The sequence below is a fragment of the Pseudomonas sp. JQ170C genome, from assembly GCF_035581345.1.
Lineage (GTDB): Bacteria > Pseudomonadota > Gammaproteobacteria > Pseudomonadales > Pseudomonadaceae > Aquipseudomonas.
Window position 1 is genome coordinate 3,207,822 of the sequence record NZ_CP141608.1, and the last position, 57,671, is coordinate 3,265,492.

General features: G+C 64.2%; 44 protein-coding genes (2 of these 44 cut by a window edge). 11 read left to right on the plus strand and 33 right to left on the minus strand.

What is annotated here, in order from left to right; translation table 11 throughout:
* On the plus strand, positions 1-498 hold the 3' portion of the coding sequence (locus U9R80_RS14605; protein WP_301837561.1) for an acetyl-CoA C-acyltransferase. Its footprint begins 687 nt before the window's first position; 498 of the gene's 1,185 nt are visible here — the last part of the coding sequence; its start codon lies off the left edge, out of view; its stop codon occupies positions 496-498.
* Positions 499-547: 49 nt separating this feature from the next.
* Here the strand turns inward: U9R80_RS14605 and U9R80_RS14610 are convergent, their stop codons facing one another.
* The 7 genes from U9R80_RS14610 to U9R80_RS14640 all read right to left on the minus strand — a co-directional run bounded on the left by U9R80_RS14610 (position 548) and on the right by U9R80_RS14640 (position 7,662).
* The gene (locus U9R80_RS14610) at positions 548-2,095 is read right to left on the minus strand and encodes an HAL/PAL/TAL family ammonia-lyase (RefSeq protein WP_301837560.1); all 1,548 of its coding nucleotides are present in this window, start codon (positions 2,093-2,095) and stop codon (positions 548-550) included.
* Positions 2,096-2,190: 95 nt separating this feature from the next.
* Positions 2,191-2,961, minus strand: coding sequence for an ABC transporter ATP-binding protein (locus tag U9R80_RS14615; RefSeq protein ID WP_301837559.1), 771 nt, complete (start codon positions 2,959-2,961; stop codon positions 2,191-2,193).
* Positions 2,962-2,966: 5 nt separating this feature from the next.
* Positions 2,967-3,704 (minus strand): ABC transporter permease, encoded by a 738-nt coding sequence (locus U9R80_RS14620; protein WP_301837558.1) that lies wholly within the window; start codon positions 3,702-3,704, stop codon positions 2,967-2,969.
* 12 nt (positions 3,705-3,716) lie between these two features.
* On the minus strand, positions 3,717-4,418 hold the full coding sequence (locus tag U9R80_RS14625; RefSeq protein ID WP_301837557.1) for an ABC transporter permease: 702 nt from the start codon (positions 4,416-4,418) through the stop codon (positions 3,717-3,719).
* Positions 4,419-4,518: 100 nt separating this feature from the next.
* Positions 4,519-5,370 (minus strand): transporter substrate-binding domain-containing protein, encoded by an 852-nt coding sequence (locus U9R80_RS14630; protein WP_301837556.1) that lies wholly within the window; start codon positions 5,368-5,370, stop codon positions 4,519-4,521.
* 128 nt (positions 5,371-5,498) lie between these two features.
* Positions 5,499-6,605 (minus strand): FAD-binding oxidoreductase, encoded by a 1,107-nt coding sequence (locus U9R80_RS14635; protein ID WP_301837555.1) that lies wholly within the window; start codon positions 6,603-6,605, stop codon positions 5,499-5,501.
* Positions 6,598-7,662 (minus strand): aromatic ring-hydroxylating dioxygenase subunit alpha, encoded by a 1,065-nt coding sequence (locus U9R80_RS14640; protein ID WP_301837554.1) that lies wholly within the window; start codon positions 7,660-7,662, stop codon positions 6,598-6,600. The genes U9R80_RS14635 and U9R80_RS14640 overlap by 8 nt, the downstream gene beginning before the upstream one ends.
* Positions 7,663-7,815: 153 nt before the next feature.
* On the opposite strand from U9R80_RS14640, the gene U9R80_RS14645 reads away from it, so the two are divergent.
* Positions 7,816-8,748 (plus strand): LysR substrate-binding domain-containing protein, encoded by a 933-nt coding sequence (locus U9R80_RS14645; RefSeq protein WP_301837553.1) that lies wholly within the window; start codon positions 7,816-7,818, stop codon positions 8,746-8,748.
* Positions 8,749-8,793: 45 nt separating this feature from the next.
* On the opposite strand, the gene U9R80_RS14650 is transcribed toward U9R80_RS14645, so the two are convergent.
* Positions 8,794-9,816 carry a YeiH family protein gene (locus tag U9R80_RS14650; protein ID WP_301837552.1) on the minus strand — a complete coding sequence of 341 codons (1,023 nt, stop codon included), beginning with the start codon at positions 9,814-9,816 and terminating at the stop codon, positions 8,794-8,796.
* A 92-nt stretch (positions 9,817-9,908) separates the two neighbouring features.
* Here U9R80_RS14650 and U9R80_RS14655 point away from each other — a divergent pair, with 92 nt between their 5' ends.
* Entirely contained in the window at positions 9,909-10,796 is an 888-nt protein-coding gene (locus tag U9R80_RS14655) for a LysR family transcriptional regulator (protein WP_324803045.1), read from the plus strand.
* A 753-nt stretch (positions 10,797-11,549) separates the two neighbouring features.
* Here U9R80_RS14655 and U9R80_RS14660 read toward each other — a convergent pair.
* The 11 genes from U9R80_RS14660 to U9R80_RS14710 form a co-directional block, all read right to left on the minus strand.
* Positions 11,550-12,902: a DUF1329 domain-containing protein gene (locus U9R80_RS14660; protein ID WP_301837550.1), complete on the minus strand. Its 1,353-nt coding sequence runs from the start codon at positions 12,900-12,902 to the stop codon at positions 11,550-11,552.
* On the minus strand, positions 12,902-14,722 hold the full coding sequence (locus U9R80_RS14665; protein ID WP_301837549.1) for a DUF1302 domain-containing protein: 1,821 nt from the start codon (positions 14,720-14,722) through the stop codon (positions 12,902-12,904). The genes U9R80_RS14660 and U9R80_RS14665 overlap by 1 nt, the downstream gene beginning before the upstream one ends.
* A 97-nt stretch (positions 14,723-14,819) precedes the next feature.
* Positions 14,820-16,154, minus strand: coding sequence for an MFS transporter (locus tag U9R80_RS14670; RefSeq protein ID WP_301837548.1), 1,335 nt, complete (start codon positions 16,152-16,154; stop codon positions 14,820-14,822).
* Positions 16,155-16,217: 63 nt separating this feature from the next.
* On the minus strand, positions 16,218-16,952 hold the full coding sequence (locus U9R80_RS14675; RefSeq protein WP_301837547.1) for a carboxymuconolactone decarboxylase family protein: 735 nt from the start codon (positions 16,950-16,952) through the stop codon (positions 16,218-16,220).
* A 25-nt stretch (positions 16,953-16,977) separates the two neighbouring features.
* Entirely contained in the window at positions 16,978-17,814 is an 837-nt protein-coding gene (locus U9R80_RS14680) for an SDR family NAD(P)-dependent oxidoreductase (RefSeq protein ID WP_301837546.1), read from the minus strand.
* Positions 17,815-17,877: 63 nt separating this feature from the next.
* Positions 17,878-18,933, minus strand: coding sequence for a 3-keto-5-aminohexanoate cleavage protein (locus U9R80_RS14685; RefSeq protein WP_301837545.1), 1,056 nt, complete (start codon positions 18,931-18,933; stop codon positions 17,878-17,880).
* Between the two features lie 159 nt (positions 18,934-19,092).
* A complete protein-coding gene (locus U9R80_RS14690) occupies positions 19,093-20,139 on the minus strand; it encodes an AraC family transcriptional regulator (RefSeq protein ID WP_301837544.1) in 1,047 nt (348 codons plus the stop codon).
* Between the two features lie 23 nt (positions 20,140-20,162).
* Positions 20,163-21,941 (minus strand): acyl-CoA dehydrogenase C-terminal domain-containing protein, encoded by a 1,779-nt coding sequence (locus U9R80_RS14695; protein ID WP_301837543.1) that lies wholly within the window; start codon positions 21,939-21,941, stop codon positions 20,163-20,165.
* A gap of 13 nt (positions 21,942-21,954) precedes the next feature.
* Positions 21,955-23,154 (minus strand): 3-oxoadipyl-CoA thiolase, encoded by a 1,200-nt coding sequence (locus U9R80_RS14700; RefSeq protein ID WP_301837542.1) that lies wholly within the window; start codon positions 23,152-23,154, stop codon positions 21,955-21,957.
* Between the two features lie 24 nt (positions 23,155-23,178).
* On the minus strand, positions 23,179-24,696 hold the full coding sequence (locus tag U9R80_RS14705; protein WP_301837541.1) for a 3-hydroxyacyl-CoA dehydrogenase: 1,518 nt from the start codon (positions 24,694-24,696) through the stop codon (positions 23,179-23,181).
* Between the two features lie 3 nt (positions 24,697-24,699).
* The gene (locus U9R80_RS14710; protein ID WP_301837540.1) at positions 24,700-25,464 is read right to left on the minus strand and encodes an enoyl-CoA hydratase; all 765 of its coding nucleotides are present in this window, start codon (positions 25,462-25,464) and stop codon (positions 24,700-24,702) included.
* Positions 25,465-25,750: 286 nt separating this feature from the next.
* Here U9R80_RS14710 and U9R80_RS14715 point away from each other — a divergent pair, with 286 nt between their 5' ends.
* The 4 genes from U9R80_RS14715 (at position 25,751) to U9R80_RS14730 (ending at position 31,108) form a co-directional block, all read left to right on the plus strand.
* Positions 25,751-26,563 (plus strand): IclR family transcriptional regulator, encoded by an 813-nt coding sequence (locus U9R80_RS14715; RefSeq protein ID WP_301837539.1) that lies wholly within the window; start codon positions 25,751-25,753, stop codon positions 26,561-26,563.
* Between the two features lie 16 nt (positions 26,564-26,579).
* Positions 26,580-27,737, plus strand: a complete 1,158-nt coding sequence (locus U9R80_RS14720) for an acyl-CoA dehydrogenase family protein (protein ID WP_301837538.1) — start codon at positions 26,580-26,582, stop codon at positions 27,735-27,737.
* The gene (locus U9R80_RS14725) at positions 27,737-29,281 is read left to right on the plus strand and encodes a class I adenylate-forming enzyme family protein (RefSeq protein WP_301837537.1); all 1,545 of its coding nucleotides are present in this window, start codon (positions 27,737-27,739) and stop codon (positions 29,279-29,281) included. The genes U9R80_RS14720 and U9R80_RS14725 overlap by 1 nt, the downstream gene beginning before the upstream one ends.
* A 249-nt stretch (positions 29,282-29,530) precedes the next feature.
* Positions 29,531-31,108: a class I adenylate-forming enzyme family protein gene (locus U9R80_RS14730; protein ID WP_301837536.1), complete on the plus strand. Its 1,578-nt coding sequence runs from the start codon at positions 29,531-29,533 to the stop codon at positions 31,106-31,108.
* A 1,034-nt stretch (positions 31,109-32,142) separates the two neighbouring features.
* Here the strand turns inward: U9R80_RS14730 and U9R80_RS14735 are convergent.
* The 8 genes from U9R80_RS14735 to U9R80_RS14770 form a co-directional block, all read right to left on the minus strand.
* On the minus strand, positions 32,143-33,495 hold the full coding sequence (locus tag U9R80_RS14735) for a DUF1329 domain-containing protein (protein WP_301837535.1): 1,353 nt from the start codon (positions 33,493-33,495) through the stop codon (positions 32,143-32,145).
* A 239-nt stretch (positions 33,496-33,734) separates the two neighbouring features.
* Positions 33,735-34,190, minus strand: a complete 456-nt coding sequence (locus U9R80_RS14740) for a MaoC family dehydratase (protein WP_301837534.1) — start codon at positions 34,188-34,190, stop codon at positions 33,735-33,737.
* Positions 34,191-34,226: 36 nt separating this feature from the next.
* On the minus strand, positions 34,227-35,366 hold the full coding sequence (locus tag U9R80_RS14745; protein ID WP_301837533.1) for an acyl-CoA dehydrogenase family protein: 1,140 nt from the start codon (positions 35,364-35,366) through the stop codon (positions 34,227-34,229).
* Between the two features lie 15 nt (positions 35,367-35,381).
* A complete protein-coding gene (locus U9R80_RS14750) occupies positions 35,382-36,578 on the minus strand; it encodes an acyl-CoA dehydrogenase family protein (protein ID WP_301837532.1) in 1,197 nt (398 codons plus the stop codon).
* Between the two features lie 13 nt (positions 36,579-36,591).
* Positions 36,592-37,779, minus strand: coding sequence for a lipid-transfer protein (locus U9R80_RS14755; RefSeq protein ID WP_301837531.1), 1,188 nt, complete (start codon positions 37,777-37,779; stop codon positions 36,592-36,594).
* A 127-nt stretch (positions 37,780-37,906) separates the two neighbouring features.
* Positions 37,907-38,707 (minus strand): enoyl-CoA hydratase/isomerase family protein, encoded by an 801-nt coding sequence (locus U9R80_RS14760; protein WP_324803057.1) that lies wholly within the window; start codon positions 38,705-38,707, stop codon positions 37,907-37,909.
* 87 nt (positions 38,708-38,794) lie between these two features.
* A complete protein-coding gene (locus U9R80_RS14765) occupies positions 38,795-39,940 on the minus strand; it encodes an acyl-CoA dehydrogenase family protein (protein WP_301837529.1) in 1,146 nt (381 codons plus the stop codon).
* Between the two features lie 112 nt (positions 39,941-40,052).
* On the minus strand, positions 40,053-42,764 hold the full coding sequence (locus U9R80_RS14770; RefSeq protein WP_301837528.1) for a LuxR C-terminal-related transcriptional regulator: 2,712 nt from the start codon (positions 42,762-42,764) through the stop codon (positions 40,053-40,055).
* A gap of 152 nt (positions 42,765-42,916) precedes the next feature.
* On the opposite strand from U9R80_RS14770, the gene U9R80_RS14775 reads away from it, so the two are divergent.
* The 4 genes from U9R80_RS14775 to U9R80_RS14790 all read left to right on the plus strand — a co-directional run bounded on the left by U9R80_RS14775 (position 42,917) and on the right by U9R80_RS14790 (position 47,639).
* Positions 42,917-43,690 (plus strand): enoyl-CoA hydratase/isomerase family protein, encoded by a 774-nt coding sequence (locus tag U9R80_RS14775; protein ID WP_301837527.1) that lies wholly within the window; start codon positions 42,917-42,919, stop codon positions 43,688-43,690.
* Between the two features lie 42 nt (positions 43,691-43,732).
* Positions 43,733-44,977: a thiolase family protein gene (locus tag U9R80_RS14780; RefSeq protein WP_301837526.1), complete on the plus strand. Its 1,245-nt coding sequence runs from the start codon at positions 43,733-43,735 to the stop codon at positions 44,975-44,977.
* Between the two features lie 86 nt (positions 44,978-45,063).
* Positions 45,064-45,984, plus strand: coding sequence for an SDR family NAD(P)-dependent oxidoreductase (locus U9R80_RS14785; protein ID WP_301837525.1), 921 nt, complete (start codon positions 45,064-45,066; stop codon positions 45,982-45,984).
* A gap of 83 nt (positions 45,985-46,067) precedes the next feature.
* Positions 46,068-47,639, plus strand: a complete 1,572-nt coding sequence (locus U9R80_RS14790; RefSeq protein ID WP_301837524.1) for an AMP-binding protein — start codon at positions 46,068-46,070, stop codon at positions 47,637-47,639.
* 1,137 nt (positions 47,640-48,776) lie between these two features.
* On the opposite strand, the gene U9R80_RS14795 is transcribed toward U9R80_RS14790, so the two are convergent.
* From U9R80_RS14795 to U9R80_RS14820, 6 genes are all read right to left on the minus strand, one after another.
* Positions 48,777-49,814: a DUF1254 domain-containing protein gene (locus tag U9R80_RS14795; RefSeq protein ID WP_301837523.1), complete on the minus strand. Its 1,038-nt coding sequence runs from the start codon at positions 49,812-49,814 to the stop codon at positions 48,777-48,779.
* 32 nt (positions 49,815-49,846) lie between these two features.
* Positions 49,847-51,097 (minus strand): DUF1214 domain-containing protein, encoded by a 1,251-nt coding sequence (locus U9R80_RS14800; RefSeq protein WP_324803063.1) that lies wholly within the window; start codon positions 51,095-51,097, stop codon positions 49,847-49,849.
* 1,344 nt (positions 51,098-52,441) lie between these two features.
* Positions 52,442-53,149, minus strand: a complete 708-nt coding sequence (locus U9R80_RS14805) for a TetR/AcrR family transcriptional regulator (protein ID WP_301837521.1) — start codon at positions 53,147-53,149, stop codon at positions 52,442-52,444.
* 14 nt (positions 53,150-53,163) lie between these two features.
* Complete coding sequence (locus tag U9R80_RS14810; protein ID WP_301837520.1) at positions 53,164-54,348, minus strand: acyl-CoA dehydrogenase family protein; 1,185 nt, start codon at positions 54,346-54,348, stop codon at positions 53,164-53,166.
* Positions 54,349-54,468: 120 nt separating this feature from the next.
* Complete coding sequence (locus U9R80_RS14815) at positions 54,469-55,617, minus strand: acyl-CoA dehydrogenase family protein (protein WP_301837519.1); 1,149 nt, start codon at positions 55,615-55,617, stop codon at positions 54,469-54,471.
* A 25-nt stretch (positions 55,618-55,642) separates the two neighbouring features.
* On the minus strand, positions 55,643-57,671 hold the 3' portion of the coding sequence (locus U9R80_RS14820) for an efflux RND transporter permease subunit (RefSeq protein WP_301837518.1). 464 nt of this gene lie beyond the right edge of the window; only the last 2,029 of its 2,493 coding nucleotides appear in the window; the start codon falls outside the window, past its right edge — the gene reads right to left on this strand; it ends in the stop codon at positions 55,643-55,645.

Here is a 57,671-nt window from a genome sequence, read left to right on the forward strand (position 1 = left end):
GACCTGAGCAAACTCAAACCGGTGATCGAAGGTGGCTGCATCACCGCAGGCAATGCCAGCCAGCTATCGGATGGCGCCAGCGCCTGCGTATTGATGGACGCGCGCCTGGCCGAACAGCGCAATCTGCAACCGCTGGGCCTGTACCGGGGCATCGCGGTGGCGGGCCTGGCGCCGGAAGAAATGGGCATTGGCCCAGTACTGGCCGTACCAAAGCTGCTGAAGCAGCATGGCTTGAAGGTCGACGATATCGGCCTCTGGGAGCTCAACGAAGCCTTTGCCTGCCAGGTGCTTTACTGCCGGGACACACTGGGCATCGACAACGACCGGCTCAATGTCAACGGCGGCGCGATTTCAATCGGTCACCCGTACGGCATGAGCGGTGCGCGCATGGTCGGGCATGCCTTGCTGGAAGGTAAACGCCGTGGCGTGAAGTACGTGGTGGTGACCATGTGCGTCGGCGGTGGCATGGGTGCGGCCGGTTTGTTCGAGGTGTTTTGAGGGTCGCTCCGAGCAGCCGGCCCGGTGCGTCCACCGGGCCGGTGCGCAATCACTGGTTGGCCAGCACGCGGTCTACCACGGCGAGCACTTCGCCCCCGCGCAGTTGCTCGGTTACCGCGACGATATCGGGGTAGAACGCGCGGTCTTCATCGGCCACCGGCACGCGGCTGCGCACCAGGTCATACAGCGCACGGGTGGCGCTGGAGGCCTTGCCCACCTCATGGAAATCCAGGGCCTGGCAGCCGACCAGGATTTCGATGGCCAGCACCGACTCCAGCTTGCGCGACACCTGGTACGCCTTGATCGCCGCGTTGAAGGCAAAACTCACCGGGTCTTCCTGGTTGCCGCAGGTGGAGACACTGTCGATGGTGGACGGGTGCGACAGCACCTTCATCTCCCCCAGCAGCCCGGCGGCGGTGTACTGGATGATCATGTAGCCATTGTTGAGCCCGGGATTGCGTACCAGGAAGGCGGGCATTTCGCTGAAATGCGAATTGACCATGCGGTCGGTACGCCGCTCGGAGATCTTCGCCAGGTTGGTCATCGCGTTGCAGAGCGTGTCGGCCGCCATGCCGATGTAGGAACCATCGAAGTTCGCCCCGGAGATGGCAATACCGTCATCGTCGCTGAGCGGGTAGATCACCGGGTTGTCGCCCGAGGAGCCGATCTCGTTGTCGATGCAGGCCTGGGCGTAGGCGATGAACTGCTTGGAGGCACCGTGCACTTGGGGGATGGCGCGCAGGCTGTAGGTGTCTTGCAGGCGGTAGTCGATGTGCTCCTCGATCATCTGGCTGTCGCCCAGCAACTGCTTGATGTAGCGAGCGGTCTGCGCCTGTGCGGCGTGAGCCTTGACGGAGTGGTAGCGCGGGTCGAAGGCGCGAATGGTGCCCTTGAGTGCCTGCAGGGAAATGGCCGCCGCCACGTCCGCCACCTGGGCGGCCTGGTTGGCGTTGTACTGCGCCAGGGTGGCGATGGCGGTGACCGAGGTGGTGCCGTTGAGCATCGCCAGGCCTTCCTTGCACTGCAGCGCGATCGGTTGCATGCCCACCTGACGCAATGCACTCGCACCGTCCACCCACTCGCCACCGGCGACGCTGGCCTTGCCTTCGCCGATCAGCACCAGCGCCAGGTGCCCTTCGGGGCCGAGGTAACCCACCGAACCTTCGCTGGGGGCAAACGGCACCACGTCGTTGTTGAGCAGCCCGGCGATCTGTTCAAGCAGCGCCATGCGTACGCCAGAGAAGCCCTTGCCCAGGCTGACCAGAATCATCAACTGCACGGCGCGCACCTGCTCGCGGTTCAGTGGCTCGCCCACCGACACGGCGTGGGAACGCACGATGTTCACTTGCAGGGTTTGCGCGTCCTCAGGCGAGATCACATGCCGGACGTTGTCGCCAAAGCCTGTGGTCACGCCATACACCAGGCGGTTTTCGTCGAGGAAGCGTTCGATCAGCCGACGCGAACGTGCAACGCGGGCACGGTATGCATCGGAGAAACTCACCTTTGCGCCATAACGGGCGACGGCAATGAATGCCTCGATGGAGGGCTTGGCATCGTCCAGTACAACGTTGGCGATATCTTGGGGTTGAATGCGCATTGCTGTGCTCTCTCTGCTCAGTGGCTTTTTTCAGGGCGTAGAACGCCTGTCCCGTCATGAAACAGGCGAAAAAATACGTGTGGTTTTTCGGGGTATCAGGCGTGGCTGAGAATGAACCGGCTGAAGCGCTCGCAGTGTTGTTCGTTGAACATCTCCTGCGGGGTGCCCTGGGCTTCGATCAGCCCCTGATTCATGAACACCACGCGGTTGGAAACGTTGCGGGCAAAGCCCATTTCATGGGTGACCACCAGCATGGTCCGGCCCTCCTCGGCGAGCGAACGCATCACCTTGAGCACCTCGCCAACCAGCTCCGGGTCGAGTGCCGAGGTCGGTTCATCGAACAGGATGACCCGCGGGCGCATCGCCAGGGTGCGGGCAATGGCCACCCGCTGTTGCTGGCCCCCGGAGAGGAACGCCGGGTAGTGGTCGCGCTTGTCGGCCATGCCCACTTTCTCCAGCAGTGCCTCGGCTTCGTCGATGCACTCGGCGCGCGGACGCTTCTGTACATGCACCGGGCCTTCGATGACATTCTGCAGCACCGTCATGTGCGACCACAGGCCGAAGCTCTGGAACACCATGCCCAACTCCGGGCGCATGCGATCGACCTGGCGCCGGTTGGCGGGCACCATCAGCTGATGGCGGCCACGCTTGAACGCCACCTGCTCGCCGGCGACATGGATCTCGCCGGCATCGGGAACTTCGAGCAGGTTGATGCAGCGCAGGAAGGTGCTCTTGCCCGAGCCGCTGGCACCGAGTATCGACACCACGTCGCCCTCGTGGGCATCCAGCGAGATGCCCTTGAGCACCTCCAGGTTGCCGAAGGATTTGCGGATGTGTTTTACCTGCAACACTGGATCTGTAGTCATGCCACTTACCCCCTACGTACGCTGAGTGCGTACTTTTTTGTTGTTGGACTCGCGGTGACGGGCTGCCGGGGTGACAACCGCTGTTCGACCCACGCCAGCGTGCGGACAATCAGGAAATTCAGCACCAGGTAGATCAACGCGGCACACAGGAACACCTCAAGCGTGCGGTAGGTTTCAGCGATGATCCGCTGCGCCACGCCGGACACTTCGTAGACCGTGACCAGGCTCGCCAGCGAGGTCGCCTTCATCATCAGGATGATCTCCGTCGAATAGGCCGGCAGGCAGCTGCGCAGGGCGATGGGAATGATGATCCGACGCGCCAGCAACCCGCCCGACATGCCCGCGGCCCGCGCCGCTTCGATTTGCTGGGGCGGCACGGCCAGCAAGCCGCCACGGAAGATCTCCGCCATGTAGCCCGCCGTACACAGCGCCAGGGCAATCACCGCACAACTGAGCGGATCACGCAGCACCGGCCAGAACGGGCTCTGGCGTACCTCTGGAAACTGGCTCAGCCCGTAATAGAGCAAGAACATCTGGATCAGCAGCGGCGAGCCGCGAAACAGGAAGATGTAGCTGCGCGCCAGGTGACGCAGCACCGCGACCTCGCACACCCGCATCCACACCAGCAGCAATGCCAGCAGCGTACCGATGGCGACCGAGGCGGCGAACAGCAGCAGCGTGGTCGGCAGCGCCCGCAGCAGTTGCAGCAGGGTGTCACCGACAAAAGCGATATCTACAGACATGGTTGGCTCCCTTCAGCTGCGAAAGGTTCTGCCCACGCGCAGTTCAGCGCGGGAGAACACCAGGTTGGAAATCCCCGTCAACACCAGGTAGAGCGCGCAGCCGGTCATGAAGAACAACACGAATTGCCCGGTGGAGGCCGCCGCCACGCGGCTGGCGCGCATCAGCTCCACCAGCCCGGTGACCGAGATCAGCGCCGAATCCTTCAGGGTGATCTGCCAGACGCCACCGATGCCCGGCAAGGCAAAACGCAGGATCTGGGGCGCAACGACCCGGCGAAAGCGCAGCATCAGCGGCATGCCGATGGCCTTGGCCGCCTCCAGTTCGCTGCGCGAAACCGCCTGGAACGCCCCGCGATACACCTCGGCCTGATAGGCCCCGGACACCACCCCGACCGCCAGTGCGCCCACCAGGAACGCCGGCATGCTGATAAAACCCTCGGCACCGAACAGCCCGCCCACGCTGCTCACCAAGGCCGAGCCGCCATAGAAAAACAGGTAGATCACCAACAGCTCCGGAATGCCCCGGAATACCGTGGTGTAGCCATCGCCCAGCGCCCGCAGCAGCCCGCTGGGGTGCAGCTTGGCGGCCGCGACGAGTGCGCCGAGCACCGCCCCCACCAGCAACGCCGCCAACGTCACCAGTACCGTCATGAGCGCGGCCATGAGCAGCACGCTGCCCCAGCCTTTTGCGCCGAATCCAATCAAGTCGATCACCGTAGTCCACCTATAACCGTGTCAAAGAGGCGCCGGCCCGCGCGGCTGCGCGAGCGGCCTGTCGGTGCCCGGCGCCGCTGGGACGCCGGGCGACCCGGGGTTATTGGCTGGGGGGTGTGAAGTCGTGCTTGAACCATTTGCGGCTGAGCTGGCTGATCGTCCCGTCTGCAATCAGCGAGTCGATCGCCGCGTCCAGCTTGGCCTTGAGCGCCGCTTCCCCCGGACGAATGCCAAAGGCCTCCCCTTCGCCCCAGATCGGCCCATTGATGGCCGGGCCGACCAGCACCAGCCCGCTGTCGCTGCCGCGTTGCAGTTCCCCGGAGAGAAAGCCGAGGTCCTCGAACACCACGTCGACACGGCCGTTCTTCAGGTCCATCAGCGGCTCGGGCGGGGTCTTGTATTCACGGATGGTCGCCACCTGGCCGAACTGGTCGCGGATGAACTTGCTGTACACGGTGCCGGTGACGATGCCGATCAGCTTGCCCTTGAGGCGCTCGCGCAGCGCCTCCACCGCCGGTGTATCGCGCTCGGGGTTACCCTGCAGTTGCAACGTACCGCTGCCCAGGTCGATGGCGCTGGACTGCAGCGCAATGAACGTGGCCGGGGCCTTGGTGTAGGGGCGGGAGAAGTCGATCACCTTGCGCCGCTCCGGGCTGATCGCCAGGGCATCCATCACCACATCGAACTTGCCGGCCTTGAGCCCCGGGATCAGGCCGTCCCAATCCTGGGCAACGATGGTGCAGCGGGCGTTCATGCGCTCGCACAAGACCTTGGCCATCTCCGGCTCGAAGCCATCGAAAGAGCCATCGGGCAAGGTGCGGTTCCAGGGTTCGTAGACGCCCTCGGTGGCGATCTGGATGCTGTCCCACTCCTTGGCGTGGGTGATCAGCGAGACACTGGTCATCAACAACATCAGCGAGCAGGCGGCGAATCGAGTTTTATTGTTGTTCATCTTTTAATTCTCCGATGCGAAGCACGGTAAGGGGCACGCGAAGCAAGGCGAGTCAGGGTTCGGGCATCAGTCGATAGGCGTCAGGTCTCTGGCGGGTTCATTTTCTGGCCGCGCGGTGCGGGCCACTCTCAATTGTTCAGCGCCAACACCACCGGGGAGGTCGGCCGCGCACAACACAACAACACCTGGCCAGGTTCGGGGGTGATCAGCGGCGCCTCGCTGTACTCGACGCTGCCGCTGAGCAGTGGCGTCAGGCAGCTGTTGCACAGCCCGGCGCGACAACTGAAGGGCGGCGCGAGCCCGGCCTGCTCGGCACAGTCGAGCAGCGAGGGATAGGCGCTATCCCAGGCCACGGACAACCCCGAGGGCTCGAAGCGCACGCTAAGGTCACCGCCGACCGCAGGCACCGGGGCCGCCACAGGGGGCGCAGCCGGGGCTTCGTCTTCATCGAGGATCGTCGCCGGGCCGAAGAACTCGTAGCGAATGCGTGCGCTGTCGATCCCCAGGCCGCGCAGCAGCCGCCAGTTCGCCTGCATGAACGGACGGGGCCCGCACAGGTAGGCGTCGTAGTCGTCGAGGGGCAGCATCGCCTGCAGCGTTTCCCGACTGACCAGCCCGCTGCTGTGGTGGTCAGCACGGCGCACGTCGTCATCGGTCGGCGTCCGGTAGCAGAAGTGCACCACGATCCCGGCGCGCCGGGCGGCCAACGCCAGCACCTCTTCACGCAGGGCATGCACGGCGCCGTTCTCGCAGGCATGGATGAAGTACACCGGCCGCGTGGTACAGGCCAGCCGATGCAGCATGCTCACCATGGGGGTCAGGCCCACCCCGCCGCTGAACAGCAGCACCGGCCGTTCGCTGCTTTCGTCCAGCACGAAGGTGCCCGACGGGCCGGCGATTTCCAGCTGCTCGCCCACCTCCACCGATTGATGCAAGAAGCTCGAGCCCACACCGGCCGGCAGGTCGGGCAAATGCGCCGGCGGCAACTCGTGCTTCACCGAGATACGCAGTTGCGAGGGGTCGCCCGGGTCGCTCGACAGGCTATAGGCACGCAGCACCTGCGGGCCCTCGGCCTGGGGTATGCGAACCACGATGAACTGGCCCGGGCGAAACGCCACACGGCCATCGTCTGCGGCAGGTTCGAGCACGAACGAGGTGATCGACGCGCTTTCTCGCACCTTCCTGGTCACCTGGAAGCGCGCGAAGCCCTTCACGGCGGGAATGGTGTCAAGCATGAGCCTGGACCTCGCGGGTTGCGATCAGGTTGCCGGCGCCTGCCTGTTCTTCGCGTATCAGGCGCTCCATGGCCCGGCGAAAACGCAGCGGGCCGGAGTCGATGGCCAGGTCGATGTTGGCGCTCTGGCGGTTTTTCATGCCGGCGTGCACGGCGGCGAGGATCACCCGGTCCTCCTCGAAGGCCTTGCGCACATCGACGGCGAACTGGCGCGAGACGCTCTCGCTGTCGGCATCGAAGTTGCGCAACTGGAACCAGTAGTAACGGGTGCGGTTTTCGTCGACCGGTGTCATGAAGTTGTAGGAGTCCATCAGGAACGCTTGTTCGTGCACCGGGGCATCGTCGCCACCATGGCCGGCCGGGGTATGGACCCCCTTGATGATGGCGTGCGCCGGGAACCGTACCTCGTAGTACTGCAGGCGATCGCAACGCCCCTCGAACTTCAGGTGCTGCTGATAGAAAGGCGCAACCTCGATGTCGTACAGCCACCGTGACACCACCACGCCATCGCCCTGCTCCACGGTCTGCAACGGCTGGGATTCGCAGGCCGAGGTACCGAAGGAGCTCTGGTGCACCCAGGCGACGTGGGAGGGGTCGAGCAGGTTGTCGGTCATGTACAGGTAGTTACAGTCGATGGTCATCGAGTCGCCACGGTTCACGCCCCAGTTCGGGTCATCCCACTCGGCAATCTCAAGCAGCTTGGCAGGGTCGGCCAGCGCCGCATCGCCCATCCACAGCCAGACCAGGCCGTAGCGCTCCTCTACCGGGTAGCTGCGGACCTTCGCCGCCAGGGGAATGCGCGACACGCACGCGGCCTTCACGCAGGCGCCGGCGCCGTCGAACGTCAGCCCGTGGTAGCCGCACTCGACCACGTCACCCAGCAGGCGCCCCATCGACAGCGGCAATTTGCGGTGCGGGCACGCATCCTCCAGGGCAACCACGGCGCCATCGGTCTTGCGATACAGCACGATGGACTCGCCAAGGAGGGTGGTCGCATGCAGGGCCTGCTTCACTTCGGTATCCCAGGCGGCGGCGTACCAGGCGTTTCTCAAGAACATGGCGTGTAGCTCCTCTTGTTGTTATGCGAAGCGTCGGCTTCTTGAGAAAAAGCCTAAGCGCGAGGCGAACAAAAGAATAGATGTGCTTTTCTGTTGATTAGTTAAGGATTTCTAAACTACAAAGGCACACCTTCCCTCCCTTCGAGAGCACTCATGAGCCACCTGCCCCCGTTACGCGCACTGGAAGTTTTTGAAGCCGTGGGTTTGTGCGGCGGTATCACCCAGGCAGCAAAGCGCCTGGGCATTTCCGCCGGCGCAGTCAGCCAGCAAATGAAGCTTCTGGAAGAGGCCGTGGGCCTTAGCCTGACCGCCAAGGAAGGCCAGCGCCTGCGCCTGAACGCGGCCGGCCAGCGCTTTCATGAAGGGTGCAGCCAGGCCTTCGAGCGCCTGCGCGCGGCCTATGCGGAGCTGGAACGCTCCAAGAATGCGAACAACCTCTACATCAGCGCCCTGCCCTCACTGCTGTCCAAGTGGCTGGCGCCCCGGGTGGCCGACTGGCAGCTGGAGCATCCACAACTGAGCGTCTACCTCGACGGCACCCACACCGAACCTTCGGAGGCGCAGGCCAACGGCGTGGATTTTCGTCTCAGTTACGGAGAAGGCATGCACGATGACCAGCACACCATCGAGCTGTTTCGCGATTGCGTGGTGCCCGCCTGCAGCCCGGCGCTACTGGCGGGCACGGTGGAGCCCCGCGAGTTGCTGGCCCACCCGCTGATCACCATCGACTGGCGACCGAAGTTCGACTCACCGCCGTCCTGGGAGCAGTGGTTTGCCGATGCAGGTGTCGGCGAGGTGACCATCCGCAACTACCGGATCTATTCCCTCTCCTCCATGGCCATACAGGCGGCGATCGAGGAGCAAGGCATCGTCCTGGCGCAGTATTCGATGATCCGCAGGGACCTGGATAGCGGCCGCCTGGTCATTCCGTGCCTGCGTGCGCTGCCCATGCCGGCGGCGTATTACCTGACCTGGAATCAGAACAGTTTTCACCGTAGCCAGTGCCGGACTTTTCAACGCTGGCTGATCAATCAGGGGCGGGATCAGCAAGACGTGACCGACCAACTCCTGAAGCGAAATCAGTGAGCGCGTGGCGCATGCAGAATCATTGCAGGCGCCCCGCTCCGTGTCCTAAAGAACCGTCAGCACACCGCCCACCACCATCAACTGCAGCGTCAAGGCGGCGGCCAGCACCAGCGGTTTGAGCCCTGCCTTGCGCAGGTCGACCAGGCGCGTACTGAAGCCCAGTGCCGCCATGGCCGTGGCCAGCAGCAGATCGTCGAAGCTGATCAACGCTTGATGCAGGCGCTGATCCAGTTCCAGGCACGAGTTGATCAGCATGCAGGCGATAAACCCCAGTACAAACAGCGGCACCTTTACCGCGGCAGCACCGTGCCCGCTGCCGGCCTTGCGGCTCAGCCAGAGGCCCAGGCCCAGCAGAAACGGCGCCAGCAGCAGCACCCGGATCAACTTGGTCACCACGGCGGCCTCGGCGGCTTGCGGGTCCATGGCCTGGGCTGCGGCAACCACCTGAGCCACCTCATGCAGGGTTGCGCCGGTAAAAATGCCGAAGCCATGGCTATCGCCGAACAGGGTCGGCATCACGCTGAACAGCCAGGGGTAGAGCAACATGCCCAGGGTGCCGAACAGCACCACGCAGGCAATCGCAATGGCCACCTGGTCGTTGCGCGCCTTGACCACGCCGGCGCTCGCCAGAATCGCCGCAGCGCCGCAAATGGCGTGGCCGGCGCCGATCAGTACGGCAGTGCCACGCTCCATGCCCAGCACGCGAGTGCCCAGCCAGATGGCCAGGCTGATGGTCGAGAGAATCAGCAACGCATCGGTGATGAACGCCTGGACGCCCAGGGCCTGCACCTGTTGCACGGTCAGGCGAAAGCCATACAGCGCCACGCCCACGCGCAGTACCGGTTGCTTGCACAGCTGAACACCGGCGGCGGCCAGGCGGTGAACGTTGCCAGGCACCAGGTTGCCGACGGTCAGTCCCAGCAGCATTGCCAGGGTCAGGATGCCGATACCGCTGCCGTGCAATACTGGCGAGACGGACAGCCACATGGCCAGTGCTGCCAGGGCCAGGCTGCCGGTGATGCCGGTAAGCAGGCCGAAGGGAAGCTGAGTACGACTGAGAACAAGCATAACGACACCTCGTTTGTGGTGAGGCCAGCTTGCAATCTCTTATAACCTATATGAAGCTATATATTCTTATTGGTCATATCAGGAAAGCTGATATGCAGTGCCGAATTACCCTCAAACAACTGGCTACCTTTGTTGCCGTCGCCGATCTTGGCAGCGTCACGCGAGCCAGCAAGGACCTGAGCCTGAGCCAGGCAGCCGCGAGCATGTCGCTTCAGGACCTCGAGCATCAGCTCGGCACCCGGCTGTTCGATCGCCATGGCAAGCGCCTGGTCCTCAACGAACACGGTCGACGTTTCTACCCCCACGCCAAGTCGACGCTCGAAGGTGCCCAGGAGGCCGAAACGCTGTTCCAGCAACAGCTGACCTGCCACCTGCGCATCGGCGCCAGCACGACCATTGGCGCCTACCTGCTGCCGGAACTGCTGGCCAGCTTCCTGGCTGCCGAGCCGCAGAGTCGCCTGGAACTCAAGGTCGAGAACACCGAGCGCATCGTCGAGTCGCTGTGCAACTTCACCATTGATGTCGGCTTCGTCGAAGGCCCGGTACAACACCCGGATATTGACGTGCGTCCCTGGCGCGAAGACGATCTGGTGCTGATTGCCGCGCCCGGCCATCCACTGACCCGCCTGCCCCGCCCCGATGCCCAGGCGTTGGCCAGCGCGCGCTGGATCACCCGCGAGCAAGGGTCAGGGACACGCAACATGCTCGAGCACCTGATCGGCCCGTGGCTGGGCAGCCCGCAGCAGTTGCTGGAGGTGTCCAATGGTGAAGCCATCAAGCGCTGCGTGATCGCCGGAGCCGGCATTGCCTGTGTTTCACGGGTAATGGTGGGCGGCGAACTTGCCCTGGGCCAGTTGTGCACCCTGCCCTGCCCCAGCGGCCCGCTCAAGCGCACCCTGTACCGGGTGATCCACAAGGACAAGCAGCCGACCCGCGGCCTGGCGCGTTTTCTAGAATTCTGCCAAAGCCCGGTGGCATAACCCGTAGGAGCGGGCTTGCCCCGCGATGCGATGTGACTGACAGATCGCGATCGCGGGGCAAGCCCGCTCCTACCGAATCACACAGCAGTCGCCTCCAAGGTAGTACGACCGCTGCGCGGCCGATCGCAGGCTGTCGCCAGCGGCTACAAGCGCCGACCGGCAACCGTAGCCGCTGCCGAGGAACGAGGCTGCGATCGACTGCACAGCAGTCGCCTCCAAGGTAGTACGACCGCTGCGCGGCCGATCGCAGGCTGTCGCCAGCGGCTACAAGCGCCGGCCGGCAACCGTAGCCGCTGCCGAGGAACAAGGCTGCGATCGACTGCACAGCAGTCGCCTCCAAGGTAGTACGACCGCTTCGCGGCCGATCGCAGGCCGTCGCCAGCGGCTACAAGCGCCGACCGGCAACCGTAGCCGCTGCCGAGGAACGAGGCTGCGATCGACTGCACAGCAGTCGCCTCCAAGGTAGTACGACCGCTGCGCGGCCGATCGCAGGCTGTCGCCAGCGGCTACAAGCGCCGACCGACAACCGTAGCCGCTGCCGAGGAACGAGGCTGCGATCGACTGCACAGCAGTCGCCTCCAAGGTAGTACGACCGCTTCGCGGCCGATCGCAGGCTGTCGCCAGCGACTACGGGGCCAGCCAACCTGGATAGGCTTCAATGTGGCACCCACCACACAAAAAAAAACCGCTGCATCAGCAGCGGTTGGGCAACTCGGACCCTCAAGGTGCGTCGACACGCATTCGATCTATCGCTTATTTGCCGTAGCGCCGCAGTGCCGCCGGGCTGTAGTCCTCTTTTTTCGCCAGGGCGTTGAAGAGCATTTTCTGCGGGTATTCATTGGTCATGAAGTTGGTGGTGTAGCGCCCGGAAATCAGGTCATAGGTGGCATCCATGGCCGGGAACGGCACCTCGATATCGGCCAGTTGCATCGGGTAGTTTTCGTACATGCGCCACAGCTCGCCACGGCTGTCGTACATTTCGGCACTTGCGATCTGCCAGGTGTCTTCGTCGATGTAGAAGCGGCGCTTGCCGTAGACGTGGCGGTTGCCTGGCTTGAGTGTCGCCTCCACCACCCAGACGCGGTGTTTCTCATAGCGCACCAGCTGTGGATCGATGCTGTTGGGCTTGAGGATGTCAGTGTACTTGAGCGACTTGCTGGCCAGTTTGTAGCTGTTGTAGGGGATCAAGCGCTCCTGCTTGCCGAGCAACTTCCACTCATAGCGATCCGGGGCACCGTTGAAGCCGCCGACGCCGTCGCTGGTCAGTTGCCCATAGCTGTAGCGCGCACTGGTGTCGTAGGCCACGGTCGGCGCCCGACGCACACGGCGCTGGCCAGGGATGTACTGCCAGGCGCTGCGGGGCTCCAGAACCTGGTTGAGCGGTTCATGGACCATGGTGATTTCCCCGGCTACCCGCGACGGGCTCAGGGCGCGGATCACGCTGTAGTACAGGGCGTTTTCCTGCTCCGGCAGGTCGCTGACCGCCGAGCGCCAGTGCACCGACTGCTGATACGTGACCAGGGTCGCGCTGCCGTTGGCTTCCACCGTTGCCGAGGCCATCTCGCGTTGCACCGAGTGGCCGACGTATCGCGCCAGGTGGTTCCACATCACCTCCAGCGGTTCGCTCGGCAGCGGGAACGGGATGCCGTCCTGATAACCGACCAGGCCATACCCCGACTCGGCCAGGCTGACCTTGGCGACGTTGTCACGGGTCGCGGCCGTCACCGCGGTCGGCATATGGGCGCTGCGTTCGCTCGGGTAGACGTTGAGCTGGTAGCCGGGAAAGCGCTTGAGCATCGCCTGCTGACCCGGGGTCAACAGGTCCTGGTACTGCCCGGCATTGCTTGCGCTGATCACCATCAGCGGCTTTTGCGCGGCAAACGGGTCGGCATAGTCACCGTTGCTGGCGGCCGCCAGGCTGCCGGGTTTGAGGCCCCCGGACCAGGCGGGAATGCTACCGTCGGCGTTGGCCGCACGCTCACCGCCCATGGGGTTGAGGCGGCTGTCGAGCTGGCCGGCATCGGTGCCTTTGGCATAGGCCGGTGTTTGCAGGCAGGCCGCGAGCAAGGCAAGCGCCAGGGGCAGTTTTTTCAGGGTCATAGTCATCAGAAGCTCACCTTTAAGTTGACTGAGGCGAAGTCGCGATCGTCGAGGGTGGTGAAATCGTTCGAGCCGAAGAAGTCGTTGTAGGCGAACTCCAGCGAGTAGTCGTTGCGGTACTCGAACATCAGCGAAAGGCCGACGGCCTTTTGTCCTTCCTGGAAGTTGGGGCCATAGCCGTCCACGTCATGGCGAAAGTTGACGCTCGGGGTGATCACGGTGGACGGCAGCACGCCCTCATAACTCAGCGCACCGCGCAGGCGATAACCCCAGGACCAGTCGGTGAAGAAGCCGCGATTGGCATTGCAGTTGTCGCTGTTGAGGTTGGCGATCTGCCCGGCATCCAGGTTGGCGGTGCCCGGCGAAACGCAGAAGCTGGCCGGGTTGGCCGGGTTGTAGGCGCCGGTGCTCAGCTCGCTGCGACCGTAGGCGCCACCGCGACCAAAGCGCTCATCGCCCAGGTCGCCGATATGGTTGACCGCCGCCTCCGCCGCCAGGGCCAGGCGGTTGGCGCCGAGCACGTTGGCGACGGTGTCGGTGGCCCCGAGGGAGAACTGGCTGACCGGCTTGCGCTCATACCCCTCGATCGGTGCCCCCAGCGCGGGTGCCACGCCCGGTGCCGTGAACGGCGTATTGGGGCTGCGCAGCAGGTACTGCACGGTATCGTTGCCGTTGAAACCCAACGGCTGGTTGGGGCGAAAACTCAACTCACCGAATACCGCCGTGCCACCGACCACGCCGCTCAGGCTGATGCCGAACAGGCGGATATCCTCGGGGTACACCGAGTTGTAGCTGGCGGTCTTGAAATTGCTCAGGCCGGGCGCCGCGACGGCCGTGCCGTTGAACGAGGCAAAACGGCTGTGGTAGTTGGCGTAGTACAGCCCAAGCTCGGCATCGTCCAGGCTCTCCAGCACCTTGCGCACAGCCAGGCCGTACTGGCCGCCGTCATGGGGATAGTCACTCGGCCCCCGCGCAATGAAGGTACCGCTCGCCAGGGCATTGGCCGTGGTGCGATCGCCACTGACGGCGGCAATGATCGGCCCGCAGCCTTCAGGGGCAAAATCGGCGGCCTGGAAAAACGTGCCACAGCCGTCGAGCACGGAGGGACGAAAGTTGTACTGGTAGAAGCCCTCCAGGCTCAGGGTATCGCTCAGGCCAAGGTTGAACGACAGCATCTCGACCGGCAGCTGGCCCTCCTTGAGCTCGACCCCGGGGCGGTTGAACGCCGACACGTCCAGCGGGTTGATGGCATTGATACCGTTCTGGAAGAACAGTGCCTCACCCCAGCTCAGCACCTGCTTGCCGAACTTGACGTTCAGTGCCTTGCCGGCGACATCGAAGTCTTTCCAGACATAGGCATCCAGGGTCTGAAAACCCTGGAACTTGGCCAGGTCCGGGTAGCTGGAGTCGTCGAACTTCTTGAAGTCGCCATCGCCGGTTTCCAGGGCATGGTCATACCAGTACTTGAAGCGGATGAAGGCGCCCTGGCTACCGTCATTGAGGTCGAAATCGGTCAGCCCCTTGAACACCTGCGAGATCGGGTCGTGCTTCTTGAAGTTCAGCCGGCCATCGTCGCCGTTGGTATCGATGCCCTCCCCGTGCTTGCCGATGCTGGCCGCATCCGGCGCGTACAACAGGCCGGGGGCGGCGTTGCGCAGGGCCCAGCTCGAACCCAGAGTCAGCGTGGTGTTGGTGGTCAGTGACCAATCGTCATTGACCTCAAAGGTCGTGCCCCAGGCCTCGGAGCACGCCGACAGTGCCAACGCCACACTCCCTGCCAGCAGGCAGCGCGGATAAGGGGCAAGGCGCAACAACGTGTTTTTCATGCAGATATCACCTTTTCTTGTTGTTTTAAGGTCAAGCGCTCCCCGTGCCGGTGCAAAAAGGCACCGGCATTGTCAGGAGAGTGGAGCTAGGGAGAGATCAGCTACGGTGTACGCGCAGCAACCTGGCCGGGATACCCAGCAGCAGGATCAGTGAACCCAGTACCAGCAGCCCGGCGATCACATCGAAGGCGATGTACAGGCTGCCGGTACTGGCCTTGATGCTGCCCACCAGCACCGGGCTGACCATCGCCGCGATACCGCCCAGGCTGCTGATCAGCGCGATCCCGGCAGCGGCGCCGGCACTGGACAGGTAGGACGGCGGAATGGTCCAGAACAGCGGAACCGCGGACAGGCAGGCGCCCGCCCCCAGGCTCATGAACAGCACCGAGAGCATCAGGTTGCCCTGGAATACACCCAGCAGCACGAAGCATCCAGCGCCCACCAGCATGGTCGAGGCCAGGTGCCAGCGCCGCTCCAGGTGGCGGTCGGAGCTGCGCCCCAGCAGGTACATGGCCACCAGCGCGACGATGTACGGCAGGCTGCTGATCAGGCCGATGTGGCGAATGTCGCTCAGGCCAAAGCCCTGGATCAGCGTGGGCATCCAGTACGCCACCGTGTTGGTGCCCGAGTAGATGCAGAAGAACACCATGCCCGCCATCAGCACCCGTGGATCACGCAGCAGCTGGCGGAACGAGCCGTGGCGCGCCGCCGTATCGACCTGCTCGGCGGCCAGTTGTGCGGCGACGATGGCCTTTTCCCGGTCGCTCAGCCACTTCACCTGCTGCGGCTTGTCGTCCAGCCAGAACCAGGCGAACAGGCCCAGCAGCACCGCCGGGATGCCCTCGAAGACAAACAGGGCCTGCCAGTCACGCAGCCCGTACCAGCCGTGAAAGTGGGTCATGATCCAGCCGGCCAGCGGGCCGCTGACGATCCCGGCGAAAATCCCGGCCATGATGAAGATCGAGGTGATCCGCCCCCGCCGCGCGGCCGGAAACCAGTAGGTCAGGTACAGAATCACCCCGGGGAAGAACCCGGCTTCGGCCACCCCGAGAAAGAACCGCGCGGCGTACAGCTGGTGCGGGCTGCTGACCAGGCTGGTGGCCATGGTCACCAGCCCCCACAGGATCATGATCCGGGTGATGGTGCGGCGCGCACCGACGCGCTGCATGTACAGGTTGCTCGGCACCTCGAACAGCAGGTAACCGACAAAGAACGCTGCCGCACCCAGGCCGTAGGCCGCATCGCTGAGCAGCAGGTCTTCGCTCATGCGCAGCTTGGCGAAGGAGATGTTGATGCGGTCGATCGAGTTGATCACATAGGCAAGAAACAGAAACGGCAGCAGGCGCCAGATGATCTTGCGATAGGTCGTCTTCAGCGCCTGGGCTGCCGTATCGCCGGCAAGCGCCGGGTTGTGTTCGGCCACACTGGTCATGTCTCGCTACTCCTGCTTTGGCACGGGGTGCTCATCGTTATTCTCCAGGCTGCACGTCAAGCGTCACTTGGCAAGGCTGTGCAACGCCTCGTCCAGCATCGGCACACCCAGCTCGCAGGCTTCGATGCCTTGCAGGCTGACGATTTTCAGCACCTGCAGGATCTGCTCGCGGGTGGCGCCCAGCTGCAGCGCCGCCTCGATGTGCCGGCGGGTGCCGTGGCCGTACATATGGGTCACCGTGGCATCGCCGGCGATGCACAGGAACTCGATCCACAACGGCGGCAGGATACCGTCCTGCCAGAGCCCCAGGCCCATGCCGAGAAACTTCTCCAGGTACTGTGGATCCCAGCGATACAGGGTTTCCCACAAGGGGTTGAACATGCCGTTGGCACGTACCTGGTCGCACACCGGCGTAGCACCGGGCGAAACCGTGTCATCTTCCATGCCCGCCGCCGCCAGCGCCTCTTCAAGAATCGGTACGCCCAGCGCACAGGCATGGATACCGACGACGCTGGCGAGTTTGAACACTTCCAGAATCTCTGCCCGGCTGGCGCCCAGGCGCAAGGCATTGCGTACATGGCGGCGCACACCCGGCGCGTACAGATGGGTGGCGGTCACGTCGATGTTCAGGCGAATCAAGGCCACGAGCTTTGGCTCGAGCACCTCGTTGGTGTGGCCGTCCTCGACCAGGTCCATGTACTGCTCGGTCCACTGCGGCGCCCACTGCGCCAGGCTGTCCAGCGACGCGTCGAAGACACCGGCGGCGCGCAGGGCATTGTATTTCGGGGTATCGGTCATTGTTATTGTTCTCGTAGAACGTGGCTCAGATTACCGAGCCACCGTTGGGGCTGATCACCTGGCCGACCAGGTAGTGTTCGCCCGCCAGGTACAGCACGGTGCTGGCGTATTCCTCGACCGTGCCGAAGCGGCCCAGCGGGCAGCCTTGCCAGAGGCGGTTGCGGGCCTCCTCGCCGACGTCGTCCAGGTAGGCGTTGAACGCCGGGGTGGCGACGCCGCCCGGGGCCATGGCGTTGACGAAGATGTTGGCGCCGGCCACCTCGTAGGCCACCGATTTGGTAAAGGCGATCACTGCCCCTTTGGTGGCGCAGTAGTGCGGGCTGTGCACGCTTTTGGTCGACAGGCCGGCAATGGAGGCGATGTTGACAATCCGCCCTTCGCGCTGGGGCTCCATCAGCTTGAGCGCTTCACGGGTGCAATAGAACACGCCATGGACGTTCACGCCCCAGTAGCGATGCCACTCGTCGTCGCTGATGCTGCGGGTGAAACCCAGCGAGCGACGCGGTTCGGGGGTGGAAATGTAGCGATAGAAGGCATTGCGCCGCTCGGTATCGACCGGGCGATTGGGGGTCAATGCGGCATTGTTGACCAACACGTGAAGGGTGCCGAACCGGGCTTTGAGCTGCTCGAACATCCCGGCGACCTCAGCGCTGGACGACACATCGCAACGCAACGCCAGGCATTCGGCGCCGTGCGCGGTGACCGCTTCACAGGCCTGGGCCAGGGCGAGCTGATTCACGTCGCAAATCACCAGCTTCGCACCGGCCTTGGCGAACGCCTCGGCACAGGCTCTGCCGAGCCCCGGGCCAACGCCGGTGACCAATACCACTTTGTCTTTGAACTGACTGCTCTGAATCGCCATCACACACCTCAAGGCGGGGCTAAGGAAGAAGACTGGCGGCAGCGCCGCCAGTCATGCGCCTGATCAGGCCAGGCCGGGCACGGTGAAACCGCGCTGACCGGGTTTGCGATTCGGCGCCATGCCCAGCCGGGCAATGGTTTCGTCGGCACTGGCGTAGTGCTCGCCAATCTTGTAGATCGCCCGCGCTTCCTTGCCGGTGGCAATTTCGCGGCCCAGCTCGCGGGACAGGCGCACGGTCTGTTCGATCTGCTGCACCGAGGTCATGCGCTCGCCTTTGCGTCCCCACAGGGTATCTTCGATACCGACCCGCACATGCAGGCCCAGGGCAATGGCCATGGCGTTCATCGGCAGCACGGCGCGCATGGCGCTTTCCATGGTCAGGATCGAGCCTGGCGGGGTGCGCTTGACGAACTCGATCATGTCGGACGGGTCCAGGCCCGCCGCACCGCCGCCGATGGCGACATAGTTGAGAATCAGCGGGCCGGTATACAGGCCTTTGCGGATCAGGCGCTCGACGGTTTCCAGCTGGTGAACATGGCCGAGCATGAAGTGCGGCTGGATGCCGGCGGCCTGCAGGCGCTTGAGGTGTTCGATGAAGAAGGACGGGCGCGCATCGGAGACCATCTCCTGATAGGCGTTGAAGTAGCCCGGCTGTTCAAGGATGGTGCCCTTGACGTCGTCCTCGGTCAGCAGCTCGCAGATGTTCATCTGGCTGGTGTTGATGGCGATGGTGACCTGGTCGGGCTTGGGGTCGAGGTCGGCCAGCATGTGCCGGGTGTCGTAGTCCAGCCACTGGGCCGCTTCACCTTCGCTTTCCGGGGCGAAGGAGATCGAACCGCCCACCTGCAAGACCATCTCGGGCACGGCTTCGCGCAGCAGGCCGAGCATCTCGTTGAACTTGCTCAGGCGCTTGGAGCCTTTGCCGGTTTCTTCCCGGACATGCACATGCAGCACCGTGGCGCCCGCGTTGTAGCAGTCGATGGCCTTCTGGATCTGGTCATCCATGCTCACCGGAATATCGTCGGAGTCGGCCGGGGTCCATTGCGGACCGTAGGGGGCCACCTGAATCACCAGTTTTTCCTGGTTTTCCGGGAACAGACTGTCGTCAAGAAAATGCATGTACTTCTCCGTCCTGATTTATCGTTATTGAAGGAAACGAGCGCGCGGTGCGGCTCTGGAGTACGGAAGAAGTTACCTGTCGCCGGTACCCGGCTTTTATCATCCTGGCACCGCTTTTTATCATTTCGGCACTTTGCCCCGGTGGCGAGCCTGGGTGGCTCAGAGGCGTTTTGCAGTGCGCAACACCGGCAGCCCGGCACCCTTGCGCCAGTCGCGCGGGGTACAGGCGTACCAGCGTTTGAACGCGCGGGTGAAGTTGCCTTGGGTCTCGTAACCCAGGCGGCTGGCGACCTCGGCCACCGGCAGGCTGGGGTCACCGAGCAACTTGGCGGCGAGGGTCTTGCGCGTCTGTTCCAGCAACACCTCGAAGCTGGTCTGCTGTTCGCTCAGGTGGCGATAGAGGGTGAAGCGGTGAACGGCGAAGAATTCGGCGACCTTCTCGGCACTGCATTCACCATGCAGCAGCAGCCCCTCGATGACCTGGATGACCTGGGCCACCAGGTCCGAACTTTCCCGGGCCTTGAGCTCACTGAGGTGGCTGCGCAGAAAGTCGTCGAGTTGGCGGTCATGGCCTTCACGGCGCATGTCCAGCAACGACTGGGCGAACAGCACCTCATGCTGCGACTGGCCGAACCACACCGGGCAGCGGAAGAAGCGTTCGTACAATCCCGCCGATGCCGGCTTGCGGTAAGCGATGCGCACCAGCGCCGGGCGCCAGCTACGCCCGACAATCAGTTCCATGATGGTGACGATGGCGGCCAGGTAGGCGGTGAGCAGTTGCTCGGCGCCGGGGACATTGCCGTCGATGGACAAACGCAAGCCTGCGTAGCCTTGCTCCTGCGCCAGGCCCAGGTGCAGGCCGCGGTACCACAAACCGCAATAGCGGATCAGCGATTCGGTGGCATCGCGTACCGTCGGTGCGTTGAGCACCAGAAAGCGCAAGGGCCCGGCGTTCTGCAGATTGGCCCGCTGACCCAGCAACAGGCCCAGGTGATCACAGCCGCTCAACTGCACGGCGGCTTCCAGGACCCGTCCGTGGGTCAGCACCGGCAGTGGCAGCATCGGTTGCTCGAAGGACTGGCGCCCGATCCCGAAACGCGCCAGCAGCGGCCAGGGGTCATGGCCCTGCTCCTGCAGGACCACCGGCAATGAGGCGAGCGCACCCAGTGGAATGGATTTCTCCGCCACATCATTCGCTCGCTTCATGACGACCTCAGTTGACTGCAACCTCAGAACTGCTCGGGGTCGAAGGCGCTCAATACCTGGGCCCCGGCCCGGACTCGCTGTAAGTGTATCGCTGTCTGCGGGAGAATTCGCTCGAAGAAAAACCGCGCAGTCAGGCCCTTGGCGCGATAGAACCCGCTGCCATCCTCGCTCCGGGCCAGGTGCCGGTCGGCGATCAGGGCCATCTTCGCCCATTGCAGACCGAAGGCGACCAGGGCGGTCAGGTGCAGGTAGTCCACCGCCGCGCCGCCGCTGGTGCGCGGGTCGTCACGCTCAAGCAGGTGGCCGGTGGCCTGTTGCAAATCACCCAGTGCCTGTGCCAGCGGCCCGGTGCAGTCACCCAGTTGCTCGTGGTGCGCCTGGCAGAAATCCTCGACCAGCGCCATGAAGCGGTTCACCGCCCTGCCCTCATTGAGCCTGAGCTTGCGCGCCACCAGGTCCATGGCCTGCACGCCATTGGTGCCTTCATACAATGGCGTGATACAGGCATCGCGCAGGAACTGCTCGATACCCCATTCGCGAATGTAGCCATGGCCGCCAAAGCACTGCATCGCCAGGCTGATGCTTTGCACCCCCTGGTCGGTGCAGTAGGCCTTGATCATCGGCGTCAGCAGGCCCAGCAGATCGTTGGCCGACTCGCGCACCTGCGGATCGGGATGCTTGTGCGCAAGATCGACCTGCAACCCGGCCCAGTACGCCAGCGCCCGCGCACCCTCGACAAAGGCGCGCTGGGTCAGGAGCATGCGCTGCACATCAGGGTGCGCGACGATAGGGTCGGCCGCCCGCTGCGGCGCAACCGCGCCCCCCGGCGCCCGCCCCTGCAAACGGTCACGGGCATAGCTGGCGGCATTCTGGTAGGCCACCGAAGCCAGGCTCAAACCCTGCACACCGACGGCCAGCCGGGCGCTGTTCATCATCACGAACATCACCTTCAGGCCCTGGTGCGCCTCGCCCAGCAGGTACCCGGTGGCGTCGTCGTAGTTCATCACACAGGTGGGGTTGCCGTGGATGCCCATCTTCTCTTCCAGCGAGCCGCACTGCACGCCGTTGCGCGCGCCCAGCGAGCCGTCGGGGTTGACCAGGAACTTGGGGACAATGAACAGGCTGATGCCCTTGACCCCGGCCGGTGCATCCGGCAAGCGCGCCAGCACCAGGTGGATGATGTTCTCCGCCAGGTCATGCTCACCGGCGGAGATAAAGATCTTGGTGCCGCTGATCCGGTAGCTGCCGTCACCCTGCGCCTGGGCGCGGCTGCGCAGCAGGCCGAGGTCGGTGCCGCAATGGGGTTCGGTGAGGTTCATGGTGCCGGTCCAGCGCCCGGCGATCATCGGCGGCAGGAACAAAGCCTTCTGCTCGGCGCTGCCGCCATTGGCGATGGCATTGGCGGCGCCGTGGCTCAGGCCTGCGACCATGGAAAAGGCCAGGTTGGCGCTGGTCATGATCTCGCGCACCGCGATACCCAGTACGTGAGGCAAGCCCTGGCCGCCGTAGTCGGGTGACGCCGTAAGCCCGGTCCAGCCGCCCTCGGCGTACAGGCGATAAGCCTCGCGAAAGCCCGGTGCGGTGCTGACCTGGGCGTTTTCCAGGCGGCAGCCCAGGTGATCGCCTACCGCATTGAGCGGCGCCAGCACATCACCGGCCAGGCGCCCGGCCTCTTCGAGAATCGCGGTGCTGACATCCTTGGGCGCATCGGCAAAGCCTTCAAGGTCAGCGAAGTGTTCCAGCTCCAGCAGTTCATCGAGGACGAACTGCATGTCACGCAGTGGTGCGGTGTAGGTTGCCATGGCAATTGCCCTCTCAGATTCGTTCGATGACCACAGCCAGCCCCTGGCCGACGCCAATGCACAGGCTGACCACCGCATAACGGCCGCCCCTGCGCTCCAGCTCGCGCAGTGCGGTCAATACCAGACGGGCACCGGAGGCGCCCAGCGGATGGCCCAGGGCAATCGCCCCGCCATTGGGGTTGATACGCGGATCGTCGGCGCGCAGGTCCAGCAACTTCAGGCACCCCAGTACCTGGGCGGCGAAGGCTTCGTTGATTTCGATCAGGTCCATGTCGGCGAGTGTCAGCCCGGCGCGCTCCAGGGCCTTGGGAATGGCAAAGGCCGGGCCAATGCCCATCACCCGTGGCGCGACGCCTGCCGCGGCGCCACTGAGAATCCGCCCCCGTGGCCTGGCGCCAACGCGCTCACCCAGTGCGCGGCTGCCGATCAGCAAGGCAGCAGCGCCGTCGTTGATACCCGACGCATTGCCGGCGGTGACCACACCGCCCTGGAACAGCGGATTCAGGCGCGCCAGTGCCTGGGCATCGGCCTGCGGCCGTGGGTGTTCGTCACAGGCAACGCTCACGCTGCCCTTGCGCCCGGCCGGCACCTGCACCGGCATGATCTCGGCGTCGAAAAAGCCCTCCTCCAGGGCCCGGGCATAGCGCTGTTGCGAGGCCAGGGCAAAGGCATCGGCGTCTTCGCGGCTGATGCCGTAGTCACGCGCGACGTTATCGGCGGTTTGCGGCATGGTTTCATTGCCATGGGCCGCGCTCACCTTCAGGTTGGGAAAACGTGCGCCGATGGTGGTATCGAACAGCCCGGCTTCGCGGCTGTAGGCCGACTCGGACTTGCCCAGCACGAAGGGTGCGCGGCTCATGCTCTCGACACCACCGGCCAGGTACAGCTCGCCTTCGCCACAGCTCACCGCGCGGGCGGCATCGAGCACCGCGGCCAGGCCGCTGGCACACAGGCGATTGACCGTCTGCCCGGCCACCGTGACCGGCAGGCCTGCGGCAAGCCAGGCATTGCGCGCGACGTTGCGGCTGTCTTCGCCGGCCTGGTTGGTGCAGCCGAGGATCACGTCCTCGACCTGCTCGGCGGCAAACGGCGAGCGCTCCACCAGGGCCTTGATCACCTGGGCGGCAAGGTCGTCCGGGCGCAGGGGGGCAAGGCCGCCGGCGTGACGACCGAAGGCACTGCGCAGACCGTCATAGATGTAAGCATCAAGCATGGTGAATCCTCAATTGGCGCGGCATCAGTTATCAGCAGTGAGCAATGACAGGCCCAGGCCTGCCCGGCGCATCAGCCAGGGGCTTGGGCGATAACGGGGATCGCGGTAGTAGCGGTGCAGTTGGTCGAGCACCTCAAGCACCGTCTCGGCGCCCAGGGCGTCGCCCCAGCTCAACGGCCCGTGGGGGTAGCCCAGGCCGAGGCGGATGGCGTTGTCGATGTCCGCGGGGCTGGCCACCCGCTGCTGGGCCATGTCGCAGGCAATATTGATGATCTGCGCCAACACCCGCTGGGAGACGAAACCGGCACTGTCGCGAATGACACTGACGGCCACGCCATCGGCGGCCAACAGCGCCCGGGCGGCCTCGCGCCATTGAGCGGTGGTGGCCACGGTGGTCATCAGTACCCGGCGACGCGCCAGCGGCAGCAAGGTATCCAGCGCCAGGGTGCGGCAGGGGTCGAGCTGCTCGGCGTGGGCGCAGAGGCTGGCATCGAGGCCCAGTGGCAATACCAGGCACAACGCCTGCGCGCTGGGCCGCACACCCGGCTCGACCGTCACGCCCAGGGCCGTCAGCAGGCTGACGACCCGCTCCCGCGCGGCAGGCCGGGCATGGCTCACCCACACCGGCACATCGGGCGCCGGCCCCGGCGGCACTTCGGCGCTCACCTGTTGCTGGCCGTCGATGTAGCGATAGAAACCCTCGCCGCTCTTGCGCCCGAGCAGCCCGGCATCCAGCCGTTGGCGGGTGATCACCGTGGGCCGGTAGCGCGGCTCCTCAAAGTACTGCTGGTAGATGGACTCGGTGACCGGGTGGGAAACATCCAGCCCGGTCAGGTCGAACAGCTCGCACGGCCCCATGCGAAAGCCGGCCTGCTCGCGCAGGATGCGGTCGAGGTCGACCGGGTCAGTCACCGCTTCGCCCAGTACGCGCATGGCTTCGGTGCCATAGCCTCGCCCGCCGTGATTGACGATGAACCCGGGCGTGTCCTGGGCGCGTACTGCCAGATGGCCAAAACGCGTGCCCAGGTTCAACAGGGTCGGCCCGACCCAGGGGGCGCTCTGCAGGCCATCGACTACTTCGACGATTTTCATCAGCGGCACCGGGTTGAAGAAATGAAAGCCGCCGACCCGTGCCGGCAGACGGCATTGCGCGGCAATGGCGGTGACCGACAGCGACGAGGTGTTGCTGGCCAGCAGGCAGTCATCGCTGACGATGGCTTCCAGCTCGGCGAACAAGGCGCGCTTGGCCGCCAGGTCCTCGATGATCGCCTCGACCACCAACTGACACTCGGCCAATTGATGGATGTCGTTGATGGGCAGCAAGCGCTGCGCTGCGGCCAACACCTGATCGGCATTCAACTTGCCTTTGCCGGCCAGCGTCTCCAGGGTGCGCTGGATGTTTTGACGCGCCGTTTGCGCGGCGCCCTCACGCTTGTCGAACAAGTACACCGTGACCCCGGCCAATGCCGCGATCTGGGCGATACCGGCGCCCATGACCCCGGCGCCGACCACCGCCATGCAACTGATATCCCGTGGCTGCATGCTTCAGCTCCCCGAATAGACTGGTTTGCGTTTATCGAGGAAGGCCTGCATGCCCTCTTTCTGGTCGGCCGAATCGAACAGCAACTGGAACGCCTTGCGCTCGAGCATCAGCGCCGCGTCCAGCGACGCGTCCTGGCCGGCCAGGAGCACCTCCTTGATCTGCATGACGGCCAGGGGCGGCATGGCCGCGATCAGGCTTGCCAGTTCCAGCGCCCGTGCCTGGGCATCGTCCACCACCTCACTGGCCAGGCCCATGGCCAACGCCTCGTCGGCGCTGACCGCGAGCCCGGTCAGCAGCATGCGCATGGCCTGGAACTTGCCGACCGCCCGGGTCAGGCGCTGCGTGCCGCCCGCACCGGGCATGACGCCGACGCGCACTTCCGGCTGGGCGAAGCTGGCGGTGCGCCCGGCGATGATCAGGTCGGCGTGCATAGCCAGTTCACAGCCACCGCCCAGGGCGAAGCCGTCGACCGCAGCGATCACCGGTTTCGGGCACTGGGCAATCGCCGCCCACAGGCGCTGGGTCTGGCGCAGCAGCATGTCGATGGCGCCCCGCTCGGCCATGTCGCGGATGTCGGCGCCGGCGGCAAACACCGTGTCACCACCGGTCAGGACGATGCAGCGCACGGCAGGATCACTGCCCAGTTGCTGGAAATGCCCGGCCAGCTGTTCGCGCACCGCCTGGTTCAGGGCATTGCGTGCTTCGGGCCGGTTCAGGCGCACCAGCGCCACCCCTGGCAAGGGGTGCTCTACGAGCGTTTCAGTCATGTTTTTTATCCTTGTTGTGTTTCGCATAGCGGAACTATATTTCGCGATACAAACCAGACTACGCAAAATCATCGGGCGTTGTAAATCGCTGTCATCGCTTGCAAGCGGGGTAAAATGACGAAACCTGTCTGAAATGCAGGTTTCTGGCCTGTTCGACGAAAAAGTCTGCTGGATTGATGAATTTCGCTGTGCGAAACTTGATTTTGATTTCTTGACTCACCGATTTTTCCTGTGCCAGCATCCGGCCGGCGATCGGTGCCCCCTACCCGATCCACGAGGAATACCCATGGACAAGCGCAAACGCATCGACACCGAAATCGACCTTCAGGCCCTGGAGCCGGACCGCCAGTTCGTCACGGCCCTGGCCCGTGGCCTGGAGCTGCTGCGCTGCTTCCGGCCCGGCGAGCGCCACCTGGGCAACCAGGAGCTGGCGGCCCGCAGCGGCCTGCCCAAGGCCACGGTGTCGCGCCTGACCTACACCCTCACCCGCCTCGGTTACCTGCAGTACCTGGACAACCTGGGCAAGTACGCCATCGACACCGGCGTGCTGGCCCTGGGTTATGCCCACCTGAGCGGCCTGGACGTGCGCCGCCAGGCACGCCCGCTGATGCAGGAACTGGCCGATCTGAGCCAAAGCTCGGTGTCGCTGGGCGCCCGCGACCGATTGAGCATGGTCTACGTGGAGAACTGCCAGGGCCCCGGCCCGCTGACCCTGCGCCTGGACATCGGCTCGCGCATTCCGATGGCCAGCACCGCCATGGGCCGTGCCTACCTGGCCGCGCTGCCCGACCCGGAGCGCGACCTGCTGCTCGATCAACTGCGCGCCCGCGACAGCGACAACTGGCCCGCCCTGCGCACGCAACTGGACAAAGCCTTTCGTCAATATCAGGACCACGGCTACTGCCTGGCGGTCGGCGAATGGCAGAAAGACATCAACGCCGTCGGCGTGCCCCTGATCCATCCGGACGGTTCCGGTGTCGTGGCCTTCAGCTGTGGAGGACCGGCCTTCGTGCTGCGCCAGCACATGCTCGAAGACGACCTGGGACCGCGTCTCGCGCACCTGGTGCGCACTGTCGAAGCCACACTGGGCCGACAATAACTCCAAGAGGTCTTGCATGATCAACGATCAGGAAACACTTAACCTGCTGCTCGACAGCCTCTCGCGTTTCGTGCGCGAAAGGCTGGTGCCTGCCGAACATGACGTGGCGGAAAACGACCGGATTCCACCGTCCATCATTGACGAAATGCGCGCGCTGGGCTTGTTCGGCCTGTGCATTCCCCAGGATTACGACGGCCTGGGCCTGAGCATGGAAGAGGAAGTCCTGGTGGCCTTCGAGCTGGGCAAGACCTCGCCCGCGTTCCGCTCCCTGATCGGCACCAACAACGGCATCGGCTCCCAAGGCCTGATCATCGACGGTACCGAGGCGCAGAAGCGCCACTACCTGCCGCGCATGGCCTCGGGCGAGTTGATCGGCGCGTTCGCCTTGACTGAACCCGGCGCCGGTTCCGATGCGGCGGCGCTGCGTACCCGCGCAGAGCGCGACGGTGACAGCTACGTGCTCAACGGCACCAAGCGTTTCATCACCAACGCGCCGCACGCCGGCATCTTCACCGTCATGGCCCGCACCAACCCGCACATCAAGGGCGCAGGCGGCATCTCGGCCTTCATCGTCGAGGCCGGCACCCCCGGCCTGTCGCTGGGCAAGATCGACCAGAAAATGGGCCAGAAAGGCGCCCACACCTGCGACGTCATCTTTGAAAACTGCCGCATTCCGGCGGCCAACCTGATTGGCGGTGTCGAAGGTGTCGGCTTCAAGACCGCCATGAAGGTGCTCGACAAGGGCCGCCTGCACATTGCCGCGATCTGCGTAGGCGCCGCCGAACGCATGCTCGCCGATGCCCTGGCCTACGCCCTGGAGCGCCAGCAGTTCGGCCAGTCGCTGGCCGAGTTCCAGCTGATCCAGGCCATGCTCGCCGACAGCCAGGCAGAGCTCTATGCGGCCCGCTGCATGGTCCTGGACGCCGCGCGCAAGCGTGACCTCAAGCACGACGTCTCCATGGAAGCGTCGTGCTGCAAGATGTTCGCTTCGGAAATGTGCGGCCGTGTGGCTGACCGCGCCGTACAGATCTTTGGCGGCGCCGGCTACGTGGCCGAGTACGGCATCGAGCGCTTCTACCGTGATGTGCGCCTGTTCCGCATCTACGAAGGCACCACGCAGATCCAGCAACTGGTGATCGCCCGCCACCTGATCCGTCGCGCGGAGAGCCGCTGATGCACGAGCGCGAAGCCATCCTTGCCGAACTGCCCGAACGCCTGCACCTGCTGCTGGACCGCCACGGCCGCGAACACGCCGCCAGCCCTGCGCTGCACGAGGGCGATATCACCCTGAGCTACGGCGAACTGCGCCTGGCCGTGGACCTGCTGCAGGCGCAACTGGTCCACGATGGTGTGCGCGCTGGCGACCGGGTCATGCTGGTGGCGGAGAACTGCCGCCTGCTGGTCGCCGCCTTGCTCGCCCTGAGCCGCCTGGATGCCTGGGCGGTGGTCGTCAACGCGCGGCTGTCGGCCAGCGAGCTGGACACCCTTGAACGCCATTGCACCCCGCGCCGGGTCCTGTTCGCCAGCGCGGCGTCCGGCAGTGCCGCGCGCCATGCCGAGCGGGTCGGCGCACAGCCGCGGGAGTCGGCCCACCTGGGCAGCTTCCATATCGGCGCGCTCAGCAGCACCTGCCAGGTCGAGCCGGTGGAGCACGACCCTGCCGCCCAGGTCGCCGCGATGATCTACACCACCGGCACCACCGGTGAACCCAAGGGCGTGATGCTGACCCATCGCAACTTGCTGTACATCGCCTGCACCGCCAGCCGACTGCGACAGCTGCGGCGCGATGACCGGGTCTACGCGGTGCTGCCGATTTCCCATGTGTTCGGCCTTACCGCCGTATGCCTGGCCAGCCTCTACAGCGGCGCCGCCCTGCAACTGCAGGCGCGCTTTGATCCTGCGCAACTGGCCCGTGCCCTGGCCGAAGACGGCATCACCCTGATGCAGGGGGTGCCGGCCATGTTTGCCCGCCTGCTGGAGTATGCCGACAGTGATGGCATCACCTTGCACGCGCCGCAGTTGCGCTTCATGTATGCCGGCGGCTCGCCCCTGGACATGAGCTTGAAGCACGCCGTCGAACAACGCTTCGGGGTGCCCTTGCACAACGGCTACGGCCTGACGGAAAGCTCGCCCACCATCAGCCAGACCCGCATCGAAGCGCCGCGTGGCGACACCTCGGTGGGCCGTCCGATTCCGGGCCTGGAGATTCTTCTGCTCGACAGCACGCGGCAACACCCGGTACCCCGCGGCGACGTCGGCGAATTGTGGGTACGCGGCCCGAATGTGATGAAAGGCTACTACCGCGCCGCCCAACAGACCGCCCAGGTACTGACCGCCGACGGCTGGCTGAACACCGGGGACCTCGCCCGCGAGGATGACCAGGGCGCACTGTTTATCGTCGGGCGCAGCAAGGAGCTGATCATCCGTTCGGGCTTCAACGTCTACCCGCCGGAAGTCGAAGCGGTGCTCAACGCGTTTCCCGGGGTTGTGCTCTCGGCGGTGGTCGGGCGTTCGGTTCCGGGCAACGAAGAGGTGGTGGCGTTCATCCAGGTGGCGGATGCCGAGCAGTTCGACCTGGCCGCGCTCAAGGCCCACCTGGCCGAGCATTTGTCGCCGTACAAGCGTCCCGGCCATGTTCAAGTCCTGACTGCACTGCCCTGCGCCGCGACCGGCAAAGTGCTCAAGCACCAGCTCAAAGCCATGGCCGTGGCGTTGTGACAGCCCTGTAGGAGCGGGCTTGGGTGGGAGCGGGCTTGCCCCGCGAGAGGCCCTCAGCATCCAGGCACCTGGTTGCCTGCAATGCCCATCGCGGGGCAAGCCCGCTCCTACCCCGGATCATTCGGCGAGTTGACAGCCGCCTTCAAGGCTCGAAAAGCGCGGCCCCTCCCCCAAAGGGGGGCGCGGCGTACCCTCGACCCGTTTCTAGAATGCGATTTCCAACAGCCATAACAACAAACGGAGACCGCAATGAAAATGAACTTTTCCCGCGTCATGGCGCAGGTAGCGCAACGCTATGCCGGTCAGGAAGCGCTGGTGAACGTCGAGCGCGATCGTCGCTATCGCTTCGATGAACTGCACCGGCTCACCAATCGCATCGCCAACACCCTGCGCAACCGCTTGCACTTGCAGCGCGGCGACACGGCGCTGTGCATCCTGGAGAATGACAACCTCTCGTTGCTGCATGCCTGGACGGCCTTCAAGGGCGAAGCGGCGATTACCCACACCAATTACCGCGACTCCCTCGAAGAACACCGCTGGCAGGTGGAGTTCATCGCACCCAAGGTCATTTTCATTGAGGTCGCGCTGCTGCAACGCTACCGCGAAATGCTCTGCGCCAGCGGCGCCGTGGTGGTCTGCATGGACGAGCCGCCGGCCGATTGCGCCTTCGCCCTGCACTTCTGGTCTCTGCTCGAGGGCATGTCGGACGAAGAACCTGACGTCGAATCCGATATCTACCAGGACCACCTGATCTACCGCTTCACCGGCGGTACCACTGGCAAGAGCAAGTGTGCCCGCTACACCATCGACAACTGGCTGGCGGCACGGGACTCGATGTACGCCGACAGCGAGCAGAGCCAGGCCCTCAACGACCGCACCCGCTACCTGCATATCGCGCCCATCAGCCATGGTTCGGGGCTGTCGCTGTTGCCCACGCTGTTCCGCGGCGGTTGCACCGTTACCCAGAATGCTGCCGACCTCAAGGCCTGGTGCCGCAATGTCGAGGCCGAGCGGATCACCACGGCGCTGATGGTGCCGACGCTGGTGGGCTTTTTGCTGGAACTGTCGGAGGCGTCGCACTACGACCTCTCCAGTTTGCAGACCCTCTACTACGGCGCCGCGCCGATGAGCCCGGTCAAGCTGGAGCAGTCCCAGGCGCGTTTCGGCAATATTTTTTTCCAGTTGTACGGCGCCACCGAATGCGCCCAGGCGGTCTGTACCCTGACCAAGGCCGACCACCTGGACGCGGTGCAAACGGGTCGTCTGGCGTCCGCCGGCCGCCCTGCCACCGGTATCGAGCTGAAAATCGTCGATGAGGCGGGCAATCGGGTTGCCCACGGCACCACCGGCGAAATCTGGCTGCGCGGGCGCGGCACCATCAGCGGCTACCACAACAATCCCCAGGGCACAGCCGCCGAGTTCAGCGAGGGTTTCTGGAAGTCTGGCGACCTGGGCTATGTCGATGAGGCTGGTTATGTGTTTATCGTCGACCGCAAGAAAGACGTGATCATCACGGGCGGTTTCAATGTTTATGCCGTGGAGGTGGAAGCCACGCTCAATAGCCACCCGGCGGTGTCGATGTCCGCGGTGGTGGGCATTCCCGATGACAAGTGGGGTGAGGCGGTACACGCCGAGGTGGTGCTCAAGGCGGGCATGGTGGTCGACGAGCAAACGCTGATTGCGTTGGTCAAGGAGCGGCTGGGCGGGTTCAAGGCGCCCAAAACGGTGAAGCTGGTTGATGCCTTGCCCTTGAGTGCGGTGGGCAAGGTGTTGCGTCGGCAGGTGCGTGAGGGCTATTGGCAGCACCAGTCACGGCGGGTTTCCTGAGGCCTGCGTTGGTTTGGTGCTGGTGCTGGTGCTGGTGCTGGTTTTGTAAGCTTATCCATTTCATGTGGCGACGCTGCCGGCCCCTTCCGCCCTTACGGCGGCCTACTTTTCTCTTGGGAAAAGTAGGCAAAACCGCTCGCTCCTGCATCCGGCCCTACGCTGCGCTCCGGGTTCCCTCGCTACGGTGTCCTCCACTCGGCCTCCTGAAGTCGCAAAGTTACGGGCGGCGCCTGGGAGGACGCATCTTCGAGATCAACGTCCACTGCCAACAGCCAGGTAGGAGCGGGCTCGGTGGGAGCGGGCTTGCACCCGCGATAGTCCCCTGAGCCGTGCACATCCAGGTGCAACGCCGAAGCGGGATCACCAGCAGGCATGGATCTATCGGCAAAATTCAAAATCCATCGCGGGGCAAGCCCGCTCCTACCGGCGGGTGATGCCCACAGCCTGGTATTTTGTCGATCTCGGGGTAGGAGCGGGCTTGCCCCGCGATTAAGCCCCTGAGCCGTGCACATTCAGCTACAACTGTGAAGCGGGATCACCGGCAGACATGGATCTATCGGCAAAATTCAAAATCCATCGCGGGGCAAGCCCGCTCCCACTGGCGGGTGATGCCCACGGTCTGGCCCTGCTCTTGATCTTCATGCACGAACGTTCAGGCGCCGCAGAATGCGACTTCAGGAGGCCGAGTGGAGGTGCCTGTAGGGGCAGTGCGCAGCACCTTCGGCGCAGCCGAAGACGCGAGACGTAGACTTGGCGAAGCAAGTCGTAGGCCGCGTGGCCCCGGAGGGTGCCGGAGCGAGGGGACCCGGAGCGCAGCGTAGGGCCGTATGCAGGAGCAAGCGGTTTTGGTTCCTTTTGCCAAGACAAAAGGGACCCGCCGTAAAGGCGGAAGGGGCCGGCGGCCTCGCCACAACAAATGGATAAACACGCAACACGCAACACACAGCACACAGCACACAGCACACAAGACCAAACCAAAAAAGCGGAACCGACCCAGTCGGCCCCGCCTCACCCACAGAACATACCCGGAGCCGCTAGCGAACCCCCGCCCCCGCCAGGCTGTCCGACGTCCAGCCATTATCCGCACTGAGCTTGTCCATAACCTGCACACCAGCCTTGCCTGGCCAAACGTTGATGTAATACGTACCGCCAATCAGGTCATAGTGCCCAGCAGTACTGTTCACAGCATCAGCGTCATACATCTGATGGACATAACTGAAGCCTGGACGCCATAGCTGACCGCGGCCGTCATACTGGTCCACCGCCAACGCAGTCCAGCTGTCTTCGTCGATATAGAAAGTACGCTTGGAGTAGATATGGCGCATCCCCGGCTTGAGGGTCGCCTCAACCACCCAGACACGGTGCCGCTCCCAGCGCACCAGGTCCGGATTGATGAACTTCTCACCAAACACCTGCTCAGGATCCTCGGCATAGGCAAAGCGGTAGGCGTTGTACGGAACGTACATCTCCTTCTTGCCGATCAGCTTCCAGTCGTAACGGTCCATCCGGCCGTTGAACAGGTTGATGTCGTCGATGGTAGACATACCCGAGGTACTGGCGTTCGGCGTGTCGTAGGCCAGGTCAGGCGCCAGGCGCACGCGGCGTTGTCCAGGCAGGTACTGATAGGCCTTGCGCCCCCGCTCGGTGGCGGTGTAGTCGAAGGTCATCACCGCTTCGCCGGCACGGCGCGCAGGGCCGCTGTAGTTGGCACGGGCACGGGTCAGCAGGGTGTCGTCGCTATTTTTCGCCGTGTTGTAGTAAGGCGTCTCGTAGGTCCAGCGGCCCAGTGTGGAGGTGACCAGCTTGCCCGCCGCGTCAACGTTGTAGGCGCCGTACTTGGGCGCGATCCAGGCCACGCCCTGGTAGCGTGCCAAGTGGTTGAACATCACTTCGTTGCCGCTCTTGGGAATCGGGAACGGTACACCGGCGTGGGCGCCTTGCAGCGTCTCGTTGTTGTTGGTCAACGTGGCGCTGGTGGCATTCTTCAGGGTGTTGTCCAGCACCGACTGCGGGAAGCCTACCGTGCGATGGGTCGGGTAAACGTCGATGCGAAAGCCCGGCAGTTTCTTGATCAGTGCCTTGGTGCCTTCGGTGAGCTTGTCGCCGTAGGTGTCCACGTTGCTGGCGTTGATCGAGAATTGCGGTTTCTCGTTGGCGAAGGGATCGGGGCGAACACCCTTGGCCTTGTCGAAACCGGCAGGCGCGGTCTTCAGCCCGCCGGTGTACGCCGGAATGGTGCCATCGGCATTGCCGGCCATTTCCGCGCCAACCGGGGTCAATGTCGTCCCCAGTTGTTTGGCTTCCTGTTCTGTCACTGCTGCATGGAGCACGCCTGCATGCGCGGCCAGCAGGCCGGCCGCGATCAGGGTTCTTGTCAGTTTAATCATGTCTCCAACCTCTAGGATGGTGGTTTGAGCGTCTTCTTGAGCACGCCCTGCACTTCAGGGAACTGCAAACTGGCGTCCCGTCCCGGCAGTGTTTTTTTAACCAACACCCCCCTCCCTTCGCCCCCCCCTTATTGGCGCACTAAGGGGGGGACGGCCTGCCTGGGGGCCGAAAACACAAACGCCACGCAACCTCAGCAGGCGCGTGGCGTTGGTCGAAGCGGTGGTGCCGGGCTCAGCGGTCAGGCAAATACCCGAAGGATGGTCTGCGCGACGCAGGCCGGTTTGCTGGCGCCCTCGATCTCGACCGTCATCTCGTAGGTCACCTGAGCTCCGTTGCCGTCCAACGGCTCGAAGGCCAGCACCTTGAAATGCCCGCGCAGCCGGCTGTCCACCGGCACAGGCTGGACGAAGCGCACTTTGTTCATGCCGTAGTTCACGCCCATCTTCACATTGCGCAGCTCGAACGCGTCGGTCATGAAAGTGGGCAGCAGGCTCAGGGTCAGAAAGCCGTGGGCGATGGTCTTGCCGAAGGGGCCGTCGGCAGCGCGCCCGGGGTCGGTGTGGATCCACTGGTGATCGCCGGTGGCCTCGGCAAAGGTGTCGATGCGTTGTTGGTCGATGGTCACCCAGTCGCTGCTGCCTACGACTTCGCCGACAAGGCCCTGCAGTTCGGCCAGGGTTTCATAGCTTTTCATTGTTGTTGTACTCCCGATGGTCTGTTCCAAGGCGGCTCAGGCGCGCAGTTGCGCCTGCAGCAGGGCCGCGCAGGCGGCTTCGTGGCTGTCGCTGCTACCCAGCAGCAGGTCGGCGACAATGGCCCGTTTGTAGTAGTGGCCGACCAGGTATTCCTCGGTCATGCCGATCCCGCCGTGCAACTGGATGCCCTGGCCGCAGACGAATTTCGCCGCCCGGCAGATGAGCATCTTGCAGCCCGAAACGGTCTTGTCGCGGGTGATGTCGTCATCGTTGGCCAGCGATGCCAGGGCCACGTGCAGGCTCGATCGCGCCAGCTCCAGTTCCGCCGCCATGTCGGCCATGCGGTGCTGCAGTGCCTGGAAGGTGCCGATGGGGACGCCGAACTGCTGGCGTACCTTGAGGTAGTCGGCGGTGACTTCGATGGTTTTTTCCATGCCGCCGATCAGCTCTGCGCACAACGCGACAATGCCATGGGCCAGGCCCTGGCGCAGCGCCGGCAAGCCCTGCCCCGCCTCACCCAGCAACGCCTGGGCATCGACCTCGACACCGTCGAAATGCAGCGACTGCACCCAGGTGCCGTCGTGCAACGGCAGGGTCTGGCATTTCAGGCCCGGGCGATCGGCTTCGACCAGCAACAGGCTGATGCCCGGCTCTTGGGGTATCTGCGCCGAGACGATGAACGCCTTGGCCCCCACCGCGCCCAGCACCAGGCTCTTGTGCCCGGACAAACGAAACCCGCCCGCGTGTCGCTCGGCCCGCAAGGTGACCGGCAACGGCATGCCCCGGGAACCGGCCTCGCTGAAAGCCAGCGCAAGACGGTAGGTACCGTCGGCCAGCTGCGGCAGCAACCGCGCTTTCTGCGCCTCGGTGCCTGCCGCCAGCAGGGTCTGCGCCGCCAGCACGGCACACCCCATGAACGGCTCCAGCACCAACCCGCGCCCCAGTTCCTGAGCGATGATCACTGTGTCTACCAGCGAGCCGCCAAGCCCGCCGTAGGCTTCCGGCAATGCGGCCATCAGCCAGCCATTGGCGGCGAACAGCGCCCAGTTGTCGGCGCCGCCCTCGGTGCCCGCATTGAGCTGGGCGGTACGCGCCTCGAAACTGTAGGCCTTGTCCACGTAGCGTCGCAGGCTGTCCTGCAACAGTTGTTGTTCCGAAGTGAATTCGAAATCCATACCGGTTTCCTGAGATCAGAGTTGGAACAGCATCTTGGCGATAATGCCGCGCTGCACTTCGCTGGTGCCGCCGTATATGGTCGAGGCACGGCGCAGGAACATGTCCTGGCTGATGCCCCGCGCCAGCGCCTGCTGCGGGAAGGGTTGCTGCGGGCTTGCCTCGTGGGGATGCGGATAGGCAATCGCGCCGAAGTCGCCCAGTGCCTCGATCTGCGCCTCGGTGATGCGTTGCTGCAGCTCGGTCGCGCGGATCTTGAGGATCGAGCCCAAGGTGTGCGAAGCCGGGTTGTGCTGTTGCTCCAGGCGCGCCACCCGCTGCACGAGCATTTCGATGGCCTGCAGCTCGGCGTCCAGGCGCGCCAGCTTCAGGGCGAACTCCGGGCGTTCAAACAGCGCCTGGTCGCCACACTGCAGCGTCGTGCCAATCAACCGCAGCTCGCGCATGTAGCGCTTGAGTTCTGGCAGGTCGGCGGTGGTCGCATGTTCGTTGTTGAGCAGGAACTTGGTGATGCTCCAGCCCTGCCCTTCGCCACCGATCAGGTTGGTCACCGGCACGCGCACGTTGTCGAAGAAGGTTTCATTCAAGTGGTGGGCATCGTCGATGCTGCGGATCGGGCGCACGCTGATGCCGGGGGTACGCATGTCCACCAGTAAAAAGCTGATCCCCGCCTGCTTCTTCACATCCGGGTTGGTGCGCACCAGCAGGAAGATCCAGTCGGCATGGTGGGCGTAGCTGGTCCAGATTTTCTGGCCGTTCACCACGTAGCAGTCACCGTCGCGCACGGCACGGGTGCGCAACGAGGCCAGGTCGGAACCGGCGCCCGGCTCCGAGAACCCCTGGCACCACAGGCGCTCGCCGCTGAACACTGCCGGCAAGTGCTCGGCCTTTTGCTCCGGCGTGGCAAACGCGTTGAGCACCGGGCCCAGCATCTTGTGCACGAAGCCATCCTGGGTGGGCGTGCCGGCGGCGCTGCACTCGTCATCGAACACCAGGATCTGCGGCACCGACCAACCCGTGCCACCGTGCTCCTTGGGCCAGTACGGCGCCCCCCAGCCGCGCTCGGTGAGCAGCTGCTGCCAGCGCATGATCTGCTCGGGCGGCGAACGGGTGCAGCGCTGTTGGCCTTTCAGGTCCCCGGGGACCTGGTCGCGAAGAAAGGTCCGCACTTCTTCCCGGAACGCTTCAAGGCTGGCATCAGGTTGAAAATCCATTGCAGTTCCCCTGTCAGTCTTTGCGATACAGGGTGACGACACAGGCGCCACCGATGCCGATGTTGTGTTGCAAGGCGATGCGTGCGCCCTCGACCTGGCGCTGCTCGGCGCGGCCGCGCAGTTGCTGGACCAGCTCGGTGCACTGCGCCAGGCCCGTCGCGCCGATCGGATGACCCTTGGACAGCAGGCCGCCGGACGGGTTGACCACGTACTGGCCGCCATAGGTATTGTCGCCATCGTCGACAAACCGCTGCGCGCCGCCTTCAGGGCACAAGCCCAGGGACTCGTAGGTCAGCAGCTCGTTCTGGGCGAAGCAGTCATGCAGCTCCACCACCTGCACGTCCTCGGCACCGATACCGGCCATTTCATAGGCCTTGCGGGCTGCCGCGCGGGACATCGAATAGCCGGCCACGTCACGCATGTCGCCCGAGGTGAAGGTTTCCGCGCCATCGGTGGTCAGTGCCTGGCCGGCAATCGACACACTGCGATCCAGGCCATGCTTGCGCGCATACGCCTCGCTGCACAGCACAACCGCGGCTGCGCCGCAGGTCGGTGGGCAGGCCATCAGGCGGGTCATGACGCCCGGCCACATGACCTGGTCGGCCATGACCTCTTCGGTGGTGACCACCTTGCGGAACACCGCCTTGGGGTTGTTGGCGGCATGACGACTGGCCTTGGCGCGAATCTTGGCGAAGGTTTCCAGCGGGGTGCCGAAGCGCTTCATGTGCTCGACCCCGGCGCTGCCGAAGATCCGCAGGGCCGCCGGAATCTGCGCAGCACCGGGCACCGCCTCGTCGCACTGGTCCAGGAACAGCTCCAGCGGGCTCGGACGGTCCGGGAACGCGCTGCCGATAGCGCCGGGAATCATCTGCTCGAAACCAAAGGCCAGGACGATGTCCACCATGCCGCTGGCGATGGCCTGGTTGGCCAGGAACAACGCCGATGAACCACTGGCGCAGTTGTTGTTCACGTTCAGCACGGCGATACCGGTCATGCCGACGTTGTAGAGCACGCGCTGGCCGCAGGTGGAGTCACCGAAGACATAGCTGGCGTAGGCCTGCTGGATGGATTCGTAACCAACGCCGGCATCCGCCAGGGCCAGGCGTACGGCCTGCTCGCCCATGACCGCATAGGTCTCGCTCTGGCCAGGTTTTACGAAGGGGATCATACCTACACCCGCGACGACGACTTTCTGCATCATGTCTTGCTCCTAAACAGTGGGAATCCTGCCGGCGCCTGGGCGTCTGCGGCACGTCGTGCCGGTGGCAGGTCTTGAGTCTCAAGGATAGGCAGCGTCACAGCCCTGCTGCCCCTCTCCATTTGGGTGTTCATGGCTGTGGCAGCTTGGCGCCCGGGTAGGGCAAGCCTTCCTTGCCGAGAAAGCGTCGTACCGCTTCGGCATGGTAACGGCTGGCGCCGCACAGCGATTGCGCGCAGGCCTCGAACTGGGTCATGGCCTGGCGGTCGGTCTCGAACGAGCGATTGAGCAGGGTCTTGGCCAATCCTAGCGCATCGGGCGGTGCGTCATCGAACTGGCGGGCGAACTGCAGGGCGCTGTCGAGCAGCTGCTCCGGCGCGACGACAACCTGGGCCAGGCCCAGCGCCAGCGCCTGTTGCGCATCAACTGCACGGGCGCAAAAGATCAGCTCCTTGGCCTTGGCCAGGCCGACCAGGCGCGGCAGTACGTAGAGCATCGACAGGTCCGGCACCAGGCCCAGGCTCAGGAAGGTCGGCAACAGCCGCACCCGTGGCGTCACAAACATGAAGTCCGCCGCCAGGGCCAGGGAAAAGCCGGCCCCCACGGCTGCACCGTCGACCGCAGCGATCACCGGCTTTTGCAGGTCCACCAGGCCGGCAAACCATTCATGAAAACCCAGCACCAGCTTGCGCCCTGCGAACGTGCCGTCCTCGCCCTCCTCCAGGCTGCCCAGGTCGAAACCGGAGCAGAAGGTGCCGCCGGCACCGGTCAGCACGATGGAGCGAACCCCAGGATCATCCCGTGCCGTCATCAGCGCAGCCGGCAACGCCTGGTTGATGGCCGCCTCGAATGCGTTGCGCTTGTGCGGCCGGTTCAAGGTGATCAGCGCGGTCTTGCCGATCGTTTCATAAAGCACTGCACTGTCAGTCACGTCCATTTCCTCCTGGTGCGGCAACGGTCGGGGTGATGCCCGGCCGTGCCCACGGCTCGGTTGTCCAGAAGCTTGAGCGCCGCCCGGTCACAGGTTGCGGGCAATGATCACTTTCTGGATGTGGCTGGTGCCTTCGTAGATCTTGGTCACCCGCACGTCGCGGCAATAGCGTTCCACCGGGAAGTCGCTCAGGTAGCCATAGCCACCATGGATCTGCAGCGCCTCGGAGCAGACCTTCTCGGCCATTTCGCTGGCGAACAGTTTGGCGATGGACGCTTCCTTGGCGCAGGGCACGCCGGCGTAGTGCAGGCGAGCGGCGTGCAGCATGTAGTTCTGGGCCACTTCATACTGGGTAGCCATGTCGGCCAGGTCGAACGCCACGCCCTGCAACTTGATGATCGGCGCACCGTAGGCCTCGCGCTCATGGGCGTACTTCACCGCCGCTTCCAGCGCGGCCCGGGCAGCGCCTACCGCCACGGCGGCGATACCGATGCGGCCTTCGGACAGGGTAGCCATCAGGCGCTTGTAGGCGTTGCCTTCCTCTGCCAGCAAGTTATGCGCCGGGACCTTGCAGTTTTCCAGCTGGATCGCGGCGACATGGGCTGAACGCTGCCCCATCTTGCTTTCGACGCGCGCCACGATGTAGCCCGGCTCCCGTGGATCAATGATGAACATGCTCGGGCCTTTGCGGCCTTCGGGCGTGTCAGTGACGGCGGCAATGGCAAAGGCGATCCCGGCTTCGTTGCCGTTGGAGATGAATTGCTTGCTGCCATTGAGCAGGTAATGATCCCCTTCGCGGCGCGCCGTGGTGCGGAACGCGGCGGTATCGGAACCGGCCTGGGGCTCGGTGAGCAGGCCGGCGGCGATCAGTTCGCCGGAAATCATGCCCGCCAGGTACTGCGCCTTCTGCGCCTCGGTGCCGAAGCGATAGAGCATGTCGGCCATGCCGTTGTGCACGTGGAGGATGGTCGCAAAGCCGGCATCGGCCGCGGCGAACTCCTGGATACACAGGCAATACTCCGGGAACGACATGCCCGAACCGCCGTACGCTTCGGGGATGTGCATGCCCAGGAAGCCCAGTTCGGCCACCGCCTTGAGTTCCGCATGGGGCCAGGCGCCTGTGCGGTCGCGTTCGGCTGCCGTAGCGGCGACGATATCCTGGGCCACCTTGCGGGCGGCATCGCGAATCATGATTTCCTGCTCGCTCAGGAATGCTGCAGATGTATCGCTCATGGTCTTCCTCTTTATCCGGACGAAAATACGACGCTGACCTGAGGATGCAGGCCGGCCTCGCCCCCGCGCGCCTCCCGTCTCGGGAGGGGGCGGGATCGCGGTCAACGTCCAGTCACTTGAGCATTCCTTGCTGGCGAGCGAGGGTGATTGCCGAATAGCGGCTCGACACACCCAATTTGGCGAGGATGTTCTTGACGTTCCACTTCACCGTGCCAAAGGTGATGTTGAGCGTCAGGGCGATGCGCTTGTTCGACATGGCCTGGGCCACCAACCCGAGGATCTCCAGCTCGCGGGGCGTGAGGCTGGGCTTGGGGCCCTCGCTCATGCCCCGGGGCGCGGGCACCGCTGGCGCTGGCGGTGCGGGGGGCGTTTCGCGGCGCAGCAGCAGATCGAAATAGTCGGCGAGCGGGCCTTGGCCGGCGATTTCGTCTTGCCACTGGGTCAACAACGCGAGCAGCGCCGGGCCTTCGTCAAGCAGGGTGCGCACCAGCCCCATCCGCGCGGCGGCCTCCACGGCCTGTTGCAGGCAGGCGCGAACCTGCTCCGCTTGATCGAGCATGGCGTGCGCCTGTGCCTCCAGCAGCCGTGCCCGCACCAGCGAACGCCCGCGCGCCGTCTGCTCGGCATAGCTGACCACGGTCTGCAGGTGCTCCAGGACACCGAGCGGATCACGCAGCGCCAGCGCCAGGCGCGCCTTGGAAAAGGCGGTCTGGCAGGTGATTTCTTCAAGGGCTTCCGCGTGCGGGCGCTGGGACGCCAGTAGCGCCGAAAGGCGTGTCACCAGTTCGCTGGCACGGCGGTTTTCGCCTTGCAACACCAGCACCCGTACTTGCTCGGCCAGCATCTGTGCCAACAGCCGGTCCAGGCCCAGGACATGAAAATGCACGCTCTGGGTCTCGAGGAAGTTCAACGCCGCCTGGGGCGACTCGCGCTGCAGGGTGATGCGCGCACGGCAGATCGAGGCACGGCCCATCACATCGGGCATGGATGAGCGCAGGATGCCGCTGCGGTTGGCCAGCACTTGCAGCGCATCATCGAGCTGGTCCAGCTCGTAATAGGCATCGCAGAGCGTGGCGGCGCACAGATTGGCCGACACCGAGCCACGGCCATACGCCTGCTCGGCGCGTGCGGTTACGCTGGTCCCGATGCGTTGGGCCTGTTGCGCATTGCCCTCCCTGAGCCGGGTCAGCGCGCGGGTACTCTCGAACACCAGTGCCATGTCGTTGTCGCTGTGCTCAAGGACAATGGGGTGCTCCTCATGAAGCTTTCGCGCATCGTCCGGGCGCCCCACCGACAGGTACGCGGTGGCCAGGGCGGACAGGCTGATATAGCGCAAGGAGTGGTTTTCCAGCGGCGTCTGCAAGGTCGGCTCCAGCAGCCCGATGACCCGGCGCGGTTCATCCCGTTGCAGGGCGATGGCCGCATCGGTCAGCACCAGCTTCGAGGAGATCGCCGGAACACGCGACGCCTCGCTGCGGCGTATCTGCTCCAGCCAGCGCTGGGCCTTTTCCGGCCTGGCGGTGAAGGCATAGGTCAGGCAGCCCATGATGAACAGCTGCGGATGGGCGAACAGGATGTCCTGCGGCAGGCGTTCGAGCAGGTGCAGCATCGGGCTGGTGTAGGCCATGCTCCAGGTCGTCGACGCGGCTTGTTCCATGGCCTTGACGGCGTCATCGCGATCACCGCCCAGGTTGGCGTGACGCACCGCTTCCACCAGATAGTCATGCTCGGCGAACCATTGGCTGGCCAGGCGATGCAGCGCCTGCACGGCCGCCTCGCCGCGGGTGGCCAGGCGCTGGGTAAGAAACTCGCCGAACAGCGGGTGAAACCGGTACCAGGGCGTACTGTCATCGGACTCGATGCGATGAATCAGCAGGTTCTCGTCTTCGGCGCGCTTGATCATGTCGCGGGCATGGGGGCTGCCGCTGACGAACTCGCACACTTCGACGTTGAAGCGGCGCAGGATCGAGACTTTCTCCATGAACTCCAGCAACGGCGATGGCAGGCAGGCCACCACGTCTTCGGTCAGGAACGCCTGCAGGTCTGCCGAATTGCGCAGGATCGAGCGCAGCTGCGTACGCCGGGTCGGGCGGACCCGCAACATGGTGGCGATGGGTTGCAGGCTGGCGGGCCAGCCATTGGTCAGGTCATGGATCAGCCGCTCCTCGTCGGCCGTCAACGCCAGGGGCATGAGGTTCTGTTTGAAGAAGTCCTGTGTCTCGTTCAGGTCGAAAGGCAGTTCGACGGTGTCGATCTCGGCCACATAGCCCTGCATGCGCAGGCGCCCCAGGCTCAGGGACGGTGTTGTGCGCGAGGCGATGGCGATGTGCAGGTTGGCCGGGCAATGGTCCAGCAGCTTCTGCATCAGGCGGTGCGCGGCCGGCGACTCCACATGGTGGAAGTCATCGAGCAGCAGGTGCAGTTCCCGCTCGATGTGCTCAGCGGCATGGGTGAGCACCGCGATCAGGGCATTGATCGACTGCTCGCTGCCGTCACTGTTGAGCCAGTCCTGTTCGACGGCAATGCCCAGGCGCTGGAAGGCGGCCAGCAGGTAGGACAGGAAACTGGCGAACTGTCGGTCGTCGAGACTGAACGACACCCAGGCCACATCCAGCCCGGCTTTCATCAATTCCAGGCGCCACTGGGCGAGCAGAATGGTTTTGCCGAAGCCGGCGCCTCCGGTAATCAGGGTGGTACTGCAGGGCTGCGACTCGCGCAAGCGCCCCAGCAACTGGGTGCGCGGAATGTGCCGGGCGTTCAGGCGCGGTGGCGAAAACTTGGTGGCGACCAACAGATCGCCGGCGTTGATGACATTTGTCTGCATTATTGGATCTCCGCCGTAGGCATGTGCTGCCCATCCTGCAACAGACGAAGTGACCGGCGCCCCGTCCGCAAGGGGGGGGGAGCGCTTCGAGGGCGCTGGCGTAATTTCCAATCCAGACAGAAACGTCAATTGCATCTGATCGAGGATTGGAGATGAGCGAGTCCGTATCGATTGAACTCAAGGGCCAGGTGGGCTGGATCACCCTGACCCGCCCGAAAGCCATGAATGCCCTTAACCGTGAAATGCTGGAGGCCATGACCGCCCGCCTGAACGCCTGGGAAAACGACGATCAGGTCCGCGTGGTGGTGCTGACCGCCACCGGCCCTGCGTTCTGCGCCGGTGCCGACCTCAAGGCTGGTGGCACGCCGCTGCCGGGCGAGAAGGACCTGCTGGACACCATCGTCACCTTCTTCGATGCGCTGCGGGCCTTCCCCAAGCCGGTCATAGCCGCCGTCAACGGCCTGGCCCTGGCCGGCGGTCTGGAAACCGTATTGTGCTGCGACCTGGTGATCGCCGCGCAAAGTGCCCGTTTCGGCGATGCACACTCCAACTTCGGCGTCTTTCCAGGTGGCGGTGGCGCCGCCGTGCTGCCGCGCAAGATCCCGGAAAATATCGCCAAGTACATGCTGTTCACCGGCGATTCCCTGCCCGCCCAGGACATGAAGCACTACGGCCTGGTCAGTGAAGTGGTCGCCGATGGGCAGCTGGTCGAACACGTCCAGGCCCTGGGCGACAAGCTGGCGCAGAAGAGCCCGCTGGTGCTGCGCAAGATGAAGAAAGTGGCCGACCAGGCCGGCGACAAGCCGCGCGCCGATGCGCTGCGCCAGGAGCTGCTGGAGCTGCGTGACCACCAGCGCTCCTACGACATGGCCGAGGGCGTGCGTGCCTTCGCCGAAAAACGCAAGCCGGACTTCAAAGGCTACTGATCCGGGCGCCCTGCCCCTTTTTCTGAAAGATTCGAGGCAACGATGGAAAACGTATACATCGTCGGCGTCGGCATGACCGCCTTCGGCCGTCACATCGACAAGACCATCAAACAACTCACCGCCTGGGCGGTGGAAGATGCCCTCAAGGACGCCGGTTGCGATCGCAAGTGGATTCAGGTCGGCTTTTTCGGCAACTGCACCCAGGGCCACTTCGATGGCCAGCACATGATCCGCGGCCAGGTGGCCCTGTTGCCGCTGGGCCTGGACAGCATCCCGATCTTCAACATCGAGGGTGCCTGCGCCTCGTCCAGCCATGCCTTCAACCTCGCCGTGACCCAGTTGCAGGCCGGTGCAGCCGACGTCGCACTGGCGGTGGGCGCCGAGAAGATGTTCTACAGCGACAAGGCGAAGATGTTCTCGGCGTTCGAGTCCGCCTGGGACATCGAAACCTTTGAAGAAAACAAGAATTACCTCGCCAGCATGGGCAAAGGCATCGTGCCGCCTGCCGGTTCGCAATCGGAGAAGCCCTACAGCCCGTTCATGGACGTCTACGCAGCCCTGGGCCGCGGCGGCCTGATGGAGCGCTACGGCATCACCCAGCGCCAACTGGCCGCCGTGTCCTCCAAGAACCACGGCCACTCGGTACACAACGAACGCTCCCAGTACCGAAACGCCATGAGCATCGAGGAAATCCTCGCCGCGCCGCCGATCACCTACCCGATCACCCTGCCCATGTGCTCGCCGATTTCCGATGGCGCCGCGGCGGCGATCCTGTGCACCGAGTCGGCACTGAAGAAGTACGGCTTCGACAAGCGCCGGGCGATCAAGGTGCTGGCCAGCGTCGTGCGCTCGGCCTCGGCGCGTGCCGCTGAAGACTTCGACAAAGGCTGCACCCACCTTGCCGGCAAGGCGGCGTTCGAGCAGGCCGGCATTTCTGCGCAAGACGTCGATGTGGCCGAAGTGCATGACGCCACCGCCATCGGCGAATTGCTGGCGATCGAAGCCCTGGGGCTGTGCGAGCCGGGCATGAGCGGCGTGATGGCCGAACGCGGCGACAGCGCCCTGGGTGGCCGGTTGCCGGTCAACCCGTCCGGGGGTCTTGAGTCCAAGGGGCATCCGATCGGCGCCACCGGCATCGGGCAGATCTTCGAGCTGGTCGAGCAACTGCGCGGCAACTGTGGCCCGCGCCAGGTCGAAGGCGCCCGCATCGCCCTGCAAGGCAACGGCGGCGGCCTCTGGCGCGTCGAGGAGTCCACCGAGCACGTGGGCATTTTCAGCCGCGCCTGATGTTTATGGAGAACGGCGACCCGGGGAAACCACGCATTTCCTCCGCCGCTCTCCGCCAACTACTATTTCACTGGAGGAACCCATTCATGACCATTCGTTTCGATGACCGCGTCGCTATCGTCACCGGCGCCGGCAACGGCCTGGGCCGCGTCCACGCCCTGAACCTCGCCGCCCGCGGTGCCAAGGTCGTGATCAACGACTTCGGCGGCAGCCGCGACGGCTCCGGCAGCTCCACCGATGCCGCCCTGGCGGTGGTCGAGGAAATCCGCCAGGCCGGTGGCGTCGCCATCGCCAATGGCGCCAACGTGGCCGACTACGAGCAAGTCCAGGCCATGGTCAAGCAAGCGGTCGAGGCCTTCGGCCGCGTCGACATCCTGATCAACAACGCCGGAATCCTGCGTGACAAGTCGTTCGCCAAGATGGAAATGAGCGACATCCAGGCGGTGATCAATGTCCACCTGATGGGCTCGATCAACTGCAGCAAAGCGGTGTGGGAGCTGATGCGCGAACAAAACTATGGCCGCATCCTGATGACCACCTCCGCGGCCGGCCTGTTCGGCAACTTCGGCCAGGCCAACTACGGTGCGGCGAAGATGGCGGTGGTGGGCCTGATGAACATGCTCGCCATCGAAGGGCGCAAGAACAACATCCTGGTCAACACCCTGGCGCCCATGGCCGCCACCCGCATGACCGAAGACGTGATGCCGGCCGAACTGCTAGCCGCCAGCCGCCCTGAGCAGGTCACCCCGGGCGCGCTGTTCCTGGTCAGCGAGCAGGCACCGACCAAGCTGATTCTCGGTGCCGGCGCCGGCGTCTTCTCGGCCGTGCGCATGGAAGAGACAACCCCGGTGTACCTGGGCAACGAGGACCTGACGCCGGAAATCATCTTGGCTCACCTTGCGCAGATCACCGACTGGAGCAGCGCCGTCGAACGCCAGGACGCCAACCAGCAGGTCAAGGTGTTCATTGACACCGCACTGGCCGCTATCAAGGCCCAACAGGCCTGAGTATTCCCGGGCCCGGGCCCGGGTTAAACTCGCGACGATGATCGCAACGGGCGTGCAGCCACACGCCCGGACGGAGAATAACCATGACAATAATGAACTTCGCACACACGGTCGGTAACCTGGCCGTGCGCTTTGGCGACCGGGAAGCCCTGGTCAACATCGAGCGCAATCGCCGCTACAACTTCCGCGAGCTCCACCTACTGACCAACCGCATCGTCAACATGCTGCGCGGGCGCCTTGGACTTCGCCGCGGGGATGTCTACCTGTGCATCCTGGAAAACGATAACATCTCGCTGTTCCATGCCTGGACAGCGCTCAAGGGTGACGCCGCCGCGGCCTATACCAACTACCGCGACGCCTTCGAGGAGCACCGCTGGCAGGTGGAGTTTCTCGGCCCCAAAGTGGTGTTCATCGAGAACGCGTTGATCGACCGCTACTTCGACCTGCTTCACGGCCAGGGCATCACCGTGGTGTGCATGGACCGGCCGGACACCCCGCGCGAGGGGCTGCTGTATTTCTGGGACCTGCTCGAGGGCGTGCCGGATCACAATCCCGGGGTCGACAACGACACGCAGAAGGACGCCCTGGTCTACCGCTTCACCGGTGGCACCACCGGTCAGAGCAAGTGCGCCGCCTACACCATCGACAATTGGATGGCACTGCGCGACTCGATGTACCTGGAGGCCGAGCAACCCTACCAGCCCGACACCCGCTTCCTGCACATGGCGCCCATCAGCCACGGCTCGGGGCTGGGCCTGTTGCCGACGCTGTTTCGCGGCGGCTGCACCCTGACCCAGAACATCCCGGACCTGGCGCGCCTGTGCCGCAACATCGAAGCAGAGAAGGTCACCATGACCCTGCTCGTGCCCACCATGATCTATCGCCTGCTGGAAATGCCCGAAGCACGGGACTACGACCTGACCTCGTTGCAGACCATGGCCTATGGGGCGGCGCCGATGAGCCCGGCAAAACTGCGCCAGGCCCAGCAACGCTTCGGCAATATCTTCATGCAGATCTACGGCGCGACCGAAAGCCTGCACGCCGTGGCCTTGATGAGCAAGGCCGATCACCTGACCGAAAACGAAAAACAGCTGTCTTCGGCCGGCCGCATTGCCGTGGGTGCGGAGATCCTGATCGTCGATGACAAGGGTCAGGAAGTGCCCCTGGGCACGACCGGGGAACTGTGGGTACGTTCCCGGGGCACCATTGCCGGCTACTACAAGAATCCCGAGGGCACGGCGCAGGAGTTCCAGAACGGTTACTGGAAATCCGGCGACCTGGGTTATATCGATCAGGACGGTTTCCTGTTCCTGGTCGACCGCAAGAAAGACATGATCATCACCGGTGGTTTCAACGTGTACGCCATCGAGGTGGAGGCGGCGCTCAATGCGCACCCTGCGGTGCTGAACTCGGCGGTCGTTGGTATTCCTCATGAGGAATGGGGTGAGGCGGTGCATGCCGAGGTGATGCTCAAGGACGGCCAGAGCGTGACGGTCGATGCCCTGATCGAGCATGTCAAAAGTCGCCTGGGGCGCTTCAAGGCACCCAAGTCCATTCTGTTTGTCGAGGCGTTGCCGCTCAGTGTGGTGGGCAAGGTGCTGCGCCGTCAGGTGCGTGAGAAGTACTGGAAAGACAAGGTGCGTTGCGTGTCCTGACCTGTTTCGCGAGCTGAATTTCTACTGTTTCGACTTTCGCCCTGATGTCCTTAAGCGCCCTTGGTCAGGCTGAGGTGTCAGGGCTTTTTTATGGGTGGTGTTGTGGGCTTATCCATTTGTTGTGGCGAGGCTGCCGGCCCCTTCCGCCCTTACGGCGGCCTACTTTTCTCATGGGAAAAGTAGGCAAAACCGCTCGCTCCTGCATACGGCCTCCTGAAGTCGCACTCTGCGGCGCTTGAACGTTCGTGCATGAAGATCAAGATCAAGATCAAGAGCGGGCTCCCGCCAGTGGGAACGGGCCCAATCTGTGGGAGCTTGCCCCGCGATCGATTTTGAATTTTGCCGATAGATTCATGCCTGCCGGTGATCCCACTTCGCCGTTGCAGCTGGATGTGCACGGCTCACGGGCCAATCGCGGGGCAAGCCCGCTCCTACCGAATGCCTGCCGTGGGAGCGGGCTTGACCCGCGATGGATTTTGAATTTTGCCGACAGATTCATGCCTGCCGCTGATCCCGCTTCAGCGTTGCAGCTGGATGTGCATGGCTCAGGGGCCTATCGCGGGGCAAGCCCGCTCCTACAGAATGCCTGCCGTGGGAGCGAGCTTGCCCCGCGATCGGTTTTGAATTTTGCCGATAGATTCATGCCTGCCGGTGATCCCGCTTCAGCGTTGCAGCTGGATGTGCACGGCTCAGGGGCCTATCGCGGGGCAAGCCCGCTCCCACCGAGCCCGCTCCTACCTGGTTGTTGGCAGTGGACGTTGATCTCGAAGATGCGTCCTCCCAGGCGCCGCCCGTAACTTCGCGACTTCAGGAGGCCGAGTGGAGGTGTCTGGAGGGGGCAGGTGCGCAGCACCCTTCGGCGTAGCCGAAGTCGCGAGCCGTAGACTTGGCGCAGCAAGTTGTAGGCCGCGAGGCCCCTGGAGGACACCGGAGGGAGGGAACCCGGAGCGCAGCGTAGGGCCGTATGTAGGAGCGAGCGGTTTTGGTTCCTTTTGCCAAGACAAAAGGGACCCGCCGTAAGGGCGGAAGGGGCCGTCAGCCTCACCGCATGAAATGGATAAGCCCCCAGCCCCCAGCCGCAAGACCAACACAAGAATCACAATCCCCAGGACTCCCTGAGGCCCCTTCATTACCCAATCACAAAATCGGCTCCGCCTTTGGCAACTGCCAGCTACCTTCAAGGATCGAAGGCTCCGGCAAGTAATAGCGAACCATATAGTTCCAGCCATCCATGATCGGCAGGCAATTGTCGCTACTGTCAGTACACCCACCAAACTGCACCGAAACCCGGCCACCCTCACCTTTCCTGGCAGTCAGGCTGTTGAGCGTATAAGCCTCGCGCGCGTTCGGTCGAAACCGCCCCTCGGCATCGTAGACACTGATCGACCAGAAAGCACTCACCGGCACCTGGCCCACCACCAACCGATAAGGGGTCTGGCCATCGTTACGATCCGGCGTGACGGTCTGGTAAAACGCGTCCTGCTGCGGATTACCTCCCCATGCGATCGCGCTGCCGATCAAATGACGCATCGGGTCGACCTCACCGGGCTTGCCGAACATATCCCGCGAGTCAGCAAGCGACTGCCCAAGCACCGTCAACGCACCGCGTATCCTGGCCTGGCTCGCCTCGTCCCAGTGCGGCATGTCGAAGCGTCCCGGCCCATTGGCCTGGCTCACACTGATCGCGTCCTGCAGGGCGTGGACCTGGCCCGGGTCCGACGGCTTGGTCGGGTCGAACAGAATCCGCACACCCAACATGACATAGCGCGTGCCCGCCTGGTCCCTGCTGACGCTGTACTGCCCGGCGCGATACTGCACATCGACGACGTGGTGATCCTCGTTGATCACGGCCAACGAGATATAACGCTCGCCGGCATCGGGCAAGGTGATGCTCACGGGACCGGCATCCAGATCGAAGACCGCGGTCGAATACAGGGTGTCACGGTTGGGACGCACGACCGTCTGGGCACCTGCCGGCACCAGTTCGCGCCAGTGGAAGAAACGCCCCACCCCTGCCCGCTTGATGGTCATGGCGAAATACCGGTCCGTCTCGGCACGGGCGAAGTTGTCGACCGTTACCGGCACCTTCACGCCCGGCAACGGCTGGCTGTGCGCCGAGGGAAGCCAGGTCACCAGCAGCGCGCAGGACGCCAGCAGCATTTTCAATTCATTCATGGGTCTGTCCTTGCCAATCATGGATAAGTGCCTCATAGCCGCACCAGTGCCGGTGGGAAGTATTCACCGCTGGCGACCGCGCCCTTGGCGCCGTAATACCGCAGCATCAGCCGGAACGGCTCGCCCGCCACCGTCGGCAACCAATTGCTTTCGGCGCTGCCCTGGGGCTGTTGCGGTCCGAAATAGAGCGTCAGGGAGCCATCGGCGTTGTACTGCAGGGGCGACTGATTGTTCAGCAGAAACCGGTCGAGCCGGTTGGGCAGCACACGGAAGGTTTTGCTGTTGGTGGCCGTGACGGACCAGAAGTAGCGGGCAAAGCCGGAAGGCAATTGCTCACGCGGGAAGGTCAGCGCATAGCTCTGCCCGCCATCCAGCACCTGGCCCTCGGCATCCCGCGCGCCACGGTAGTAATTGACCTCTGCGCTGGTGTTGGCCCAGATGCCGCCAAGGTCGACCAGCGTGCGCGTCAGATAGTCATGGCCGTAGGCCCCGGAAACCGCTGGCCGCACCCAGCCGTTGCGCTGTGTGCCGGGGCCGATGGTGGGCGCTGCGCTGGCAAGGGCCGCGAAGGCATGCGTCTGGATTTGCTGGTCGATGCGCGTACGTTCGCCGGGCTGTTTGATCCGCTCGGCAATCCCGCGCACGTGGGTTTGCAGCGTCTGCATGCCGGGATTGAGGTCAGGCTCCTCGAGCGCCACCGACGCGGCATCGAACGCATGCACCGCTGGCAGTTTGTACAGCTCGAACATCGGCGTTTTCGGTACCGCTGGCAACTGCGGCGAACCCGTAGGGCGCATGCTGAACTGGTGCTGCAGCTGCTCGGCAACCTTCCAGTCTGCCCCCAGCTCCACCCGCGACAGCACCCGTGCCGTGCGAACCGGCAGGTCGATGCGCCGGGTGTTGGCCGGCAGCTCCACCTTCGCCCCCTTGAGGCACACGGCGAATTCACCATAAGGATGGTCGGCGAACGCCCGCTCGTTGATGTTGGCCAGGGTTTCGCCCCAGCCATTGAGAAACTGCACGGTGTAATAGCGGTCGGTGATCTTCGGCACGCTCACCTGGGTGCAACTTTGCTCATCGACGGCCACCCAGGCTTCCGAGTAGGCAACGTCGAGGTTGGGGTTGGGCCAGTCGACAGCGCCGGGTTTGCGGTGTACCAGCTGGTTCCAGGTCATGCCTTGCTGGAAGTCCAGTTGCTGCTGGCGCATGACGAGCAAGCGGCCGAGCAGGTAGATGTAGGCGTCGCTGACGTGTTGATCGGTGTAGGCCGGTTGGGGTGACACGGGTGTTTCGGCGGCGCAGGCATTGGCGGATTGGATCGCCCATGCAAGCAAGGATGCGGTTAAGACGCCACTGCAACGCGCCAGACGTGATGTAACGGTCATTATTGTTCTCCGTCGTGGTTCATTCCATGATTGGACTTTTATGCCTTTGCTCGCGGCCTGGCGCCCCTCTCGTTAAGGAGGGTTTTGGGTTTATTTTGGTGTTGGTGTTGGTGTTGGTGTTGCGGCTGGGGGCTGGGGGCTTATCCATTTCATGGGGTGACGCTGACGGCCCCTTCCGCCCTTACGGCGGGTCCCTTTTGTCTTGGCAAAAGGAACCAAAACCGCTCGCTCCTGCATCCGGCCCTACGCTGCGCTCCGGGTTCCCTCACTCCGGTGCCCTCCAGGGGCCTCGCGGCCTACGACTTGCTTCGCCAAGTCTACGGCTCGCGACTTCGGCTACGCCGAAGGGTGCTGCGCACCTGCCCCCTCCAGACACCTCCACTCGGCCTCCTGAAGTCGCGAAGTTACGGGCGGCGCCTGTACTGGCGCATCTTCGAGATCAACGTCCACTGCCAACAAGCAGGTAGGAGCGGGCTCGGTGGGAGCAACTGTCTTCACCATGCCATTCATCATCGCATTGGCGACTGCTACACAGTCGATCGCAGCCTGTCGGCAGCGGCTACGGGCGGTGTAGCCGCTGCCGAGGTACGAGGCTGCCATCGGCCGCGCAGCGAGCGTAGAGCGTTTCCCGGACTGATCGCTGTGTGCGGGCTTGCCCCGCGAGAGGCCTGTACAGCCAGCCGAACGGGTGTTGCCTGAACGATTGATCGCGGGGCAAGCCCGCTCCTACCGGGCCAGCAGGCGGGAGCGAACCACCTTTGGGACTGACAATGCCTAGGTCAATCGGCCGACCGGGTTGCGACTGCTGTGCAGTCGATCGCAGCCTCGTTCCTCGGCAGCGGCTACGGCGTGCGGGCCAGGCTTGGTACTGGGTGGGAGCGGGCTTGCCCCGCGAGAGGCCCCTGAGCCCTGCACATCCAGCTGCAACGCTGAAGCGCGATCACCGGCAGGCATGAATCTATCGGCAAAATTCAAAATCCATCGCGGGCAAGCCCGCTCCCACAGATTGGGCGAGTTCCCACTGGCGGGAACCCGCTCTTGATCTTCATGCACGAACGTTCAGACGCCGGAGCGAGGGGACCCGGAGCGCAGCGTAGGGCCGTATGCAGGAGCAAGCGGTTTTTCCTACTTTTCCCAAGACAAAAGTAGGCCGCCGTAATGGCGGAAGGGGCCGTCAGCATCACCACATGAAATGGATAAACCCACAACCGCAACACCAACTCAAGAACACCCCCAGAGAACCTAAAGACCGTGTTCCAGCTCTGGCGCAGTCAACAACGCATGCAACATACGCGTCAGCAAACGAACAGTTTCATCCTCGAGCAAGTAATGAGGTTTCTCGATCATCAGCGCACGAGGTAACGCAGTAACGGCCTGATAGGCAAGAAACCCGGCTTTCTCCCGGTCCCCCACCACCTGATCGGAAAAACGCTGCACCAGCGCCGGAATGACCGCCGAGATCCAGAAGCGCTCCGGCTTGACGATGTCCAGCCGCACCAGCTCACCGTAATAAGCGCTCTGAATGCTCAGTTGCGAATCAATCTGCAACCAGCGATGCAAAGCCCCAAGCCCGGTACGCAAGATCACCTCGATACCGTCGTAAAGCGTCGCCGACGCGGGTAAAGCGTGGATGCTGGCGATCACCTGCCGACGGGCGTCAGCCCGATAGTCCTCGAAAATCGCAGCGACCAGCGAGTCGATCGTCGGGAAGTACTCGTAGATCGAACTGATGGCGACCCCCGAGTGGTCGGACAATCGGTAAATCGACAGGGCCTCCCGCCCCTGCCCCTCAAGAATCTCGCGGCCAGCCGTTTTCAGCGCCTCGACCAGCGCGACCGAACGCGCCTGCCGGGGTTGCTTGCGCGGTCGGGCGGGCAGCTCCAGGAGAATACTGTCGTGGCTGCCCTGACTGCGAGAGGACGCCTGCGTCCCCTCGTTGTCCGGCACCATGGGGCCCCGGCGAGTCATGGATCAGGGTTCACGACGTTGATGGCCGGCTGCCGGGCACTGATCCCGGTGAGCACCTCGGCGATCGACAGTTTTTGCGCATCGGACACGCCGTGGGGCACCGGCAATACAATCGACTCACGCACCAGCCGCTCAAGGTCCAGCGCCGCGCCCAAAGCCTTGCCACCGGGCAGTTGCAGCGCTTCCTGGCAAGCCTTGAGGGCCATTTCGCTGGCCAGCCAGCGCGCCATGCTCACCTGAACCTGACAACCGCTGCCGGCATCGACCAGCGAGTAGGCGCGCAAGCACATGAGCCTGGCCGCGTCGAGCCGGGTTGCCATCTCCGCAATCCTGAGCGCCACCCACGGCTGCGATGCGCCCGGCCGCCCCGACGCGTCGGCGCATCGCGCGCCGACAATGCAACCCTCCAGTACCGCCCGCATCAGGCCGACCGAGAGCAAGGCCGTGTCGGCATTGAATTTCTCCAGCAACCTGGCACGAAGCTCTGCCCCCTCCTGCTCCTGCCAGATCAACTGGCTGGCGGGCAGGCGCACGTTGTGAAACGACAGGCCGGTATTGAAGGTGCCGGTCAAGGTGGGGGTGTCGAAGATTCGCGAGGTGTTGCCATGTTGCTCGCGCTCCACCAGCACATGACACACCCCGCCACCTTCGGTGCGCACGCCGGTGATCACGAAGTCGCAGATCCGGCCGTTACCCACCCACGGCTGGGCACCGTCGAGCACCCAGCCGTCCGCCGTCGACCAGGCGCTGATACCACCCTCGTTCACGGTGGCCAGCGCATCGGCCCCGTGCAGGTAAAAGCCCGCGAAGCTGCGACCGGCGAGCACGCCTGGCAAGTGACGGTCGCGCAACCTGCGCTGCGGCTCGGGCAGCTCCGCCAGTAAACGGGCAACGAGCATGTTGACGATGACGCACTGGGCGATTTCGCAGGAAACCACACACAGCTCCTCAAGCAGCATCGCTTCGGTTTGCACCGACAGGCCCATGCCGCCCGACGCATGCGCGATACTCGCACCGGGCAGGCCGAAGTCGGCGATGCCCTGGGTGAGTTCGCGCAGGCGTTCTCGGGGAATGGGCCTGCCTCGCAAGGCGCGGACCACCGGTGTCACCTCCGTTGCAAGGAAGGTACGGAAGCTGTCCACTGCAAGTCGCTGTGCATCGGTCGTTGCTTGCATCTTCATACGCGGGTTCCCTGCCAATCGTCGCCCATCCGCCAAGCCCTTTGAGCGGGCTGCGAAAAACAGGGTATGCCTGACGGTTGCCTGACTACCCCCTCCCCATGGAGGGGGCAGGTCCGGGTGTCAGGCCAGGCTGCGGGCGATGATCAGCTTCTGGATGTGGCTGGTGCCTTCGTAGATCTTGGTCACCCGCACATCGCGGCAATAGCGCTCTACCGGGAAATCGTTGAGATAGCCGTAGCCGCCGTGGATCTGCAGCGCGTCGGAGCACACCTTCTCGGCCATTTCGCTGGCGAACAGCTTGGCCATCGAGGCTTCCTTGGCGCAGGCCACGCCCGCCTCGCACAATCGCGCGGCGTGCACCATGTAGTGGTGCGCGACGTCGACTTGCGCAGCCATGTCAGCCAGGTCGAAGGCCACCCCTTGCAGGTTGAAGATCGGTGCGCCATAGGCCTCACGCTCTTTGGCGTAACCCACCGCTGCCTCCAGGGCTGCGCGCGCGGTGCCGGTGGCGACGGCGGCAATGGCCACCCGCCCTTCCGACAACGAGCTCATCACGCTGCGATAGCCTGCCCCCTCCTCGCCCAGCAGGTTCGCCGCCGGTACCGCGCAGTGTTCCAGCTGGATCTGCGCGACATGGGCCGAGCGCTGGCCCATCTTGTGCTCGACGCGCGCCACGACGTAGCCGGGGCTGTCTTGCGGGTCGACCATCAACAGGCTGCTGCCGTGCTTGCCGGCGTTCTTGTCGGTGACCGCCAGCACCAGGCCCAGGCCGGCTTCGTTGCCATTGGAGATAAATTGCTTGCTGCCATTGAGGATGTAGTGCTCGCCTTCTCGCCGCGCCTGGGTGCGGAACGCAGCCGTATCGGAGCCGGCGTGAGGCTCGCTGAGCAGAAACGCACCGATGCGCTTGCCACTGGCCAGGTCCGGCAGGTACTTGCGCTTCTGTTCTTCGTTGCCCAGCCGTGCCACCGCCAGGCCGACCGAGTTGTGGACATGAATCAGGGTGGCGAATCCGGTGTCGGCGGCAGCGAACTCCTCGATGGCCAGGCAGTACTCGACGAAGCTGGCACCGGCCCCGCCGTAGGCTTCGGGGATCAGCATGCCGAGAAAGCCCAGCTCGCCAACGGCCTGCAGCTCACTGCGCGGCCAGGCACCACTGCGGTCACGTTCGGCGGCGGTGGGGGCAACCACTTCGGCAGCCACCTTGCGCGCCGAATCGCGGATCATGACTTGCTGTTCATCGAGAAACGCTGCGGATGTATCGCTCATGGTGATTCCTTATGAATGCGTGGGTTCAGACAAGGTTCGGATCGGCCTGGACGCGCGGCACCGCCCGGGAACCGGGGACGCTGGCAACCGATGCCTGCTCGGCATGCGCCACGGCCACCGGCGCCCCGCTAACGCGCACATCCTTGAGCAGGAAGTGCGACAGCGCCGGGATCAGGGCCAGGGCGCCGAGCATGTTCCAGACGAACATGAAGGTCAGCAGGATGCCCATGTCGGCCTGGAACTTGATGGGCGAGAAGGCCCAGGTGATTACACCCGCCGCCAGCGTCACGCCCACCAGGGCCACGACTTTGCCGGTGAAGCGCAAGGCATGCCGGTAGGCCTGGGCCAGGGTGTCGCCGGCCCGCTGGCGGGCCAGCTGGATGCTCAGCAGGTACAGCGCGTAGTCGACGCCGATGCCCACGCCCAGCGCAATCACCGGCAAGGTCGCCACCTTGACACCCCTGCCCAGCACCACCATCAGCGCCTCGCAGAGAATCGAGGTAATCACCAGTGGCACCACCGCGACCACCACCGCGCGCCAGCTACGGAAGGTGATGAAGCACAGCACGATGACCGCCGCGTACACGTACATCAGCATGGTCAGGTTGGCTTTCTTGACCACAATATTGGTGGCCGCTTCGATCCCGGCGCTGCCGGCGGCCAGCAGGAACTGGCGCTCCGGTGTGCTGTGTTCGGTGGCGAAGGCCTGTGCGGCCTGCACGACCTGATCCAGGGTCTGTGCCTTGTGGTCAGTGAGGTAGGCCACCACCGGCATCACCGAGCAGTCGTTGTTGAACAGCTCGGGATTACTGGTGCTCGCGGTCCGCGCAGCGTAGTTGAGCACGTCCTGGTTGGGCGAGATCGACATCCATTTCGGGCTGCCCTCGTAGGAGCCCGCGGTGATCTTGCGTACCGCATCGGCCAGCGACACCGTGCTCTGCACCCCCGGCACCTGCTGCAGGGCCCAGCCCAGGCGGTCGGCGTCGACCAGGGTCTGGTACTCCAGGCAGCCTTCGGCCTTGGTCTTGACGATCACCGCGAACTGGTCCGACGACAGCGAGTACTTGCTGTTGATGTAGGCGTTGTCCAGGTTGTAGCGCGAGTTGGGCCGCAGCTCCGAAGCCCCGGCATCCAGGTCGCCGATCTTCAGGTGCGTGCTGACCACGAAGCCGCCCACCGTGAGGATTGCCGACACCACCAGCAACGCCGTGGCCCAGCGCCGCTCGGTGAAGCGCTCCAGCAGCAGCCAGATGCCAGCGGCCGGCTGTTGTTCCTTGCGCAGGCTGCGCGCGGCGGCCTTCGGACTGACGCCGGTATAGGACAACATGACCGGGAGCAGGATCAGGTTGGTGAACACCAGCAGGGCAACGCCGATGGAGGCGGTGACGGCCAGGTCCTGGATGACCGGGATGTCGATCAGCATCAGCACCCCGAAGCCCACGGCATCGGCCACCAGCGCCGTGACCCCGGCCAGGAACAGGCGGCGGAAGGTGTAGCGGGCAGCGACCAGGCGATGGGTGCCACGGGCCACGTCCTGCATGATCCCGTTCATCTTCTGCGCGCCATGGGAGACGCCGATGGCGAACACCAGGAACGGCACCAGAATCGAATAGGGGTCGAGCTCATAGCCCAACCGGGCAATCAGGCCCAATTGCCAGAGCACCGCAATGCAGGAGCAGCCAAGCACCAGCACGGTGCTGCGCAGGCAGCGGGTCCAGGAAAAAATGATCAGCGCTGCGATCACCGCGGCCACGGCGAAGTAAAGGATCATCTGCTGCAAACCATCCAGCAGATCGCCCACCACCTTGGAGAAACCGACAATACGGATATCCAGGTCGGCACTGCCCTGAACGCCGGAGTGCTGCGCACGGATGCTCTCCAGGCGCTTGGACAGTTCCCAGTAGTCCAGCGGCTGTCCGGTATTACTGTCCTTGTCCAGCAGCGGCACGAAAATCATGCTGGAGCGGAAATCGGTCCCCACCAGGTTGCCCAGTAGCTGTGCCCGGCTGATGTTCTGGCGCAGCGCGTCGATGCTGGCTTGCGAGCCGGTGTAG

Coding starts and splice junctions, on each gene's coding strand:
- U9R80_RS14695 (WP_301837543.1), bottom strand. CDS start 21,941: ATGGCAACCTACACCGCACCACTGCGTGACATGCAGTTCGTCCTCGAT.
- U9R80_RS14640 (WP_301837554.1), bottom strand. CDS start 7,662: ATGTTCTTGAGAAACGCCTGGTACGCCGCCGCCTGGGATACCGAAGTG.
- U9R80_RS14785 (WP_301837525.1), top strand. CDS start 45,064: ATGACCATTCGTTTCGATGACCGCGTCGCTATCGTCACCGGCGCCGGC.
- U9R80_RS14700 (WP_301837542.1), bottom strand. CDS start 23,154: ATGCTTGATGCTTACATCTATGACGGTCTGCGCAGTGCCTTCGGTCGT.
- U9R80_RS14630 (WP_301837556.1), bottom strand. CDS start 5,370: ATGAACAACAATAAAACTCGATTCGCCGCCTGCTCGCTGATGTTGTTG.
- U9R80_RS14740 (WP_301837534.1), bottom strand. CDS start 34,190: ATGAAAAGCTATGAAACCCTGGCCGAACTGCAGGGCCTTGTCGGCGAA.
- U9R80_RS14770 (WP_301837528.1), bottom strand. CDS start 42,764: ATGCAGACAAATGTCATCAACGCCGGCGATCTGTTGGTCGCCACCAAG.
- U9R80_RS14815 (WP_301837519.1), bottom strand. CDS start 55,617: ATGAGCGATACATCCGCAGCGTTTCTCGATGAACAGCAAGTCATGATC.
- U9R80_RS14775 (WP_301837527.1), top strand. CDS start 42,917: ATGAGCGAGTCCGTATCGATTGAACTCAAGGGCCAGGTGGGCTGGATC.
- U9R80_RS14690 (WP_301837544.1), bottom strand. CDS start 20,139: ATGAAGCGAGCGAATGATGTGGCGGAGAAATCCATTCCACTGGGTGCG.
- U9R80_RS14735 (WP_301837535.1), bottom strand. CDS start 33,495: ATGATTAAACTGACAAGAACCCTGATCGCGGCCGGCCTGCTGGCCGCG.
- U9R80_RS14660 (WP_301837550.1), bottom strand. CDS start 12,902: ATGACTATGACCCTGAAAAAACTGCCCCTGGCGCTTGCCTTGCTCGCG.
- U9R80_RS14680 (WP_301837546.1), bottom strand. CDS start 17,814: ATGGCGATTCAGAGCAGTCAGTTCAAAGACAAAGTGGTATTGGTCACC.
- U9R80_RS14665 (WP_301837549.1), bottom strand. CDS start 14,722: ATGAAAAACACGTTGTTGCGCCTTGCCCCTTATCCGCGCTGCCTGCTG.
- U9R80_RS14720 (WP_301837538.1), top strand. CDS start 26,580: ATGATCAACGATCAGGAAACACTTAACCTGCTGCTCGACAGCCTCTCG.
- U9R80_RS14715 (WP_301837539.1), top strand. CDS start 25,751: ATGGACAAGCGCAAACGCATCGACACCGAAATCGACCTTCAGGCCCTG.
- U9R80_RS14675 (WP_301837547.1), bottom strand. CDS start 16,952: ATGACCGATACCCCGAAATACAATGCCCTGCGCGCCGCCGGTGTCTTC.
- U9R80_RS14780 (WP_301837526.1), top strand. CDS start 43,733: ATGGAAAACGTATACATCGTCGGCGTCGGCATGACCGCCTTCGGCCGT.
- U9R80_RS14810 (WP_301837520.1), bottom strand. CDS start 54,348: ATGAAGATGCAAGCAACGACCGATGCACAGCGACTTGCAGTGGACAGC.
- U9R80_RS14650 (WP_301837552.1), bottom strand. CDS start 9,816: ATGCTTGTTCTCAGTCGTACTCAGCTTCCCTTCGGCCTGCTTACCGGC.
- U9R80_RS14670 (WP_301837548.1), bottom strand. CDS start 16,154: ATGACCAGTGTGGCCGAACACAACCCGGCGCTTGCCGGCGATACGGCA.
- U9R80_RS14635 (WP_301837555.1), bottom strand. CDS start 6,605: ATGCTTGACACCATTCCCGCCGTGAAGGGCTTCGCGCGCTTCCAGGTG.
- U9R80_RS14730 (WP_301837536.1), top strand. CDS start 29,531: ATGAAAATGAACTTTTCCCGCGTCATGGCGCAGGTAGCGCAACGCTAT.
- U9R80_RS14710 (WP_301837540.1), bottom strand. CDS start 25,464: ATGACTGAAACGCTCGTAGAGCACCCCTTGCCAGGGGTGGCGCTGGTG.
- U9R80_RS14615 (WP_301837559.1), bottom strand. CDS start 2,961: ATGACTACAGATCCAGTGTTGCAGGTAAAACACATCCGCAAATCCTTC.
- U9R80_RS14685 (WP_301837545.1), bottom strand. CDS start 18,933: ATGCATTTTCTTGACGACAGTCTGTTCCCGGAAAACCAGGAAAAACTG.
- U9R80_RS14795 (WP_301837523.1), bottom strand. CDS start 49,814: ATGAATGAATTGAAAATGCTGCTGGCGTCCTGCGCGCTGCTGGTGACC.
- U9R80_RS14705 (WP_301837541.1), bottom strand. CDS start 24,696: ATGCAGCCACGGGATATCAGTTGCATGGCGGTGGTCGGCGCCGGGGTC.
- U9R80_RS14805 (WP_301837521.1), bottom strand. CDS start 53,149: ATGGTGCCGGACAACGAGGGGACGCAGGCGTCCTCTCGCAGTCAGGGC.
- U9R80_RS14745 (WP_301837533.1), bottom strand. CDS start 35,366: ATGGATTTCGAATTCACTTCGGAACAACAACTGTTGCAGGACAGCCTG.
- U9R80_RS14610 (WP_301837560.1), bottom strand. CDS start 2,095: ATGCGCATTCAACCCCAAGATATCGCCAACGTTGTACTGGACGATGCC.
- U9R80_RS14765 (WP_301837529.1), bottom strand. CDS start 39,940: ATGAGCGATACATCTGCAGCATTCCTGAGCGAGCAGGAAATCATGATT.
- U9R80_RS14655 (WP_324803045.1), top strand. CDS start 9,909: ATGCAGTGCCGAATTACCCTCAAACAACTGGCTACCTTTGTTGCCGTC.
- U9R80_RS14750 (WP_301837532.1), bottom strand. CDS start 36,578: ATGGATTTTCAACCTGATGCCAGCCTTGAAGCGTTCCGGGAAGAAGTG.
- U9R80_RS14755 (WP_301837531.1), bottom strand. CDS start 37,779: ATGATGCAGAAAGTCGTCGTCGCGGGTGTAGGTATGATCCCCTTCGTA.
- U9R80_RS14645 (WP_301837553.1), top strand. CDS start 7,816: ATGAGCCACCTGCCCCCGTTACGCGCACTGGAAGTTTTTGAAGCCGTG.
- U9R80_RS14790 (WP_301837524.1), top strand. CDS start 46,068: ATGACAATAATGAACTTCGCACACACGGTCGGTAACCTGGCCGTGCGC.
- U9R80_RS14620 (WP_301837558.1), bottom strand. CDS start 3,704: ATGTCTGTAGATATCGCTTTTGTCGGTGACACCCTGCTGCAACTGCTG.
- U9R80_RS14725 (WP_301837537.1), top strand. CDS start 27,737: ATGCACGAGCGCGAAGCCATCCTTGCCGAACTGCCCGAACGCCTGCAC.